Raw genomic sequence first — 57671 nt, 5'->3', positions numbered from 1 at the left:
TGCATCAAATTCATTATACTCAATTTGTAAGCGTAATACAAAAAGGGGGATGGAAGTGGAAAAAGCTCAAAAAAAGTGGTGGCATAAAAGTGTTATATATCAAATATACCCTCGTAGCTTTAATGACAGTAACGGTGATGGAATTGGTGATATAAAAGGTATTATACAAAAATTAGATTATATAAAAAAACTAGGGATTGATGTTATTTGGTTAAGTCCAGTTTATGAATCTCCTAATGTAGATAATGGCTATGACATAAGTGACTACCATTCTATTTTATCTGAATATGGAACAATGAATGATATGAATAAACTGTTATTAGAGAGTCGTGAACGAGGAATGAAAATTATCATGGACTTAGTTGTAAACCATACTTCAGATCAGCATCCATGGTTCATTGAAGCCAAGAAATCAAAAGACAACCCCTATAGAGATTATTATATTTGGCGTGATCCTGTAAGTGGTCATGAGCCAAATGAACTTAATTCTAATTTTGGGGGATCAGCCTGGGAATATGATGAAAATACAAGTCAATATTATTTACACTTTTATAGCAAACAGCAACCTGATTTAAACTGGGCAAATGAAGAGATGAAACAGAGTATTTGGGACATGATGAATTTCTGGATTGATAAAGGTATAAGTGGTTTTCGTATGGATGTAATTGATTTAATAGGGAAAGAACCTGATAATCTAATAAAAGAAAACGGTCCGAAATTACATGATTATTTGCAAGAAATGTATCTTAATACTTTTGGAAAACACGATTTATTAACGGTTGGGGAAACATGGGGAGCAACAACAGAAAATGCTAAGTTATACTCTGATCCTAATCGAAAAGAATTGAATATGGTGTTTCAGTTTGAACATATGAACTTAGATAAGATACCAGGCAAGCGAAGATGGGATTTAAAGAAATTAGAGTTAGTCGAGTTAAAACAGGTATTAAGTAAATGGCAGTATGCTCTTGATCAAGTAGGGTGGAACAGCCTATTTTGGAACAATCATGATTTACCAAGGATTGTATCTAGATGGGGTAATGATCGTGAATATCGGGTTCAATCAGCAAAGATGTTAGCAACATTATTACATGGAATGAAAGGTACACCCTATGTTTATCAGGGAGAAGAGATTGGTATGACGAATGCTGCTTTTAATTCGATTGATGACTATATCGATATTGAAACTCAAAATGTCTATAAAGAACGAATAAAAGCTGGTTTTAGTGAAGAAGAAATTATGGAATCATTATATATGAAAGCAAGAGACAATGCCAGAACGCCGATGCAATGGTCAGATGAAAAAAATGCAGGTTTTTCTACAGGAAAACCATGGATGAATCTAAATCCCAATTACACTTTTATTAATGTTGAAAGCGCTCTTAATGATAAAAACTCTATTTTTTATCACTATCAAAAATTAATCAATATGAGGAAGAATAATACTACTCTTATTTATGGTACTTATCATCTCCTCAATCCCGAGGATGAGAGTATTTATGCATATGAACGTATTTTAGAGAACAAGAAACTATTAATTGTCTGCAACTTCTACGAGCATGAAAAAGAGTTTTCTTATGAAATATCCAAGAGCTCAAAAGTAGAGATTTTAATTAGTAATTACAATAATTCAAGTTTAGATTTAAAAAAGCTAACATTGAGGCCTTATGAAGCTATTATGTATGAAGTAAATAAAGGGAAGGTTTGAGAAAATGAATAATAACATAGATAAAACTGCTCAGCAGATTTTAGATAATATTGGCGGACCGGAAAATATAATAAGCACAGCACATTGTGCAACACGGCTCCGTTTAGTTTTAATTGATGAATCACTTGTAAAATCTGAAGAGTTATCAAATATAGAACTTGTAAAAGGTCAGTTTAGTAATTCCGGTCAATATCAGATTATTATTGGTGCAGGCACTGTAAATGAGGTTTATAATTCTTTAGTTAAACTCGCCGATATCAATGAATCTACTAAATCTGAGGTTAAAAAAGAAGCAAATAAAAAAATGAATACGGTTCAAAAACTTGTGAAACTTTTGTCAGATATATTTGTACCTATTATTCCGGCTCTTGTAGCAGCTGGTCTTCTGATGGGGATAAACAATGTTCTAACGTCTCAAGGGCTGTTTATTGAAGGCAAATCTTTAATGGATATATACCCGCAAATTACCGACTTAGCTAATATGATCAATATCTTTGCAAATGCGGCCTTTGTATTCCTCCCTATCTTAATTGGTTTTTCAGCAACGAAAATGTTTGGTGGTAACCCTTACTTAGGGGCTGTAATTGGGATGATTATGGTACATCCTGATCTGTTAAATGCGTATGGGTATGGAGAGGCTGTTCTTAATAATACTGTACCCGTTTGGAATATACTTGGCATTTCCATTGAAAAAGTAGGATATCAAGGTACTGTTTTCCCAGTACTAGCTGCGTCATTTATTTTGGCATGGACCGAGAAAAATCTGCGTAAAATTATTCCGTCCGTACTCGATAACTTATTAACACCTTTATTGGCTGTCTTTATCACAAGCTTTCTTACCTTTAGTGTTGTTGGTGGAATTATGAGATCTGCGGGGGACTTATTAGCTAATGGTTTGGTTTGGTTATATGATACATTAGGCTTTTTTGGAGGTGCTATTTTTGGATTCATTATGGCACCGTTAACATTGACTGGTATGCATCACAGTCTACTCCCAGTTGACATTCAGTTAATTGCGGCTGGCGGTTCTTTCTTACTTGCACTTGTCGCTTCAAACAACGTTGCTCAAGGGGGAGCCACTTTTGCAACTATGCTAATTACAAAAGATAAGAAAATGAAAAGTGTTGCGGTCTCTTCAGGCATATCAGCTTTATTAGGGATTACAGAGCCAGCGATGTTTGGTGTGAATCTTAAATTGAAATACCCATTTTATGCTGCAATGATAGGTTCCGCACTGTGATGCGCATATGCAGCTTTTGCTCAAATCACAAATGTAGCACCTGGACCAGCTGGTGTTATTGGATTTGTCACTGTTCAAGCTGGAGATGTTATAAACTTTTTAATAGCAATATTAATTTCACTTATAGCATCATTTGTAATAACAATTCTTCTGTCTAAGTCTAAAAAGTTAAATAAAAGCTTGTAATCAATTTTGACTATTAACCTACCCTTTGAATTTATTTTTAAATGTCAACGATCAACATTTATTATTCTAATTATAGATGTGAATTAGGTTGGAGAGATATAAATGTAACAGGCTCGTTTTATAGAAACGAGCCTGTTACATTTACTATAAGTCTTTTCTAATAGTAGTTCAAAAAGGAAGAGTTATTTTAAAAATTTTAGGGTTAGTATAGTGCAACTAAGGTCCGTAGTACATCAAGGATAGGTGTTAGCTAGTTTTCATAATATTAAAGGTGGTTGTTTATGATGAAAAATGGTGTAATTTGTTTAGGAGAAGCATTGGTTGATTTTATTCCTCTTGATAATGAAAATTTAACTTATCAAAAAAGTCCAGGGGGTGCACCTGCTAATGTTGCTGTAGGTATTGCTCAGTTAGGAGCGAAATCAACATTTTTGGGGAAGGTTGGTGATGATGTTTTAGGGGCATTTTTAAGAGATGCATTAGCAGCATATCATGTAAATACGAGCCAAATGTTTTTAACGAAAGAACATCGTACCGGTACTGTTTTTGTTACGTTAGAGAAAAATGGTGAACGAAGCTTTGATTTTTATATTAATCCAAGTGCTGATCGCTTTTTAAAACCTGAAGAGATAAATGGAAAAGTCTTGACATCACATCTAGTTCTTCATTTTGGATCTATTTCCATGATTGATGATCTTGCTAAAAAGGCGACGAAAAAGGCAGTACAATTAGCAAAGCAAGCAGGAATGTTGATTTCCTATGATCCCAATCTTCGCCTTGAGTTATGGAGAAGTGAAGCAGTAGCGAAAAAAACGATTGTATCTATGCTTGACCAGGTAGATGTTGTGAAAATTTCAGAAGAAGAATTACAGTTTATAACGGGTGAACAGGATATTCAAGCCGGAATAAAAAAAATAGAAGCATACGATATTCCACTATTGTTTATTACATTAGGTGGTAAAGGATGTATTGTAATCTTAAATGGAGAACAGTCAAAAGTAGCTCCAATGAAGGTTGATGCTGTAGATACGACTGGTGCTGGAGATGCCTTTGTCTCTGTTATTTTATATAAATTAAATGAAAATGGTGGGAACGTTGGAGAACTTTCTTTAGCAGAGGCCAAAGAAATGGCGATGTACGGAAATGTTTCAGGAGGTTTAGCTGCATCTACAAAAGGGGCAATGTCTGCATTACCGACACTTGATCAAGTAGAAAAATATGTGGGAAAAGTAAGGCGGGAACAAAATGTCTAGATTGGATCAACAGTTACGATTTGAAGCCATAAAGGAAATTGAAAAGCATCAAGATATCGTTCAAAACGATCCATATTATCCTCATTATCATATAGCTCCACCTGTAGGTTTGCTGAATGACCCGAATGGATTTGTTCAATGGAATGGTATTTATCATTTGTTTTATCAATGGATGCCATTTAAAACGGGGCATGGTGCAAAATTTTGGGCGCATTATACATCAGCAGATCTCGTTCATTGGAAGGAGGAGCCAATTGCACTCACACCCTCTGATTGGTTTGATAAAAATGGCTGCTACTCTGGTAGTGCTATTGTGCATGAGGGTCAGTTGTACTTGTTTTATACAGGAAATGTGAAAGATGAAGTTGGTAATCGTGAGACATATCAATGTCTGGCTGTTTCGAGTGACGGCGTGAAATTTGAGAAAAAAGGTCCAGTGATTAACTTACCAGAGGGATACACACCTCATTTTCGTGATCCGAAAGTATGGAGGAACGGTGATAAGTGGTACATGATTATTGGTGCGCAAAGTGAAAAACTGGAGGGGCAAGCGGTGCTTTTTCAATCAACAGATCTTCATCATTGGGAGGAGCTTGGCCCCATCGCAGGTTCAGATGGAGAGTTTGGCTTTATGTGGGAATGTCCAGATTTCTTTAATATAAATGGTAAGGATGTTTTATTATTTTCTCCTCAAGGGTTGGAAGAAAAAGGGATGAAGTATCACAATGTGTATCAATCTGGTTATATTCTGGGACACTTGGACAACGAATATAACTTACAAATTTCCACGCCATTTGAAGAGCTAGACCGGGGATTTGAATTTTATGCACCACAAACAACAATAGACGAGAATGGGCGGCGCATTTTGATTGCCTGGATGGGTGTTCCAGAGCAATATGAGGATAAGCATCCGACAGTAAAACATAAATGGCTCCATGCCATGACTCTTCCACGGGAACTAACTATAAAGGATGGAAAGGTCAATCAAACGCCTATAACAGAGTTGGAAATATTACGCGAAGAGATTGTCCATCAATTTAATTTGTCTCTGAAAGAAAGCAATCAACAAGTTATTAATATGGATAAGGAAACAGCAGAGCTTCTACTAGAGGTAAATGATCAAAGTACAGAACGTTTAGAGCTCTCCATTCGTGGAGAGGTTCGTCTTATTTTTAATAAAGAGAAAAAAGTATTTACGTTCGAACGAAGGAACTTTGTAGATGGATTAATGGAACGTAGGCAATGTGAATTAAAAAGTCTACAACAGTTACAGGTATTTTTAGATGCTTCAACGATTGAAGTATTTGTAAATAATGGGGAAGAAGTATTTACTGCGAGAATGTTCCCTTATAAAGAAAACAAGCAAGTTAAAATCGGTTCTTTTGGTAAAACAACAATCAATTTATCTCATTGGAATTTAAAAAGTCATAGTCAAATTTTTTCAAGAGGTTATAAGAATGTTAAGTAAGATATTTGGTTATAAAAGGAAACTGGAAGAGATTCTTGCGGATACAACATGAAAGTCTATTGAAATAGAAGAGGTTCTGGATCTGATCCTACATTTGCAGAAAATGATGGGAGATGGTTTAACAATCGAAACCTCCTGAGGGTTAGGTTGTGTACCGATAGATAACGCTTCTACTCTTTGGTCTCTTAAGTATTATAGTTGACCGATCTGAAAGTCAAAAAACTCAACAATTGGTCTTTATTCTTAAGAAGAACAACAACAATTAAGTCATTAGCTGCAAAGTTCGAGGTGAGAGGCTAGTTAATGATGTTTACTACTTAACAAATAATGAAATTGATAACGAATAATCTTTATAGATAGGGTTCAAGAGGGCATCTCAAATGAGGCGTCCTTTCCTATACCTGATGAGGTCTAGGAAGCAGTTTTAGATTAGCATAAGGGGTTACTGATAGATGTAGTTCCAATAATGGAAAGGAAAAGAGTTAAATCTGAATTTTTATAACTTTTTCGAGAGATTCAGAAGCAGTACTTGGTATCTGAAGTGTTTGACCTAAGCGGGTGCTGTCACTAGTTAAATTGTTTGCTTGCTTAATCCTTTCTATGGTTGTGTTATAGTTTTTTGCAAGAACGGTGAGATAATCCCCCGCAACTACCGTATGAATGGCCATAGGAATAATTAGCTGTTGGTTGACTTGTAAAACATCAGATGAAAGTTGGTTTGCTCGCTTTATATTTTCGACCGTTGTATTGTATCTTTGAGATAAATTCCATAAGGTGTCATTACTTGAGACGGTGTAATAAATCGAATGATTTTGTGTTGAATAATTGGAAGGAGATGCTGCATTTGCGGAAGTGATTTCTCCAATTAATGGAATAGTTGTAACAGCGATACCACCGATTATCACCTTAGCTAATTTTACTTTAATATCTGGGTATCTTTCTTTAATAATAGATTTAGCTATATGGACTATATCTTTCTTCTCTTTAGGAATACTACCGAATTCCTCAGCAAATTCAGATAAATGATCCGCTATGTAAATAATTAATTCATATTCATCACTCGTAGAAGCTATTTTTCTTAGTTCAAATTTTTGATAATCCAATGTGTTCCCTCCTTTTAAAACTTACGTATAGTTTTTTTATAAGTTTTAAAAATATGCACCTACTTTTTTTGTAGGGTATTAAGTATTAGTACCGGGGATAAAGAACTCTCCACTGAAGGAGTTTCACAAAGTAGAAATTATTGTCGGATACCATTAATTTAATATAGCTGTGAAACTATTTAGATCCTAATATTTGCCACTATAGATATTATTGGCACAATTACTTTTTGAGGTTTTAATCCTATTTCTTTCTCCTTTTGTAAAAGATTTAATCAAAATATCATTTAAAATAAGTTGTTTAGAAAACTTTTGCAAAATAAAAATTTGAATGAAAAAATTCAATATTCTATTGAAAGTAAATAGAATGTGAGATAAACTAACACATAGCGACAAAAAACGCCGAAAATATGGTATTCTTGTGTTATTCATACATAAATTAAATAAATCTTGTATACAGTAAGTTTCAGAGGAGGAAAAGATGGTAGATTCGAGAGTAATTGAGATTGCTGAGAAAGCGAAGGAATGGACGCTGGAGGCTGGGGCACGTCTAAACTTATCTCAGGAAGAAAAGTTAAATGTCGAATATAAAACATCTGCTGCTGACATTGTTACCCAAAAAGATAAAGAAATTGAACAATTTTTTATCGGAAATATTAAGTCAACCTATCCTGGACATTATGTTTTAGGAGAAGAAGGTTTGTCAGATGTATTACCAATAGATACGCAAGAAGGAGTAGTTTGGATTATTGATCCAATAGATGGTACAACTAATTTTGTCCATCAGAATCTGAATTATGCAATCTCTGTTGCGGTTTATATTGATGGTGACCCAACCATTGGTTATATTTATGATCCTATTAAAAAGGAACTGTTCTCTGCAATAAAAAATCAGGGCGCTTTTCTAAATGATCAGCCATTATCTACTTTAACTTCATGTAGGGTAGAAGAAGCAGTAATATGTTTCAATCATTTGTGGCTTGTTCCAAATGAAAAAGTGGACTATGAAAAAATGCACCATTTAGTAAATGATGTAAGAGGTGTTCGTTATCTTGGCTCTGCAGCATTAGAAATGGCATATGTTGCTTGTGGGAGATTAGATTCTTCCTTGGATTTTAGACTTTCTCCATGGGATATTGCCGCAGGTATAGTCATTTTGAATGAAGTAGGTGCAGAAATGACAACCTTGGAAAACCAAGCGATTAATGTATTTACGAAATCATCCACTATATTTTCTAGACCGGGAATTCATCAATATATTCTTGAATATCTATCTTAAAAATAGTAGGTTTCTATTAAATTGAATATTCTGAAAAAATTAATGTTTCATTTAGCTAAATAAAGGATCAGGTAATTGTCAGTCTTTCTTAATTACTATTACCACTTGTATTACAGTATTTATATCTCTCTTTCGTAATAGAAATGGACTTTTTCCATTTTTATATATATTTTATCCATTACAACAATTTGAACAGGGGGGGACAAACTTTTAGTATGTAGATACATACTAAAAGCTACTTTTTTATCGTTTTTTTGCAGTTGTTTTCTTTTATTTATTACACAATTTATTAAGAAAAGAGGGCTAAGAAATTGAAAAAGACATTATTTTCACTAGTTATGGTATTAATGCTTGTAGCACTAACAGCTTGTGGTGGGAAAGAAAAGAACGAAAGTAGCAATGGAAATGACGAGGAAATTAAGGAATTAACTTTAGGGTTTATTCCATCACAAGAGGCAGATAAAATTGCTGATACAGTAGAACCACTTGAGGAAAAACTTTCAGAAGAACTTGGAATTCCTGTTAAAGCAGAAGTTATGATTGACTTCGTTGGATTAGTAGAAGGTATGAGAACGGGGAAAATTGACATTGGGTTCTTAAATCCATTTGGTTATGTTCAAGCAGAAGATCGTGCCGATGTTGATGTACTATTAAAAGCGATTCGTAATGGCGGCGACAGTTATGTTGCTCAATATGTTGTTCCTGCAGATTCAGAAATTAATTCTATTGAAGATTTAGTAAATACAGAAGGTCTTGTTTGGGCATATGCAGATACATTATCTACTTCTGGATATTTATTCCCTGCATCACAATTAATGGATATGGGCGTAGAGGATTTATCTACACATTTCCAACATTCAGTAGTTGGTGGACATGATAATGCGATTCTTTCATTACTTGATGGACAAGCTGATTTTGCAACTACATTTGATGATGCTCGTGATACAGTAGAAGGTGACTATCCTACAGTTAAAGAAGACTTAAAGGTTATCGGTCATACAGATCCAATTCCAAATGATACATTATCTGTACGCAGTGATCTTCCAGATGAATGGAAACAAAAAATTAAAGATGCATTCCTAGCATTTAATGATGATGAAGAAATGATGGCAATCATGAATGATGTATATACTTGGGATGGAATTGCAGAGGCTAAGCCAGAAGATTATGATATTGTAAGAGAAGTATATAGCAAGTTCGAAGATGAGTTATCTGAATAATAGACAGTAATGTAAAAAAGGAGGAGCTAATTACCTCCTTTTTTACAAGTAAGTAAATGCAGAGGAGTTTCTTTAGATGATTGAATTTAAAAATGTATCTTTAACTTACCCGAATGGTCATCAAGGATTAAAGAATGTTAACTTAAAGATTAATGACGGAGAATTTATTGTTGTTGTAGGCTTATCAGGCGCTGGAAAGTCTACTTTAATAAGAAGTATTAATCAATTAGTGAAGCCTACAGAAGGGGAACTAATTATTAATGGAAAAGATACGTTAAAGTGTAATGAGCGTCAATTAAAAGAAGTCCGCAGAAATATCGGCATGATTTTTCAAAGCTATAATTTAGTAAAAAGAATGTCTGTGCTTCGCAATGTGTTAACTGGAAGTCTTGGCAGAACGGGTACATTTAAAAGCTTATTTGGATTATTTTCAAATGAAGATAAGGAATTGGCAATGGGTAGTCTTGCGAGAGTCGGAATTGACGATAAAGCATACCGCAGAGCAGATCAATTAAGTGGTGGACAACAGCAACGTGTTAGTATTGCAAGAGCATTAACGCAAAAGCCTAATGTCATCTTGGCAGATGAGCCTGTCGCAAGTTTAGACCCACCGACATCTCATACAGTTATGAAAGATTTAAAGAAGATTAATAAAGAAGACGGGATTACGACAATTATTAACCTTCACTTTATTGATATGGCAATGGAATATGCAGACCGTATTATTGGCATGCGTGAAGGAGAAGTAGTATTTGATGGACCTGTTAGTGAAGTAAGTGAAAAAACATTCGAAGAGATCTATGGTCGTCCAATTAAAGAAGATGACATTATAGGAGCTGAATAATAATGTCGAAGCAAAAGAATAAAGCGTCAGTGGATAATGGGAATATTGCTGTATTCCATTCAAAGACGAAAGTAACAATAACTTATATCCTTATAATTGTAATAGGCTTATATATAGCTTCTGCATTTTACACGGAAGCTTATCCAAATCTGATTATTGCTGGAATGCCAGTTGTTATAGATTTTGTTATTTATGATTTTTTTCCGCCTAATTTAAAGTACATTTCTACCGTTATGAAAGCATTAATAGAAACGTGGAATATGGCATTATTGAGTACAACACTATCGGTTATATTTGCATTGCCAATAAGCTTTCTTGCTGCTGCAAATATTAATAAGAACAAAGTGTTTTATCAAATTGTACGATTTATTTTAAACATCATTCGTACGATACCAGAGCTTATTCTGGCCGTTCTTCTTGTTGCCTTTATGGGTATTGGTGTTATCTCCGGTATTGGGGCATTGTTTATTTTTTCACTAGGGATTCTTGCAAAGCTTATAAGTGAAACAATTGAAGCGATTGATCCAAATCCTCTTGAGGCCATTCGGGCAACTGGTGCGAGTACCATTCAAGTAATTAGATATGCTGTCATCCCACAAATTTTACCGCAATATACTTCTTACGCATTATATGTGTTAGAAATAAATGTACGTGCATCTGTTATTTTAGGGTTTGTTGGTGCAGGTGGAATTGGGATTATTTTAAAACAGCAAACTAGTTTATTTAATTATGGAAATGTGTCAACTATCATACTTATGACATTTATTGCGGTCACTATCATTGACTTTGTAAGTAGTCGTGTAAGGGAGCGTTTATTATAATGACGAAAAATACTATCATACAAAAGCCGAAAAAAGACAGGATGTTTTGGATTAGAACAACTATTTCTGCTGTCATCCTTATTTTTCTATACTATATTGCCCTGACTACTACAGATTTGACATATAGAGGATCAACATTGAGTCCAGGCGCATTACTGCAACGTCTATTTTGGAATCCATTCTTTGATGATGCAGTATTAGAGAAGGTGCCTGAATACATAGCCTATATGATTGAAACATTAGCTATCGCATATGGAGGAGCAGTTATTGGAGCCATTTTAGCAATTCCATTTGGATTTTTAGCTGCATCCAATATTTCGAAGTTTTCCTATATTGGAAAATGGATTTTAAATGCAATTCGTGCATTTCCAGAGGTAATGTTTGCGATTATCTTTGTTGCTGCAGTTGGAATGGGACCATTTGCCGGGGTGCTTGCGATTGGAATTAACTCCATTGGGATGCTTGGAAAATTGTATTCAGAAGTTATTGAATCGATTGATATGAGTGTGCTTGAATCATTCAAAGCTAATGGTGCTGGAAGACTGCAAACGATTTGGTATGGGGTAATTCCACAGATTATTCCTGAATTTGCTTCTTATGCTATTTATCGCTATGAAATTGATGTGCGTTCATCTACCGTACTTGGTGTAGTTGGTGCAGGTGGAATTGGTACGCCTCTTATCATTGCCGCAATGCAGCGTAGCTGGGAACGAGTTGGGATGATGTTAATGATTATCATTGTTGTTGTTTCTGTCATTGACTTTATAAGTAGTAGAATTCGTAGAAGACTTGTATAAATTAGTTCATAAAATGGTGTTAGGCGATGCATTAGATACTTACTTATCTTTTGTAGTGCTGGACACCTTTTTCTTTACTTTCAATTTAAAGACATATATAATACATAAATAAACCCCTTGGGGTATTTTTTATACATTCTATTATACCCCTGTAGGTATTAAAGAGAGGAGATTTTATATGAAAACAAAAGTAGTTATAATTGGTGGTGTTGCAGGAGGTGCAACAGCTGCTGCAAGATTAAGAAGAATAAGTGAAGAGGCTGAAATCATCTTAATTGAAAGAGGCGAGCATATTTCTTTTGCTAATTGTGGATTGCCTTATTATATTGGTGAAACGATTACAGATCGCAGTAAATTACTTGTGCAAACAGTGGAAGGAATGTCTAATAGATTTCAATTAGATATAAGAGTAAATAGTGAGGCTGTAGCTATTGATGCAAAAAATAAAAAAGTGACGATTAAAAACTTAAAAACAGCTCAGGTTTATGAAGAGTTCTATGATAAATTGCTGCTTTCTCCTGGAGCTAGACCAATTATTCCACCTATTCCTGGGATAGAAAATCATGGATCTTTATTTACACTAAGAAATATACCAGATACAGATAGAATAAAAGATTTTGTCGATCATCAAGCACCAAATAGTGCCATAATAATTGGAGGAGGCTTTATTGGTTTAGAGATGGCGGAAAACCTAGTTGCTCGGGGCATAAAAGTAACAGTTATCGAAAAGGGTAATCAGGTTTTAGCTCCGCTTGATGTGGAAATGGCGAGTCCTGTTCAAACACATCTTAAACAAAATGGAGTCACTCTTATCTTAGGAAATGGAGTGAAGGGATTTGAAGAAAATGGCAAGAAAGTAGTATTAGAAGATAATACAGAGATAACCTCTGATATGACTATTCTTTCTATTGGTGTTAGACCGGAAAACGAGTTAGCAAAATCTGCCGGTTTAGAAATTGGAGTACAAGGTGGTATTATTGTAAATCACTTGCTCCAAACTTCAAATCAAGATATTTATGCTGTAGGAGATGCAATTGAGGTTCGCGATTATATCAATAAAAAAAAGACAATGATTCCATTAGCAGGACCGGCAAATCGTCAAGGACGAATTGCGGCAAATAATATATTGGGAAAAAGAGAAAAGTACGAAGGGACATTAGGTACTTCCATTGTTAAAATATTTGACCTAACAGTTGCGACTACAGGAAACAATGAAAAAGTGCTTCAAAAGTGGAATATCCCATATGAAGTGGTTCACATTCATCCTTATGCACATGCTGGCTATTATCCGGAAAGCTCACCTATTGCCTTAAAGCTAATTTTTGATAAAGAAACAGGACGAATTTACGGTGCACAAGCAATTGGAAGAGCCGGTGTAGATAAGCGAATTGATGTAATTGCAACTGCAATAAAAGGGAATTTAACAGTAGAGGACTTAACGAATTTAGAGCTCTCCTATGCACCGCCTTATTCATCTGCCAAGGATCCAGTAAATATGGCAGGATATGTTGCAACTAATATTGTAGACGGAGAACTAGAACAAATCCAGTGGCATGAAGTGGATCAAATAGTCCAAAACGGTGGATATTTAATAGATGTAAGGGAAAGTGTAGAGCGAGAATTTGGTTTTATTGAGGGATCTCAGAATATTTCCTTAGGTCAATTAAGAGATAAGTTAGATGAGTTACCAAAGGATCAACCGATTTATGTAAGTTGTCAAGTTGGTCTAAGAGGTTATTTAGCTAGTAGAATATTGAAAAATAATGGCTTTGAAGTAAAAAATGTAGATGGTGGCTGGAAAACGTATTCTGCTGTTACTAATTTGACAGATACAGTAGAAATCACAAAAGAAAGTAGTTCGCAAAAAGAAGAACGTAAAGAAGAAGGAAGTAAAGCAGAAGCGTCTATTCAAATTGATTCTATTTTAGACGTTGCAGGTTTAACTTGTCCGATGCCAATTGTTAAGTTAAAAAAAGGGATAGATGAGTTACAGAGTAATCAAGTATTAGAATTATTGGCAACAGACAAAGGAATTTTAACTGATTTGCCGGCATGGACAAAAAAAGTCGGACATCAAATTTTAAAAACAGAACAAGAAGGTTCTATTATCAAATTTTGGATTAAGAAAAAATAGATGAATGGTAAGGAAATCTCCTTTTCATTAGCTGGCTTGTTCGTTGACAAACTATATATAGTATTATTTAATCAAGTATAATGAAATGATTAATAATGGTTGATTAAAAAATACTTATTGAGTGGAAGGAGCATTTTCTTTGGAATATAATGATCAATTAAAAAATAGAGTGAAACGAATGGAAGGTCAACTAAGAGGGATTCTGAAAATGATGGAAGATAATAAGGATTGTAAGGAAGTAATAACACAGCTATCAGCAGTTCGTTCAGCAGTAGATCGAACAATGGGAGTAATTGTTAGCACTAACTTAGTAGATTGTGTAGTAGAAGCAGAAAAAAACGGCGAAAGAATGGATGAGGTTATTAAAGAAGCTGTTAACCTGTTAGTAAAGAGTAGATGATAAAAAGGGATAGGCTCTAGAATAATAGAGCTTATTATTTTTAGTATGTATAATACCTATAGGGGTAAAGGTAAATGACTAGGAGTGGGACAATGACAAAGAAAACAACGATTGTACTATTTAGCGGAGATTATGATAAAGCAATGGCCGCATATATTATTGCGAATGGTGCAGCTGCTTATGATCATGAAGTAACGATATTTCATACCTTTTGGGGACTAAATGCACTTCGAAAGGAAGAAAAGGTCCAAATAAATAAAGGATTTTTAGAAAAGCTTTTTAGCAAAATGATGCCAAGGGGGGCGGAGAGAATGGGTTTATCCAAAATGAATTATGCAGGATTTGGCCAGAAAATGATTAAGCATATTATTGATAAACATCATGCGATGACACTCCCCCAATTAATTGCATTGGCACAAGAGCAGAATGTAAACCTTGTTGCTTGTACCATGACAATGGACTTACTTGGATTAAAAGAAGAAGAGCTGTTGGACGGAATAGAGTATGCTGGTGTAGCTGCCTATTTAGCGGAAGCAGAGGATGGGCATGTGAATTTATTTATCTAAAGTAGCTAAAAATATTTTTGGGAGGAATAATAGTATGAAGGAAATTACACCAAAGGAATTAAATCGTAAACTATCCAGCGGGGAGAACGTATCCATTATTGATGTTCGTGAACCAGCTGAAGTGGCTACAGGAAAAATTCCTGGCGCAATGAATATCTCTTTACGCTTACTTGAATTTCGTATGCATGAATTAGATAAGCAAATAGAATATTATATCGTTTGTCAAGCTGGTGGAAGAAGTAGTCAGGCAGCCCAATTATTATCGGAAAATGGTTTTCATGTAGTAAATATGGTTGGTGGGATGCAGAGCTGGGAAGGGAAAATAGTCTAAGCTATATTAAAAAACAGGAAGCGAGATCAATTCATGCTATCCTGTTTTTTTGTTATTTTTAATATATTTTGGGGAATTTAATGGGGGAATTTAAAGACAACTTGTCCTTGTAAGAACGATAGGCAATAAGAATCTGATCCTTTGTGCTAGCATCTAACTGTAAAATATAATTGCCATTTGTCTCTAAATAGTAATGAATGCCATTTTCCTGCAAATGGCTAAAATAATAATAATTCCCCAATAAATATTTGCATTCTGTTTTTGTTTCCTTATGATCTTTTATAAAAGCTGCAAGCTGATTAATGGAGACAGAAGCTTCTCCAGTTAGGTTGAGGAAACTTTTGCGAACTGAATCAGTTGCATGAGCGAAAGTATCTCTTACTTTTGTGACCACTTTATCTAAATAGCTACTCATTTCTACCTCCATATGATTCCTAAGTTTTACAAATTCTTTTTCTATAAATTATTGTTTAAATGTTTGGTTAAATTTTGCCAATTCAGGGTCTTTTTTTAATTGCTTCACATGAAAGGCAGTTGTTTCTGCGCCAGTGTCTCTACTTATACCTAATTGGTCTCCATCAGCATCAGCAATTACTCCCTCTCTTGGCCCATCCATATTAGGATCCACGTTAACATGTACTTGATCTCTTGGCATTATAACACCTCCTCCTAATTGTTAGGATGGATTAAAATAAGAAAATAATCCATGTTTTTAGAAACCAAACCATATGTATTGCCATATTATGTTTTATTTTTAAACGAATAGTTTAATGTGGTTTTATCATACTAATCCTGTTGTTTATTATATTAGAAAAGGAGGACGTTATATGTTAGAAAATGGACAGCAAGTACACCAAAATATACAAACAGGACAAGTTCCCCAAGCAATGAATCATGGTGGGCATGAAATGTTCGATGTTCATGAAGTTTTGGCTGGTGCAATAAATACATTAAATTTATATAAACTGTTAGGGGGGCATATTCAGGATCCTGAATTACGTGATATCCATAACAGACAATCTCAATTTATCCAAGAAGAATATAATTTAACATTACAGTGTTTTCAAACAGGACAATCCCCTGCTAAGAGAACTGAGCCATATATGATGAAAGAAAATAATGATTTCATCTTTGGTATGACGCAAATGCCACCATCTAAACCAATTCAAAATGTTACGGAAATAAGTGATCAACATGTGGCAGCAGCAATGCTAAATGCACTTAAGGGAACTGCTTCTATGAAAACGATGGCAGCCTCAGAGACAACCAATCCAGTAGTACGCCGTGTTATTGCCGCGTCTATACCAAACTGTCTTGAAATGGCTTATGAAGTTTCCTTATATCAAAACAAGCATCATTATTATCAAGTGCCACAATTAGCAGCACAAGATATGCAGCAAATTTTAAACGGATTTGCTCCTGCTCAAGGTATGCCGATGCAACAGCAAATGAATAATAATATGCATTAATTGCTTTATTGTAGAAGAAGTTGTCTCGAATTTATGAGGCAACTTCATTTAAGGTCAAGGAAAAAAGGGGAGCTTATTCTGTATGAAAAAATAAATTTATCTTCTTACTATTTCTACTTTTCCCATCTTATTCTATATTTGAGTTACTTTGATGTTGGACGTGGGAAAACGTTATTGCCTTCAAAAATATAATAAGTAATCAACTAAGTTAGAGGAGTATGCGGAAAAAGTAGGATAAAATCGATTATTGACAGTTTTTATCATTTTATTTCCCGGGAAAGCAATGGACTGACTTTCCTGTACAATAAGTTATGGAATGTCAGCGCTATATTTTCACTTCATCCCCGTATTAGCTTTAACAATAACTTCTGCGTATTTCTTCTCATCCCGTTTATTGGATAGTGATGTTCCAATAAATGCTCCTAAGAAACCAGCTGGAATCGAAATGATGGCCGAATTTGTTAAAGGGAATATAGCAGTTCCAGTTAAAATAGCGATACCAGGCTCTGGATTGAGTACACTAGGACTAATCGCAACCAATACTAATGCAGTAAATAATCCAGTTATTATATAGCTGATTAGCAATGGTTCTTTATTCTTAAATATAAGCGTTTTACTTAAATGAAAATACTTCTTTTTGATGCAAAAACGGAGGAAGTTACTATATTAGAAAATTATAAGAGAAAAAAGTTCCAGGAGGCATTTTAGCACCTGGAACTTTTTGCTTGGAAATATTTCCCGCAGTTTACTCTTATGTAATCCGGGGTACATCTTAATCGAACAGTAAATACGAAAAGTCATAAGGAGGAGATATCATGTTTCGTCATCAAAAGGAATTACAGTTTGAAGTGAAAGTGGACAATCCAGATCCAATGTTAGCACGTCAAATCCAAGAGGTACTTGGAGGGCAATTCGGGGAAATGACAGTTATGATGCAATATCTTTTCCAAGGTTTCAACTGTAGAGGAGAAGAAAAATATAAGGATATGCTAATGGATATCGGGACAGAGGAAATTGGACATGTGGAAATGCTCTGCTCTCTTATAAGTCAGCTTCTAGATGGAGCGTCACCTGAGGATCAAGCGGAGGCTGCAAAAGATCCAGCAGTTGCAGCCATTATGGGTGGAATTAATCCACAGCATCTGCTAGTAAGTGGTTTGGGTGGTATGCCTACAAACTCTAATGGGGTACCGTGGAATGGATCTTATATTGTAGCAAGTGGTAACCTATTAGCAGATATGCGTTCCAATCTTCACGCAGAAAGCCAAGGCCGTCTGCAGGTGGCAAGATTGTACCATATGACAACAGATGAGGGAGTTAAAGCAACATTTAGAAAAATGTTAGCCCGTGACCGCTACCACCAATATCAATGGATGGCTGCAATTGAGGAACTAGAAGCGAAAAATGGAGTGGTCGTTCCAGCAACTTTCCCACCAGAAGCAGAAAAAGAATCGCAACCAGAAGCTTATGAATTTTGGAATCTATCAGAAGGAGATGCTTCTTCTGAGGGCTTATGGGCAACAGGAAGTGCACAAGATGGTACAGGTGACTTCGTTTATGTAAAAGAACCAGTTCCGAAAGGACAAGTTCCGATTAATCCTATTCCATCTGAATCCTTGCATCATGATTTGAATATTAAAACATAAAATGATAAAAAATAGACGTCAGCTATTATAACAAAATAGTAGCTTGCGTCTATTTTTTGTTTCTTCTAGTATTCTTTTTCGAAATAGTGTAGAATTACTAGAAAAGTTTTAAATAATCACAAGAATTAAAATTTTGTGTGTTTCCGAATGCTTGTTTTCATGTTACATTTATTTATAACTAAGCAAGGTGTGGAAATTAGTTATGTATGATCCACAAAGGAGATTTTTCTATACATAATAATTTGTTTTTTAGAAAAATCCAAACAAAAAAAAGAGAGAAGAAATTTACGGAGGTAGGATTCAAATGACAAAAACGATTATTAAGGCACCATTTAGAGCAGATCATGTAGGCAGTTTGCTTCGTCCACAATCAATTCATGATGCTAGAAAGAAGTTTGCTGATGGAGTTATTACTGCAGAAGAACTACGTGCAGTAGAAACAGAAGAAATCAAACGAATTGTCGATAAACAAATAGAAGTTGGTCTTCAAGCAGTTACAGATGGTGAGTTTCGTCGTCGCTTCTGGCATACTGATTTCATGGAGCATTTAAATGGTGTAGAAGGTTATGTACCTGACCACGGTTATAAATTTAATGGGGTTGAAACAGAAGCATATGACGTACGAGTTACAGGAAAAGTATCTTTTAATTCTGATCATCCTCATCTTAAAGATTTCAAGGAATTTTATGAGATTGTGGGAGATCGTGCCGTTGCCAAAATGACAATCCCAAGTCCAAATCAATTTTTCAATGCAGGAATTCGTAATGAAGAAATCTATCCGGAGCTTGCAGATTATGCAAACGATGTTATCCAAGCATATCGTGATGCAGTTCAAGCATTTTATGAAGCTGGGTGTCGTTATTTACAATTTGACGATGTTTATATTGCAGGACTTTGTGCTCCAGAATTACCATTTGCAAAAAGTGAGTTAGAAAGACAAGAATTAATCGATTTAGCTTTACGTGTAGTTAATGGTGTTCTAGAAGGAAAACCAGAAGATTTAATCGTTACAACACATCTATGCCGTGGAAACTATCAATCTACTTGGGCATTTGAAGGTCCATATGACAAAATTGCGCCTAGCTTCTTTGCCAAGGAAAAAGTAGATGGTTTCTTCTTAGAGTATGATGATGAACGTTCTGGTGGTTTCAAACCACTTGAGTTTGTACCAAATGGTGGAGCGCAAGTAGTTTTAGGAGTATTCACTTCAAAAAGTGGAGAATTAGAAGATAAGGAAGCTATCAAAGCACGTGTAGAAGAAGCTTCTAAGTACGTTTCTCTTGAGCAGATTTGTATCAGTCCACAATGTGGATTTGCTTCCACTCATCATGGAAATAAATTGACAGAAGAAGAGCAATGGAATAAATTGAAATACATTGTTGATGTGGCAAAAGAAATTTGGGGATAATATTGAAGAGAGAAAAAACAGGTACCAAAGCAATTGGTGCCTGTTTCTTTTTTATAAAAAACATAAATTTTCACTATTAAAATATCTCTCTTGTCTATGGAAAAAGCAAAAGGAAAGAGGGAAGTACTTATATTCGAACGATAAAGATGCTACCACAATCTTTTTCACTCTCAACATAAATCTCTCCATGACATAGTTGCACAATTCGCTTTACAAGTGCTAATCCTAGCCCATTGCCTGATTTGGAATGAGAGGTATCTCCTTGATAAAATTTATCGAAGAGATGTGCTTTTGTATGCTTATCCATACCAGATCCATTATCTTGGATTATAAAACAAATTTCTTCCTTTGTCTTTGTAAGGGTTATTTGTATCAAGCCCCCACCATTTGAAAACTTAATAGCATTATCCAAAAGGTTTAACCAAATTTGTTGCGTTAAATCTTCATTGCCACTATAGGTCACTTCATCTAGTTCGACGTTAATATTAATTTCTTTGGCAGCCCATTTTGGTTCCATTAAGACGATTGTTTTTCGTATTTGCTCGTCCAATCGAAATGGCGCTTTATCGGTAATAATTTCAAGATTTTCATACTTTGAAAGTGCCAGTACATTTGTAGAAAGTGCCGCTAACCGCTCCGACTCGGTTATGATAATATCTAGGTATTCTTGTCGCTCTTCTTCTGTTAAATTATTTTCTTTTAGTAATTTTGCGAACCCACGTAAAGATACAATAGGGGTTTTGAATTCATGTGAAAAATTATTTACAAAATCACTTCGTAATGTTTCAATTCCGGAAAGCTCTTGAGTCATTTTATTGAAGCTTTGGGATAATTCTTCTAATTCTCCTATTCCTTTTATGTTTACTTGCACCGTAAAATCACCATCAGCAACTTTATGTGTAGCATCGATTACGGTTCGAATAGGGTTTAATGCCTTTTTACTGAGAAAGGCTGTTAAGGAAGTTCCAAGTAATATACAGAAGCCTAAAAAAGCGACTAAGGGAAATAAAGGAAGCTGACTATTCTTTGAGATAATTCCTAAATGCTGTAAGGCAAAAGTAATCATGGCAGCTACCAATACCGTTGCAACCATTACACTAAAGACAAACATAACTAATGTGATAGCAAGACTTAATCGTTTGGTAAAGAAATCTCTCATCCTGTTTTCACTGCCTTATAGCCTAGTCCGCGAACAGTCACAATTTCAAATTCTGGAATATCTCGCAACCGGTCTCTTAACCGGTTTATATGAACATTAAGTGTGCGATCATCTGTTTCAGATTCCATCCCCCAAATCTCATCCATGAGCTGAATGCGTGTGAAAATCATATTTGGATAGGATAGTAGTTTGAACAATAAGAAAAATTCTTTAGGTGGCAACGTAAAAACGAGATCACCCCGGGATACGGTAAGTGCATCATAATCAAGTACCGTTTTACCCACTGTAAGCTTATGTTCATTAGCAATTTTAGCTCTCCGTAAAAGAGCTTTAATACGAAGCACCATTTCTTCTTCATCCACAGGTTTAGTCATATAATCATCGGTACCGACAAGAAACCCTTTCCTTTTATCTTTTGGTTCTTGTTTTGCAGTAACCATTAATATAGGGAGAGTCTCCCATGATTGTCTAAGCTGTCGCGTTAATTCATAGCCATCCATTTTCGGCATCATTAAATCAAGAACTACTAAATCAACATGTTCTTTTTCCATCATACAAAGAGCTTCCATTCCATCTTGAGCATCAAAAGTTTGATACCCATACTGTTTTAAGACAGCACACATTAATTTTCTTGTATTTTTGTCATCTTCCACCACTAATATTTTAAACATCAAATGCCTCCATAGCTATAAGTTATCCTAATTTTAAAAGCAAAATGTAAACTGAAAATAAATTTTTAGAAGTTTATATTCAGTTTACTTTACAACATTATACTAAGTAACATAAATATGAAAATCTATGTTTTGTATAGAAATAAATTAATGTATTTAATTGAATACATTGTACGATGGGAAAAAGGGGAGATAGTTTTGATGGGTTACTCCATTTTATTTAGTTATTATGAAATAGTAGGAGACGAAGCGCATTTAATAGATGAATACAAATTGCCCTATGAGGAACGGAAAGAAAGCTTAGAAACATTGTTAAGTCAACAAAATTACGAATTTATTGGAAACGTTGATTTATGGGGGATTCGCACAAACAGCTTTATGAGTATTGCTGAAATTGTAAAGAATTGAAACGGGATGCAATTTGATAATAAGGAACAATATGTTTAATAGCTAAGCTGCCAAATAAGGCAGCTATTTGTTCTATAGCTTTATAGATTCCGCAGTAGGATTATTAGTCCTAGTCCTATTAATCTCTTATATATTATGTAGAAGTTCGTTAACTGGATAGGTGAATAATTTCGGTATAATTGATTTTAACTCCAATAAATCATCAATAACGATAGCAGCCTGGCTAATTTCATCTTCTCTAGCAAAATCAAAATTACAGCCGATAGAAATTAGTCCATTCTCTTTGGCAGCCTTAATATCAGAAAGTCGGTCACCGACAACAGCAGCACTAGTTATTCCGTGTTTGGCTATGATACTACGAACAAGATCTGATTTATTCAGTGATGCAATTTGTTGAATACTATATGTCTCTGTAAGCCAATTATTTAATTGATAGAATTCTACAATGGCATGTAAATATTCTATTAAGCCATTACTAGCTACGTAAATGGAAAAGTTATTTTCTTTCAAATAGGAGAGAATTTCTTTTACATTTGGGTATAATGCACCTTTTCCATTCTTTATATTTGTAACCAATCGTTTAAGAAAATAAGCATCCGTTTGTTCTCTTACCTCGATAGAATGATTAGGTAATAATGTTTCCCAAACGATCGGTAATGGAACACCCATAATTTCACGATATGTTTGAATGGGGGTAGCTCCTTCCCAATAATGAAGAGAGCGCAAGTGATTAAAAGTATCATTAAGGGATATTTCTAAAATTTTATCTGTTTGAAAAAGCGTGCCATCCATATCAAATATTAATGCTTGAGACATTTCGTTCTCCCCTTTGTGAAGTTCGTTTTATTTCTAAGATATATTTTAGCATAAAATTCCAATGGTGTTTTAGTTTCATTTCACTAGTATAATTTAGTTCTATTGTACTAAAAAAGTTAAATCATGGATGAACTTTCATATTTTAGACAAAAATAACACCAAGTTATTATTCCTTTGTAATATATGAAGGAAAACAAGGTGAATTTAATTATGGATAATTTTACAAATGACAATACAGCTAGAAGGTTTAGGGCGCATGTTAGTGTTCTCGGAACGACACAAATTCACCTGCGAAATCCTTATATCATAGGGTGGTGGAGTGCTGCTTTTCCTGGATTCGGACATCTTCTTTTATCAAAATATCTACGAGGGTTTGTTTTATTTATTTGGGAAGTAATAGTTAATGTTAACAGTCATTTGAATTTAGCTATGATTTATTCGTTTCAAGGAGAGATTGACAAGGCTAAAGAAGTTCTTGATACAAGATGGCTGCTCATTTATATTCCAGTATATATCTTCGCGATTTGGGATAGCTATCGAACGACAGTAGATTTGAATAAAGTGTTTGTATTGGCAGAGCGGGAGGAGCATCGGTTCAATTCTTTTAGTATCGGTGTAATGGAAATCAACTATCTCGATAAGAGAAATCCTGTTATGGCAATTATATGGTCACTTTTTATGCCAGGATTAGGTCAATTATACATACATAGAATTGTCACTGCATTTTTTGTGATTATTTGGGTGGTAGTATTTTTTTATTTATCTCATGGACTTGAAGCCATTTCCCTATTATTTTTAGGGGAAATAAAACAAGCTACATCGGCATTAGATGCTGAATGGTTGTTGTTTTTCCCGTCGATTTATGGATTTGCTATATTTGATTCTTATATAAACACCGTGGAAAACAATAAACTTTATGATAAAGAACAGCGCTTCTATTTTAAAGAAAATTATCAATCATCGTCATTTAAAGTATAAAAAGGGCAAAAGGTGAAGTCATAATGCAAGTATTTTCAACATTTGAACATTCGAGTTTTATAGAAATGGCTATTAGTACGCTAGAAAAAAAGGGGATTAAGAAGGAGAGTATATTTATTCTTCCTTTAGATAATCAAACAGGAGAACGTAAACTTTTTGATAATATTCATCGCTCAGATGGAACCTCTCTTATTGATATTGGAGCAGCACTAGCTACTGCTTTTTCTGTTATTGGGGCAAGTATAGGGTTTAAGCTTAGATTAGGACCGATTTATTGGGGGCTTATAGGAGCAGCGGTTGGTTTTTTTATTGGAGTTGGGATTCGCTTTTTTACAGAAATAGTTATAAAAAAGAGAAAGCGATTGTTAAAGGGAATTCATTCAGAAGTAATCGTAATTGTGGATTGTGAAGAGTCACAAGGAGAAATGGTTGAGAATATATTCTTTGATCATTATGCCCTAGGGGTGGCGAAGGTGAAGAGTTTAGTGAATTAATAAGAAATGTATGGAGGAGTTCCTGCATTGATATCGTTCAAATAGAATATTATTTAAGCGAAGAAACAAAAATTGCCATTGCTTTACAAGAAAACTGTAAAAATTGTGGCAAACAAGTAACTAGAGCTATTGAAATAGACTGAGCATGTGACGCTAATCCAAAGAGAAAGGAATTTTTTTATTTTGCTAAATATTCGTTTTACAATGTATGCCCCAGAGAAAAGAAAGAATTTGAAAGAATGTAAAGTTTGATAATGGGATAAAATAACATGAACATTTGTAGGAGGGATAATAATGGAAGATACGAATCAGTTTGTTAAAAAATTGAAAAATGATCAAAAGAAGCAAGAGAAAAACAAAAAGCATGGCAAAGGACATCCAGAAGAAAAACTGCCTAATAAACAGCATTAATAAAGTGAAAGAAATGCACTCTGATTTAAAGTATTGGAGTGCATTTCTTTTATAAACAGGTTAATCCCCTTTTTTTGCAGAAAAAATCCTTTTGGGCTATCACCTATTTCAAGCGATTGCATAATTTAGCAGAGGGTGATGAAAAGAAAGGGGCAGATACAATGAAAATCGAAAAAGTAATGACATACTATGGTTATGATTTACTGATAAACGAAGTTTTACATAAAAAATGCTTGAAGTGTGAAAAGTGGTATAAATTTGAGCGGGAGCTGGGGTATTGTTATTCGTGTATTAGGGAGATGAAGGAGAAGGGGAAAGGATAAGTTGGTACAATGTATATATGGTGATAGATAGATTAGAGGAATAAATAAAAAGGACCCGAAACCACAAATGAACTTAGCGTTCTTTCTTTTATGGTATCAGGTGCTTTTTGTTTGAATTTTCTAAAAGAATTTTGGTATCCGAACGTCTACTGAAGTTCCCTTCCCCAACTCACTTGTATAGAACAGACCATATTCTTCCCCATAGGTTAACTTTATCCGATTGTGGACATTTTGTACTCCATACCCTTTTGTTTTGGTAGTAAGAATGTTATCTAATACTTCTGGATTCATTCCTGGCCCGTTATCAAGTATAGTAATTATCAAGTAAGTATCTGTTTGTTTTCCGATAATTGTTACCTTACCTTTTTCGATATCCACTTTATGGTCTATTCCATGATTGATGGCATTTTCTACTAAGGGTTGAAGCAGTAGATTAATCATTGAATAATCAAGAATTTGATTATCTACATCAATAGAAATATCAAAGGAATTACTATGCATCATTTGTTGTATTTTCATATAAGATACGGTATTTGCTAGCTCATCTTTAACCGTTATCGTATTTTTTCCCTTATTTAACGTGGTCCGATAAAATGTGGAGAGTAGCTGCGCCATCTCACTAATTTCTTCTTGTTCTACAAGAATCGCCTTACTGTTAATAAGGGAAAGACTATTATAAAAGAAATGCGGATTAATCTGTGCTTGTAATGCTTTCATTTCATATTCTTGCTTGGCAATTTTACTTTTGTATACTTCATTAATCATATCTTCAAGCTCATACACCATGTTACCAAACTGGCCAATTACATCTCCAATTTCATCCTTAGAGGATGGGGTTACAGTTACAATTAAATCACCTTCTTCAATTTGCTTCATATTGGCAGCAAGTAGTTCTAATGGGCGAACAACCACCTTCGAAAGAAAATAAATAGATAGATAGAGAATAATAATACATAAAACAATCACGATAATAACCAAAGTCATGATAGGGGTAGTAGATTTAGAAACAATCTCTAAAGGTCTATATAAATAGGCAGTCCATTGGTTCGATTGAAAACTAGTTTTTTTATAAACATACTTGTCCTTTAGTGAACCATCAGTGATTTTATTTATCAATTCTTCCGTTGTTAATGGATGAGATTCGTCATTCTCATTAAAGCCTTGATGGGTAAAGACTGGTTGCTTGTTTTCATCTAATATAATGAGTCCGTAAGAATCCTCAAATATATGGGACAATGGACTAAAGACTGATTGATAATCAATGTCCATATAAACTATATTTCTATTATTTTCGTTATAATCGAATATTTTACTCACAATTACAAATCGGCGTTTATCAGCGGAAGCGGTCAAGTGTACGGAAGCACTATTAATAACATATGGGAACCAGTCTGATTCTTCTACATCTGTGAGAGGTCGTAGAAATGTTCCATGTGGATACAAGGTGTTATTATTACTGTATACAGTGATACGATTAATATCTGTTTGTAAATTTTTCACATTAAGGATTAGTGGTGTCAGATGATCACGATACATGATATACATTTCATATGTATTATCATAAGTGGCAGTTAACCCGTTCTTTAAATTTTCATTCCAAACAATCTGGCTCATTGCATCACTATAAGAATTAATTTTGTAATCTAAACTAAGAATAGTCTGATGTAAGGATTCTTCCAAAACCTCATTTTCTCGACTGATTAATAGGTTTTGTATTTGAAAATAGCAATAGCAACCTAATACAGTGACAGGTAATAGACTAGATAATAAGCAAATGATTAGTATTTTCCTACGGTATCTTAAATCTTTAAACCATTGGATTAGCTTTTTCATTTTTCATTCTTCTCTTTCGCATCTCTATGTGATTGTCGGAATTTTTCAGGACTTAGGCCAAAGTTCTCTCGGAAGCTTCGGACAAAGTAGGAGAAATTTTGATAGCCTACTTGCTTGCAAATATCATTAATTTTCATATTTGTATGGACCAACAGATTTTTGGCAGAATCCATCCGAATCTGTTTAATGTATTTATTTATTCCAGACCCAGTTTCTTGAATAAATACTTCGCTTAAATAGCGAGGGGATAGATACACCTTATCAGCAAGAAGATTCAGACTTAAATCCTCTGGATAATGTTCATTGATATATTGCTTTACAATATGAATGACATGTTTAGAAGATTGTTCTTTTTCTTCGAGCCTGGTTAGAATATTTAGTTTTACTTCTTCTACTATTTTTTCTATTTCAGAAAAATGTGTACAAGAATAGATAGCGGAGATTTTTTCATTTAGAATAGATTCCTTGTATTGCGGCAATTCATGACATAAAATTTGAAACAATCTTGAAAATAAGAACCGGACATAAATATGGGAAAGCTGATTTTTTTTATTATATTTATGAAAGAGAGTATCTATATTTTTGTTAAAGCTGAACGTATCCACATATTGTATCGCTCTCTGTATTGCTTGAAGGAGATCTTCGTCCTGTTCTAAATAGTCATTGGATCCTAATTTATTTGAATCAATGGGATAAATATAGTTTTCTTTATAAAAGAATCGATCTTCTAAGTAATTTTCCATCTGTTTAAATCGTGCAGGAATTTTCTCCGGTAAAGCAATTTCTTCACTTATAGATATATATCCAATTATATTAAACGATAAAAGAATCTCCTGATGAATTTTTCTGGCTAGTTCCTTTATATTTTTTTGCTCAAGCTTTTCAGTAAATAGTAATAATAGTTGATCAGGGTTAAGATGTAGATAATCAAAAGAATTCCCTTGCATGCATTGTTTGAGTTGAGCAAAAAAGAGGGACGTTTCTTCTTTAAGTAATTTATCGAAAAAGGGTTCTTCAAATTGAATGAGTATCATTCGATAATATTCCTTTAAATAATCCATATTGATGAAAGGGTATTCATTAATTAGAGCATCTATTGATGTACCATTTAAAAGCCGATATAGTATATGACTTTTAAGAAAAGTGATATTCGTTTCTTTTTGCTTTAACTCCAAACTTCTTTGCTCCATATTTTCGATAACAGATGCCATTGTTTGTTTTAATTCATTCGGGCTTACAGGTTTCAATATATAATTAACAGCTCGCAACGATAGAGCCTTTTTGATAAAGTTGAAATCGTCATGTCCACTAAAAAATATAATTTGAATATCTTTATTTAGTGCCTTTGCTTTTGCAGCTAAGTCTATGCCATTTACAAAAGGCATTTTTACATCAGTGAAAAGAATATCTATTGAATCTTTTTCTAATAACTGAACAGCCTCTTTTCCATTGGCAGCTTCTATAATATCGAGTTCGAACTGGAATTTATTAAGGAGAAAACGGATGACACTTCGTTCGTCCTTTTCATCGTCTGCTATTAAAATTCGAAACATAATGATACCTCCTGCACAAAATTCTAGTTGATTATAACATATTGATTTTTAACTCGATGTTGAATTGGAAAAATTTCCGGAAAAAAGTACATGAAAACGGTTTATTTAATATACTCCTGCTTCTCAAAATCCATTAGACTTTAACTATGCTTAAAATAAGCTGGGCAAACTTATACGATATTTTTTTTAGAAATAGACCATAGGAGGGGACTTTATGAATTACAAAACGTTAATGAAACGCGCAGCAATGGGATTAATGGCAACATCGCTAACTCTATCACTAGCAGCATGCATGGATAATTCTTCATCAGGAGAAAGCGAAACAGAAGATGGGAAAACAATTATAACGATGGGACGTGTAACAGCTGCCAATTCTAAATTACCTGAAGGCGACACATATGAAAATAATGCTTATACACGTTTAGTAGAAGAAAAATTAAATGCAAAGATAGTGGATCAATTCGAAGCAGAAGGGGAAGATTATGGTCGTCAGGTAGCACTTGCTATTGCATCTGGTGAGTTGCCAGATATGATGCGTGTTGATAGTCGTGAAGAGCTAAAAGAGCTAGTAGAAAATGACCTAATTGCTGATTTGACAGATGTTTATGATGAAAATGCAAGCGATTACATTAAGGATATTTATGGAACTTATGATAACCGCAGTCTAGAGGATGCGACATTTGACGGGAAACTAATGGCGATTCCAGCAACCATTGGAGACTCTGCGCCAAATATGGTTTGGATTAGAAAAGACTGGATGGAAAAACTAGGGGTTAAATTAGATAGTGACGGAGATAGCAAAATCACTATAGCCGAATTGGAGCGTACAGCTAAAGCATTTATTGAAAATGATCCAGGTGGCACCGGAAATCCAGTAGGAATTCCATTTGCTACATGGTTAAATGCGGGTGATTACGGGGGTAGTGGTCTGAATATGACTAGCATTGCTGGAGTTTTTAATGCCCATCCTCGTATGTGGTTAGAAGATGATAAAGGAAATATCGTGAATGGTTCTACAACAGAAGAGACGAAACAAGCTTTAGGAGTAATGGCAGATTGGTTTAAAAAAGGTATCATCGATCCACAGTTTGGTACAAGAACTTGGGATGATATTATGGCACTTGTTACAAATGGCCAAACGGGAATTATAACAGGGCCTTGGCATATACCGGACTGGGGATTGTCAACAGTGAGAGGGATGGATAAGAATGCTGAGTTTGCTGCTTATGCAATCGAAGGAGAAAACGGCAAAGTAAATGTATTCCATAATAACCCGACTGGACAATTCATGGTTGTACGTAAAGATTATGAGCATCCAGAATTAGCAATCAAAATATTGAATTTATTTTATGATGAAATAATTAATGCAGATGATTTACAAAAGGATTATCCAGAAATCTATAAGTATGGTGAATTAGCTGTAGACGGCTCAACTAGACCATTTAACATTGAAGTATATAAATCAACAAATATAGTAGATGAGTATCAATATATTAAAGAAGCAGTAGATGGGAAAATTTCTATTGATGACATTCCTACTGCAGGTTTAAAAATTGATGCGCAAAGCGTTATGGCTTATCAAGAGAATCCAGAAGGTGCAGAGACGTCAGAATGGGCAAAATATCATTCTAGAATGCTAGGTATGAGCATGATTGATAAGTTTACTAAAGAAGAGCAATTTAATTGGACTACTCCAGTATTCTTTGGAAGCACTCCAACGATGGAAAAGAAGGGTGCTAACCTATTGAAATTGGAAGAAGAAGATTTCATTAAAATTGTGACAGGAAATAAACCATTAGATTATTTCGATACATTTGTTGCAAATTGGAAGAAACAAGGCGGAGATGAAATTGCTGCTGAAATTAAAGAGGAGTTAGCGAACAAATAGAATATAAACTTAGCTGTTCTAATAGTGGGTATCCTTCTGTAATTAGAGAAGTCATTGTTAGAACAGCTGCAAAGTAAGGAGGGGATGTTATGTTTCAGCAACCACATGTAAAAGCAGAAAATGAAAAAAGTACATTACCAACTAGCAACAAGAAGTATTCAAAAAAAATAGTAACAAAAGAAGAGTTGTTTTATCATTCGATGCTACTTCCTGGTATGATTTTTTTGCTTATTTTTACTTTTATACCAATGTTTGGTGTTATTATGGCGTTTCAAGACTATGTGCCTGCAAAAGGAATCTCAGGCTCAGAATTTGTTGGTTTCGAACATTTTAAGTATATGTTCTCTCTACCTGATATAAGTAAACTGTTCAGAAATACGATAGTTATTGCACTCGGAAAAATAGTATTAGGTTCCTTATTGGCAATTGTTTTTGCGATTTTATTAAATGAAATCAGAATGAAAATACTAAAAAAATCTATCCAAACGATTGTTTATTTGCCACATTTTCTTTCATGGGTAGTACTTGCAACTGTTGTAGTAAACATGTTTAGTCTGGATGGAACGATTAATCAAATCCTAGCTTTCCTGGGCATAGAGAAGCTGAATTTTCTTGGGAGTAATACACTTTTCCAACCATTGATGATTGGGACTGATGTATGGAAAGAGTTTGGATATAATTCGATTGTTTATTTAGCAGCGCTAACGGCTATTGACCCTGGGCTTCATGAAGCTGCAAGCATAGATGGAGCCAATTGGTGGAAGAGAATTTGGCATATTACACTTCCAGGTATGTTGCCAATTATTCTATTGTTGGCTGTATTAAGTCTGCCTAATGTATTAAATGCAGGATTTGATCAAGTATATAATCTTTATTCACCAATGGTATACGAATCAGGGGACATATTAGATACCTATGTCTACAGAGTGGGATTAATGGGACGCGAGTATAGCTTTGGTACAGCAGTAGGATTATTTAAATCGGTGATAGGAATTATTTTAATTTTATCTGCAAATAATGCTGCTAAAAGATTTACAGATCGTAAATTGTTCTAGGAGGGAAGAACGCATGATAGAGAATAAAAGCTTTTCTGCACGAATCGGTCGATTTACTATTTATGCAATCGTCATTTTCCTTGCTCTGACTTGCTTGCTTCCATTATGGAATATTGTAGCGATTTCTTTTAGTGGAAGTGATGCAGTAGCAAGTAATAAAGTTGGCCTTACACCAATTAATACAACATTTGAGGCATATAAAATGATCATGGAAGATGGACAATTTTGGCGGTCTTTTGGTATTTCCGTTCAAAGAGTATTTTTATCACTGGTGATAAATATGGTGTTAATTGTAACAATGGCTTATCCTCTTTCTAAATCAAAAAGAGAGTTTAGGGGTAGAGGAATCTATATGAATTTACTTATCTTTGCAATGCTTTTTAACGGAGGAATGATTCCCACCTATTTGGTTGTAAAAAATCTTGATATGCTAAATACAATATGGGCATTAGTGCTTCCTGGAGCAGTGCAGGTGTTTAGCATCATCCTTGTCATGAACTTTTTTATAGGTGTACCGAAATCATTAGAAGAAGCAGCCATAATGGATGGTGCGAATCCGTTACAAGTATTAATAAAAGTATATATACCGATTTCTATGCCAGCTTTAGCAACGGTTGCATTATTTAGTATAGTGGGTAATTGGAATGATTTCTTCTCGGGATTAATTTATATGACAAAAGTATCCAATTATCCGTTGATGACCTATATACAATCACTAACCATTAGTATTGAAGATATGCTAAAAGCAGGTGCAACCTCAAGTGCTTTAGCAAATGCAGGAGAAGTTTCCAACAAGAATCTTAATGCTGCCAAAATCGTTGTCTCCTGTGTCCCATTGCTATTAATCTATCCAATGCTACAAAAATATTTTATTACAGGAATTGTAGTCGGATCTGTCAAGGAATAGTAAGTGATATTTCAAACGTAGATTAAGAGGGTATCAATTAAAAAACAAATATTGTATCAACATCTATAAAACTAGATAACCTCTATAATTTAAGAAAGGAATGGATAAACGGTGAATGATATTTTTGAATGGAATGGACCCATTTATCGATTTTTAGCAAAAATAGTTGATTTGTTTGTTTTAAATGCTGTGTTTCTTATCAGTTGTTTGCCAATTGTTACAATGGGATCTTCCATAACAGCAATGTATTCCATAACAATGAAGATGGTAAGAAATGAGGATGTTTCTATCATCAAAGGATTCATCGATTCGTTTAAAAAGAATTTCAAACAAAGTACAATCATATGGATGATTGTATTGGCAGTAGGTGTTATCCTTTCCTTGGATTATTATTTCCTTAATCTATATACAGGGAGTTTGTCATTGCTGGTTAAACTAAGTCTCATTATTTTTACTTTTGCTTACTTACTATTGTTCACCTTTATCTTTCCATATGTCGCTAGATTTGAAAATTCAATAAAAAATTCTATCATAAATACATGGAAGATTGCATTTTTACATCCAATTAAAACATTTACAGTCCTAATATTTACGACGATGATTCCTGTTATAACCTTTGTATTTTCGATTTATTCTTTTTTGTTCCTTTTATACTTTTGCATGTTTATTGGCTTTTCCTTAATTGCTTATGTAAATACGATTGTGATACGTAGTATTTATGAAAGATATGAGAATTAAAGAGTGAATCAGTTTATTAATGTAATAAGAGTGTCAGGCACCTAATCAAGACAAATGTCTTTTAACAGTGTCAGACACTCTGTTTTTGCTGTTTACTTTTTAAACTCATTCAATCTTTCGTATGTCTCCAGAAGAAACTGATAAAATAATAATTCTGTTGGAAGAAGTTTTCGATGGGTGGGATAAATGACACCGACGGTTCGAGTGAGATTGTTATCTGAAAGGGGGATGACGCAAGTAGACCGTGGTGTGTTATCTACGAGAGTCATTTCAGGCATTAAGGCAACGCCCAATCCTGCAGATACTAATCCTTTTAGTGCATCAATATCTTTTCCCTCAAATGCAATCTGTGGTGAAAAACCTGCATCAAGACATGCTGTAACTACTTGATCACGAAATACAAATCCTTCAGGCAAAACACAGAAAAAGTCGTCTTTTAGGTCTTTTAACTGGATTTCTTTTTGCTTACTTAAAGGGTGATGAAGTGGAAGGAGTGCGACTATATTTTCTGTAAATAATGTCGCACCTTTAATTTTAGTTTCTTTTTCACGATTCGGCATTGGCGCAATCATCGCCAAATTAAATTCCCCATTAATTACTCCATCGATGAGATCGTGATATAGGGCATTGCTCATATGGAATTTAGCTTCTGGATAACGGGTGCGAAAAGAATAAATGATGGAGGGTAGGGTATGAGCAGCCATGCTAATAGGAAATGCGATTCTAACTGTTCCTTTTTCAGGATCAAGGGACTCCTCTACTTCTCTTTTTGCGTCTTCCATCATACTCCATACTTGCTTCATGCGTTCAAAAAAAACATTACCTAGAGGCGTTAATTTTACGCTTCTCCCTTCACGTATAAAAAGTTCTACTCCTAATTCTGTTTCTAAGTTAAAAATCTGACGACTCACAGATGACTGCGCAACATGCAAAGAATCGGCAGCTTCTGTAATATGTTCTCTTTTGGCAGCTTCTAAAAAATATTGAATTTGTCTTATTTCCATATCTTCACTCTTTTCCACTCATGCGCATAACGCATGAATTCAATCCGAAATTAGTATTGAAACTATTAATTATAAAATTATAAAATAAAAACATCTTTTAGAAAAGAGAATATTCTAACATTAAAAACATTAGGGGCTGAAAAAGGATGAAAGTGCTGGAGGAAAAAGAAGAGGTTCAAACACAAACCGTGACAGATTACGTTAACGAGTTGTTTATTCAAGTTCAACAACGCAATCCTCACGAAAAGGAGTTCCAGCAGGCAGTTAAAGAAGTCCTCGTTTCTTTAGTTCCTGTACTTGAAAAAAATCCAACATATATTAAACATGCTGTATTAGAAAGAATGCTTGAACCAGATCGACTAATTAGCTTTAAAGTACCTTGGGTAGATGATGCGGGAAATATAAAAGTAAACCGAGGCTATCGTGTCCAATTTAATAATGCGATTGGACCTTATAAAGGAGGATTAAGATTTCATTCTTCTGTTAATGCAAGCATTATTAAATTTCTAGGGTTTGAGCAAATCTTTAAAAACTCATTAACTGGTCAACCGATAGGTGGCGGGAAAGGTGGTTCCGATTTCGATCCTAAGGGCAAATCAGATCAAGAAATTATGCGTTTTTGTCAGAGCTTTATGACAGAACTTAGCAAGTATATTGGACCAGATATCGATGTCCCTGCTGGAGATATTGGCGTAGGTGCAAGAGAAATCGGCTATATGTTTGGGCAATATAAAAGATTAAAAGGTGCATACGAAGCAGGCGTGTTAACCGGAAAAGGCATCGGATATGGCGGAAGCTTAGGGCGTAAAGAAGCAACTGGGTACGGATTAGTGTACTTTGTGGAAGAAATGCTTAAAAGTCAGGATCTCAGTTTTAAAGATAGTACAGTAGTTGTGTCTGGTTCAGGAAATGTGTCTAATTATGCCATGGAAAAAGCGATACAGTTAGGTGCAAAAGTTGTAGCTTGCAGTGATTCAAGTGGTTACGTATATGATCCAAATGGAATCAATCTAGATACAGTAAAACAATTAAAGGAAGAGGAAAACAAGAGAATCTATGAATATGTGAATAAGCATCCAGAGGCTATCTATCAGGAAGGATTTACTGGTATTTGGGGAATTCCTTGCGATATTGCTTTGCCATGTGCCACACAAAATGAGCTCAATAAAGAATCAGCAGAAAAGTTAATCTCCAATGGGGTAAAGGCAGTAGGGGAAGGGGCAAATATGCCTTCTACTTTAGAAGCAGTTGATACCTTTATCCATCATAATGTGTTATTTGCACCTGCCAAAGCGGCAAATGCAGGTGGGGTAGCAGTCTCTGCTTTAGAAATGGCGCAAAATAGTGCAAGAATAGCTTGGACACAGGATGAGGTAGACAAAAAATTACAAGAAATTATGAAAAATATTTATAGTAAAAGTATAAAAGCAGCAGAGGATTATGCGACGATAGGAAATCTTGTAGCTGGAGCTAATATTGCTGGTTTTATTAAAGTAGCAGATGCAATGATCGCACAGGGGATTATATAACAAGCTTATCACCAGATAGGGTTAATAAAAATAGTAGGAGAATCAGCAATTTGCCGATTCTCTTATTTATATTATTGGCAAACATATCTTTTTAAAGTGCTGCCCTATTTTTTTCATATGAATATCAATCTTACTAACTAAAAATACTTCGACATTCGTAAAATAAAATTGTATTCTTGACTTTTTCGCGTTATACTATCTATAAATTTAATATTCAGAATATAAAGAATATTAAAATAGTATTAACGTGTAAAATAACAGAACGAAGGAGGAAGGATTATGCTAAACAATTGGAAAGTACAATTAGAAGAAATGTATGACAAAATGGTGGAATGGCGCAGATATTTGCACCAGTATCCTGAATTATCAAATCAGGAATATAAGACTTCCAAGCTAATCGCATCTCTTTTATCGGAATATGGGATTGAGAGAAAGGTAAATGTTGGAGGTATAGGAATTATAGGCTATATAAAGGGAACACAACCTGGAAAAACCATTGCGTTAAGAGCAGATTTCGATGCACTACCAATTCAGGATGAAAAGGATGTCCCGTATAAATCAAAAGTAGACGGAGTAATGCATGCATGTGGACATGATGGACATACTGCCACCCTGTTAGCAGTTGGTAAGGTATTACAAGAAAATAGAGACGACTTAGCTGGCAATGTAGTGCTCCTCTTTCAACATGCTGAAGAAGGCGGTGGTGGAGCAAGAAAAATGATTGCGGACAATTGTCTCGAAGGAGTAGATGCCATTTTCGCTAATCACTTATGGAGTTTAATCCCAACTGGAACGATTTCTTATACGAAAGGGTATACAACAGCAGCAGGAGACGGATTCCAGATTAAAATTAAAGGAAAAGGCGGTCATGGCTCTTCTCCGCATGATACCATTGATTCTATTGCTGTAGCTGGTCAGCTGATCAATCAGCTTCAATACATAGTAAGTCGAAGAGTGAACCCTCAAAAAACAGCTGTTGTGACTATTGGCTCCATTCATGCAGGGGATGCTAGCAATGTAATAGCAGATTCTGCGATATTAAAAGGAACGGTGCGAACATATGAAAAAGAAGTGCAGCAATTAGTAGAGGAAGCCATGAATGATGCAATCAAAGGAATATGCTTGAGTTCAAAGGCAGATTATGAATTTGACTATTTCCATGGAGTCCCAGGGGTTTATAATCATCCGAATGAGACGGAGATATTTGCCAGATCCACGAAAGATACACTGCCAGAAGTGAACGTGGAAGAAGTGCCAGCACTGTTAGTCAGTGAGGATTTTGCCAATTATCTGGAGGAAAAGCCAGGTATGCTTTTCTTTACTGGAGCAGGAAATGAAGACTTAGGAGCTGCATATCCCCATCACCATCCTAAATTTGATTTCGACGAAAGGGCAATGCTAAATGCAGGAAAAGCAATGCTCTCTATCATTCATTATTATCTTGTGGAAAAAGCTTTGGAAGTGATGGCACCATATAATGCAGTAAAGTGAAGGGGAAGCTTTCTTTTACTTAAACACCTTGTTTACGTTATGACAAAATGAATGAAAGAGTCTTGTCCTAACACTCCATGATTCTATTTGATTTTGGCCATAAATGAAGTAATTCTCCGCTCCATTCCACTTGTTTTTAAGCTAATAAAAAAGCCAAACAATCATATGCAACTGTGTGATTGATTAGCTTTTTCTTTTGCTTGATTATTTATATCTTAGCCTCCCATTATAGTTTAGATTTCTTATAAACTATCAAAATGCAAGTGAACAGGACAATTAGTGAATGTCCTAAGTGAAAACTTTTACACTTTTTAGTGCCAGGTACCAGCGATGGACAAATGTCTTTTTAAGGTGCCTGGCACTTTGTTAGGCACTTTGTTATGAAAAAAATATTTAGCCTTCATACCATTATCTAGTACAATAATAGTAGATTTAATTACTTATGAAAGAAGTGTTTGTGTATTGGAAGAGATAAAAAAATTGTTTATTGCATTCCCAAAGAAGACTGTATCACTGCTTGAATTAGAACAAGTGATAAAGCCATTTATTCGTAGCTATGAGGAATTTGCTCAAGTAGTGTTGGAATTGGAAGCAGAAGGAATTCTTGGAATGGTAAAAGCAAAAGGAAGAAATAGTCGAAATCCTTCACTTGCCTTTCAATATCGTATTCAAAAGAAAATGTTAGTAGATAATTATCATAAGGAATTACAATCCTACCGAAGAAACTTGCACCCATCCATTAATTTGGACGCATACTATCAAGAAGAACCTAATGTTTGGAAAAAACACTTACCTTATATCCAGAAGATTGATCAGTATTTGCAGAAGTTTTCTTTTCCAACTGAAGAAGTACCTGCTCCAGAACGGAGCTATGAATTAGTGGAAGATGAGAAATGGATAGTGGAAAAAGGAGGAAAAGAAATACTCGAGAAAATCGGTCTCTTTCATTCATTGAAAATTATCCCAGTTTCTGAACCACTCATGTTCGCAATTAATCCTATGCAAATAACAGTAGAAGAACAGTTTCATTTAATAGTTGAAAATAAGACAACCTTTCAAGGGCTACTTCCTGTATTAAAAGAAACAAAATTTTCTACATTAATCTACGGGAGTGGAAAAGCAGTAATAAAAAGTATTGAACAATTTCCTATGCAGTATCCTGTAATAGCTAAACACTATTTTTTCTACTTTGGTGATATAGATCATGAAGGCATATCCATTTGGTATTCCTTGAATGAAAAACAGAATATGATATTAGCACTTCCTTTCTATGAAGCTTGTTTGCATAAGAAATCTGCTATGGGAAAAGCATATCAAAAAAGTAGAGAAATAGCATTCAGTCAATTTTTATCCTATTTTCCTTTGGAGCAGCAACTGCAAATTCAACGCCTCTTAGAAGACGGATGCTATTATCCACAGGAAACACTTAAAACTAAGGAGTTGCAGCAAATTTGGAGGGAGTCAAATTGGACAAGCTTGAATTACAAGAAATAACGAATGGATATAGAGAACGAATGCACCGTCTCGCTTTATTTGATCCATTATATGAATTAGAAAGAAAACGAGAACAAGATCAACAAGAGTTGATGGTTGATATGAAAGGACTTGGATTGCTTTCCTTGCTTTTCTTTTTTGAGCAGAAATTAATTCGGAATTATAAAGTTGGTACAAAACAATTGGCTCGCTTTTTGCAAAAGCTAACGGAAAATCAATATATACTTGATGAGCGGGATTATGAAAGAATAGCAAGAACTATTATTCAAATATTTCGACCTACAACAGGGAGGAAACGCAGTTATTCTTATTATAATTGGGATTCAGGAAAAGAGGATATAATAGACTATTCTATTCTCAAAGCGAATAATTTTGATATGGAAACCAATACACAATATTATACGTTGGATGAAGATGGGCTTGAATTAGTGTTTGCGACGAAAGAATTTTATAGTGAATTTCAACTGTCTATTAATCAGCTTATGTTGCGGAAACAATTGGATCGAGGGGAGTTTAAAGGAGCTCTGCGCCAGATTAATGAAATGAGAATAGATGTAGAAAGTTTAGATGAACGAATTGGAAAGTTAAAACATGAGATTCAGCGGAGTATTGTTTCAGAAGAAACCTTTGCCCGCTATAAACAGCTATTAGAAGATATTTCTGCCCGATTATCAAGAGAAGATGAAGAATTTAAAGAGCTCCGCCAATTTGTAAAAGAGACAAGAGAAAGATTGTATTCCAAAGATGTTCACAAGAAGGAGCACAAAACGTATGAATTAATTCTTACCATTACAAGAGAATTAGAAGGAGTACATTATGAGCATTCAAGGTTGTTGGAACAGACACTATCCTTAAAAAATACTACGCTAGTGACTGCCCAAGAATCGCTATATTATACGGGGATACAAGCATTTAATTTCGATCAAGATATTGTTTCTCATTTGATTTCCACACCATTACCTTTTGAAGCGATGCAAGGCGTTTTGCACCCATTTTTAAAAGTGGAAGAAAATCACTTCTGGTCACCTCTAACCATTTTGGCTGAACAAAATATAAACGAAGAAAGAGAAAAACCAGTGGAGCAAGGATTAATAGAGCTAAGTAATGAAGACGAAGATGGACCTTATCGGAAAAATCTAATGAAAAAATATAAAGAGATTATGGAATTATTTTTATTTGCCTATCAGACAGGAAAGGGGAATACTTTATCTTCCTATCTTCATTTTTTAGACGAAATTGGACAATCGTCGCTCTATGAAAATCGTTATTTTTATGAATTTTGGTTAATCTTGCATCAAAGGTCACCAATTGCGCAAGGTTCTATACAGGAAGAAGAAGGAACAACCTTACTTGGTGAAGCTTTGGCACTTATAGAAAATCGTACGCTTATTGTTATAGAAGAAAAGAGTGTTATTAGACAATTTGCCCGCTATTCAATTCAAGAAATGATTATTTCTTTGGAAGGAGAAGAAAATGAATTACTCGGAACAAACGATTAAGAATGCTTTTCAAATATATACAAGATTAGTTCGGGATGGTGTAGCAGATAAAGAAGCTGTTCAGCAATATAAAGCAGATGACGAAATTCGAGGATTGCTCGATCTATTTAGTAAAGAAGTGGACTGTGTTATTGTGAATACCAGCGAACAAATGCTATTAATACCAGAAACGAAACTATCCCCCTTTCATGTTAGCAATGAATGGCTGAAGCGAAATTATTTACGTTCTGGAGCAACAAATGGAGATATTTATTTGCTTTATTTTGCGACCATCGTCCTTTTTGGTAGTTTTTACGATACCTATCAAAGCATAGAGCCCACAAGACTTTTCTTAAGATTGGATGAATGGGTGCGCTTTATTCATGAACGAATAGAGCATCTAAAGACGCATGATGAAGATACATTGAAGGAACTGGAAAAGGAGTTTTCTTATAATTGGAGTATCATTATCGAGAAATGGGAAGACATGGATGATATTAAGGAAACGGCTAAAAAGCAGGCTGGAAATACAATCAGTCGGTTTAGTTTCATGAATACGGTAAAGCGATTCTTAATTGATCAAGATTTAATCCAAGATATTGGTAATAATGAAATAACCTTAACGGAAAAGGCGAAAACAATCATTCAGCGATATTTTATGGAAGTGGAATATAATAAAGGCATTTTCGAGTTTATTTATAGCTTTAGTAAGGAGGAAAGTCATGCCATCGATTAGCAAAATCCGGTTAACGAATGTGATCTATGAAGAGGGGAATAAGCGTTACAACAATGAGATTTTTTTATTTGATGGACAAAATAGTGCGATTCTTTTAGAAAACGGCGGAGGAAAGACTGTTTTTATTCAAACTGCCCTGCAAGCTATTTTGCCTCATGCAGATTTAGCAGATCGGAAAATCAAGAATACATTAATGCTTGAGAATGCTCCGGCGCATATTGCCATTGAATGGATTACCAATGATAATCCAAGACATTATGTAGTAACAGCGGTGTCGCTATTTACAACAAAACAAGGAATCGATTCACTACGCTATGTCTATGATTACGGAGAAAACGATGCAAACAGCATGGAAGAAATTCCTTTTGTGAAAGAAGGGAAAGCAGGAAAAAGAACGGCAGAAAAAGGTGAAATGCAAGACTACTATAGTTATATGCGAGAAAAATCTTTATCGGCGAGAACATTTCAGACAATTAAAGAGTATAAGCAGTATATAGAAGAACAATTTCAAATCATCACAAGTGAATGGGAAAGTATTGCGAAAATTAATAGTTCAGAAGGGGGAGTAGAAGCTTTTTTTGACGACTGCAAAAACACGAATCAATTATTTGACCGTCTATTAATACCTATAGTAGAAAATTCAATTGTTGGTCATGATACGCAGTTGTTCGCTAATACATTTGAACAACAGCATGCCAGTTTAAAAAACTATCAAAATTTAAAAGAAACATTAGAAGAAAATAAACAAATACAAAGGAAATTGGAAGATTTCACAAAAAAATATGAAGTACTTCATTTTCAAGAAAATGTTTATGAAAAAACGAAACAGTTTGTAAAAGGTCTTTATAAGGAAGCGATTAGCCAAAAAGAAAGCTACTTAGCAGAACAACAAAGTATTACAGAAAAATGGAAGGAATGGTTTTCGAGTAATCATTTATACGAAGTGAAAGAGGCTTCTTTTGATATTTTACAAGAAGAGTGGAAGTTTCAGAATTTAAATCAAGCTTATAAAGAAAGTTATCAACAAAAAAATGAAAAAGAAGAAAATCTCAAGCGGTATAAAAAAGAATTTTACTCCTTAAAACTAAAAGGTTTAAAGAACGAAAAACGTGTATTAATAGAAGCGCTAACCAACATAGAAGCAGAACTGAAAATGCATGATCAAAAGGAAGAAGTGCAAGATTTTAGAGAACAATTAGTGGAAGTAAAAGCAACTTTGTTAGGGTGGTATGAAGGAGAATTTGAACGGTTAGAAAAAAATAAGCAAGAGATAAGGTATCAACTAAATCCTATAATGGATGGGATTGCTAGTAAAGAATCAAAGCAAAGTGATTTATTGGCAAGGGAGAAGGAGATAGAGGCACTTAATACACAAATTACTACGACAATTAATTATCTTAAAAAGGATATGGGGCGTATAAAACAACAAATTCTTGCCAATCCAGAACAAGAAAAAGTTGAAGCAGAGCTCTTAGTATGGCAGCATAGAGCACAGCATCTCGATCAAGAAATCATTCGTCTGGAACAGGAAATGAAGCAATTTCTGGTGGAGATAAAAGAAGCAGAGCAAAGAAAAGAAGAGGTTCAATTGCAAGTGATGAATCTGGAAAAAGAGATGGACAAAATCTCCTATAACCTGTCACTTGGAGAACAAGCAGAAAAAAAGCTAATAAAAGAACTTGCAACTCTTTATGCTGCATGGAATGCCCTTGATACAGTATATTTAAAACAAGAATCCATTGAACATAGAATTACTGAAACATTGGTGAATGTAAAGAAAGAAAAGGAGAAGTTACTGGATAAAGAAAGAATGGCCCATCGCTTTGTTGATGATTACGCGAATCAAGATATTTTCTTTGGGGATTCCTACCTTGAAAAACAGCTTTGGTCATGGAAAAATCAATTGGACTATGTAGTAACTGGAGTAGAGTATTTACAAGAATTAGATGAAGCAGAAAAGCAAGCAGCAAAACAATACCCTTTATGGCCGATTACGTTGGTTACAACACAAAAATCTAAGTTGAAGCTCCTAGATCGAATTTCCAATATGACCAAAGAGCTGCAATACCCAATTGTGGTACTTACTACTGAAGAAGCATTAACGATTCAAGATTATCAAGCAAATGAAAATTGGGTAGTGCCGTCTCACTGGCAAGCAAACTCAAGTCAAAATCATTTCGCGGAATGGAAAAAACAGGTTAGTACGATTGCGAAGGAAGCTACTCTGCTTCGTGAGGAAAAAGAATTGGAAGTGAAGAAATGGCAAGATGCCCAGCAGACATTCCGAAACTTTCTGGAAACATATCCATTTGCTCGCATAACAGAATGGAAGAATCAGCAGAATGAAGCAAAAGCTTTATTAGAGAATTTAGAGCAGCAACTTCAAAAGGAAAAAAAACTTATACTTTCTTTTCAGGATAAAGGGAAAAAGCATACAATTACGGTTAAAGATTATCGAGATGAGAAAAATGGGTTAGAAGGAAAAATCGATAAAGGGACACAATATGTACAGTACGCCAAAGAAGTTCTAGATGTCTCTAGAAAGGAAATAGATACTAGAAATCAACTCGTAGAAATAAAAAAAGAGCTTATCGGAATTGAACGACAACTATCTGATTTTAAGGAAGAGAAAGAGTATCTAGATGAACAGATAAGTAGGAATAAGGTGAGAGCAGAAATGCTTCAGCAAGAGGAGGAGTATAAATCTTTAGGAACCATTATTCCGATCTTTTCAAATGAGGATAAATCGACAATTAAAGAAAAAATGTTCTCATTAGAAATGAAAATTCGTGAAATAACGGTTGCCGAAGGAGAATTACTCGCTAAAAGAGAAGCAAATCAAAATTCTCTTAACAAAGTAAAAAATCAAATAGAAGAGTTACAAAAGGAACATCCTTATATAGATGAAACGATAGAGTTTCTAAGTGACCACAAGCTATTGCAAGATCAGTTATGGAATCAAATGCAAACTGTTGAAAGTGAAATTGAGAAACTAGTAAATGAAGTAGAGCGCAGAAACACCCGAAAAGAAAGACAACATGGTATATGGCAACTAAAAGTGAAACAATTTAAAGAGAAATTCCTAGAAGAAGTAGTTCATTTTACCAAAATAAAATCGGAAATTATGGAAGAACTAGCAATAGAAAAAGAGGCTTTACTCGAAAGAAAAGCATATTTAGAGAAAGAAGAAGCAAGAATTAAAAAGGAGTTAACTTCTATAGGTGAAGCGATTTTAGGCATGGATCTTTTTGAGGACAGTCATCATTTTAAAGCACCGCATATTGTACCATTTTCTATAGCACAGGAAGAAATACTTACCTTTACTTATAATCGCCAGAAATATATAGATAAAGTAGTGAAGGAATTAAAGCAGAATAAACAATTAGTGGAAACAGAGCAGACGGAAGTGGAAAAGTCTCGACGAAAATTCCGAGAGTTTTGTAATCGTGAAATTTCGAATATTAAGCTGCAGCAGATGGCTATCACTGGCCTAGATAATAAACAAAACTATGAAGATTTGTTAGAGTTTAAGAAAAATATGCTTCTTCGTATTGAGAAAATATCTAACTATGCCATGGAGCATATCCGTCAAAGTGACGAAGATTTACAATTTTTTATCAATCAAATCCATTCCCATTTACAAACACTGGTCGAAGAAATCAATCAAATTCCTAAGAAAACAAGAGTGAAGGTGGAAGATGATTGGAAGCAAATCTATACCTTTAAAATTCCTGAATGGGAAGAAGATGCTGGTAAGATGAGAATAAGAGACTATATTGAATGGATTTTACAACAATTGGATTCAGAAAGATTCTTAAATGACTTAGGACAACAAGATACAGTGAAAATTCGAAAAGAGACAGAGAAATGGCTGCAGACGAAACAGTTACTCCAAGTAGTAATGAGTAATGATGTTTTAAAAGTAAACTGTCGCAAAGTAACCAATGATAATAAAGTATCCACTCGGAACTACAGCTGGGAGCAAAGTAATGTCTGGTCCGGTGGGGAAAAATGGAGTAAGAATATGACTCTATTTTTAGGCATACTCAATTATGTAGCAGAAAAGAAAAAACATCAACCAACTAACCGAAAACGTAATAGGGTGGTAATTCTCGATAATCCATTCGGAAAAGCATCGAGCGACCATGTGTTAAGTCCGGTCTTTTTCGTTGCCGAACAGTTAGGATTTCAAATAATTGCGTTAACAGCACATGCAGAAGGTAAATTTTTGCAAGATTATTTTCCAATCCTTTATAGCTGCCGCTTAAGACCATCAAATGATGCTAGTAAAAAGATTATGACGAAGGAGAAATGGCTGCACCATGCATTTTTCCAAGATCATGAGCCACAAACGATTGATCGGCTTGGGGAGACGGAGCAGATGACGTTATTTGAGTAATGGAAATGGTAGCAAACAATAGTGCTTGTCACCTTATTTGGTGACAGGTACTATTGTTGTTTTCTAGAGTGGATTTTTCATAATCTATCAAAATGAAACTGGATAGCACTGTTATAATAGTTGTAATAAACTATATCTGAAGTTTGTCTCTAAGAAAAGTCTGGGTAAGTCTTCTGTGTAGTTGCTTGGTCCAAATCATGCCCATAAAAAATACGAGTAGGACGTATTTCGGCCATAAGATTTTTAATTTTTCTAATCGATTCAGTAGCTATTTGTTGATCAAATGTAGCAAATGGAATGTCATCTTCATAATTTTCTTTTGTATAGGCTAAATCAATCGTCAATAAAATAGGCCCAGATTGCTTCGTAGTTACAAGAATTGATTGATGTCCAGGTGTATGACCAGGAGTGAAGAGAAGTTGAATTCCAGGCATGAGTTCATAATCTCCTTGAATGGCCTTATAATTTAAATCTGCTTGCGTGCATTCTGGTGGAGCATATCCTTCGTTTCCAATAGAAACATCCAGCTCTGCTTGCTGAACAAATATAGGTGTTTTGGGAAACAGCGGATTTCCACCAGCATGATCCATATGTAAATGGGAAGAAATGATTGCTTGAATGTCATCTGGTTTATAGCCAATTCTATCTAATACGGAAAGAATATGATCTTCCTTTCTCATATCAGGTAAGAACAACCCTTCAAATGGCGTATAATCAAAATAACCTGGATTTTCAATAAACGATTCTGGCATACCTGTATCAATAAGGATAGGGCCATCCTTTGTTTCTAGCAGATAGGACCATATTTGTAAGGTTACAAGCTTTCCAGGCTCTAATTTTTGATTTAAAGAAGAATGATCTAGCGTTAATTTTCCTGTAGGTAACCAGTAAAGTTTTTCTATCATTTAGTACCACTCCTTAATAGTTAGAATAATCAGATTAAAAACATTATGTCATAGATTTAGCTTTTTGAACATGTATATATGCTTTAATCTTCATGGAATCTAGTAGTTCATCTACAGAAGCAGCATTTATTTCTGAATGGAGTTGCAACACCATTCAGAAATAAATGTCTTTTCTAGTGCTTGGTATTCGTTTTTCACTATAAGCAAGATGTTTATGTTTGACAATAAAAAAGGATAAGCGTAAATTATAATTTGAACAAACGTTCAAAACGATTGTTCAAATAGATGATAGTTTATTATTTTTTAAAGTAATGAATCTATTAAGGAACAGAAAGGGAGAATTTACAATGGATTTCAAACATATTACTGTTGCTGGTAGTGGAGTTTTAGGTAGTCAAATTGCCTTTCAAACTGCATTTATGGGGTATAAAGTATCCGTATACGATATAAATGAGGAAGTTCTAGAAAAAGCAAAAGATCGCCTTCAAGATTTAATGCCATACTACAAAAAAGATATCGGTTCTACGGATGCAGAGTTAAAGGAAGCTTATGGTCGTCTTTCTTTTTATTCGAACTTAGCAGATGCGGTTGAAAATGCAGATCTTGTTATTGAAGCAATCCCTGAAGTAGTCCAAATTAAAACAGATTTTTACAAACAGTTAGCCACTGTTGCTCCAGAAAAAACAATTTTCGCAACGAATTCTTCGACACTTTTACCAAGCCAATTTGCTGAAGCGACTGGCAGACCTGAAAAATTCTTATCTCTCCACTTTGCTAATGAAATTTGGAAAAATAACACTGCGGAAATTATGAAGCATAAAGGAACTTCTGAAAGTGTTTTTGAAGAAGTAATAGCTTTTGCAAAAAGTATTGGAATGATTGCATTACCACTTCATAAAGAACAGCCAGGCTATATTTTGAACTCCTTATTAGTTCCTCTGTTAGAAGCAGCTCAAATGTTACTTGTAAAAGAAGTAGCAGAAGTGGAAACAATCGATAAGGCTTGGATGATAGGAACAGGAGCTCCTCTTGGACCATTCGCTATTCTTGATGTAGTTGGTATTACTACTGCTTATAACATTACAAAAGGAAAAGCAGATGCGACTGGTAGCCCTGAATTTGTGAAGCTAGCAGAAAAATTAAAAGCAGATTATATTGATCAAGGAAAATTTGGACGTGCAACAGGAGAGGGATTTTATAAATATCCAAATCCAACTTTCGCAGATCCTGACTTTCTAAAAAGCAAATAGAATGACATTGCCAAAAGTTCTATCCATAGTAAATTGACAAGTAAAAAGGACAAGCATAAACTAGTATTTTAAAAAAGTTCATTATTTGTTCAGGTAGGACAGGAAGAGGGAACTATGGCAAAGCAAATAGTAAATGATGAAGAAAAAAATAAACAAGTAAAAGTTCAAATATTACATGCCGCTAAGCATCTATTTTCTAAAAAGGGATATGATGGAACAACAGTGAGGCAGATATGTGAAGAGGCAAAGGTATCTCTTGCGTTGGTATCCTACCATTTTGGTGGAAAAGAAAATGTATTTTATGCACTTTTTGAACCGTTGAGAGAATCTTTTATGACGACAGAATATGATTTATCGGATTCTTTAGAGGCTTTAAAAGAATTTTGTAAAAGATTTATTCTGTATCGTCATGAAGAACATGAATTAATTAATATTTTGCAGCAGGAAATTGTAATGAATAGTCCTAGGATTGGGATGCTAAAAGATGTCTTCTTACCTTCTTGGGAACAACTTCGGGTAATATTGCTGGCATGTATGGAGCAGAAAACGATTCATTTTCCTTCAGTTGATTTAGCTATTGACTTTATTATGGGAACTTTAATGTATTCTTACCATAATAGTTTCTTAAATCGTGGGAGTTTAGATCTTACATCCGAAGAGATTGCAGATTATGCGGTGCGTTTTCTTTTACAAGGACTTATCGATCCCGAATTAAAGAGCAGGAAGTCTTCTCTTTAACAAAGATAAGGAGATTAGTAAGGGATACACTTATCCTTTAAAAGGTTGATTGGTTAAACAAACGATCGGTGAGGTATAGAAAAAAATAACCTCCTGATTGATGGTAAGTATTTTCATAAAGGGGAGTACAGTAATGAAAGCAGCCAATTTTTATGGAGCAAAAGATATCAGAATTGAAGAAACAGCAGTTCCTTCATTAGAAAGTGGTATGGTGAAAATAAAAGTTGCATTTGCAGGCATTTGTGGAAGTGATATGCATGAATATCTTGCTGGGGCATACCCTTTTCGTACCCATTCTGTATGGGGACATGAATTTTCTGGTACGGTTGTCGAAGTTGGTGAAGGTGTTTCAAAGGCTAATGTTGGAGATAGAGTCGCTGTTGAACCGTTAACACCATGTGGGAAATGTACGAACTGTAAACGAGGGTATTTCAATATATGTAAATTGGGTGGCTCTTATGGCTATACAAAATCTGGTGGATTTGCTGAATATGCAGTGGTGAACCAAGAGAATGTATATCTTTTACCAGATCAAATGAGTTTAGAGCTTGGAGCCCTTGTTGAGCCAACTTCAGTTGCTGTACATGCAGTACGTACAAGTCAGCTTCGTCTTGGTGACACTGCTGCTATATTCGGTGCAGGACCAATTGGATTACTTGTTTTACAGGCAGTAAAAGCCGCAGGAGCAAGTGAAATCTTTGTCGTTGAAGTATCTGATGAAAGACGGAAAAAAGCATTGGAATTAGGGGCAACCTATGTACTCAATCCTATGGAGCAAGATGTCAGAAGCTTTATTTTGGATAATACAGAAGGAGGAGTAGATGTTGCTTACGATGCTGCAGGTGTGGAAGCAACATTATCAACAGGCATCGTTTCTATCCGACCAGGAGGAGAATTTAAAATAGTTAGTGTGTGGGAGAAACCAGTTTCATTTAGTCCCAATTTAATCGTTTCTCCAGAAGTAAAGGTTAGTGGGTCATTTGCCTATAATAATCTATTCCCTGAAGTTATTCGATTACTAGCACGTGGTGTGATTAATGGAAATGCAGTTATAACAAGCAAGATTGCATTAGATCATTTAGTTACAGAAGGATTGGAAAGGTTAACAAATGATCGGAGTCAGTGCAAGATTTTGGTAGAAATGAGTAGTCATTGATTTCTATCAGTTGGATTAATGTTGTGTTTTTTAGGAAATATTTTCTTTTTTTTGTTAAAAAATGTAGATAATTTAATCTTATTTTCTAAGTGTCAGGCAACTGCAAAGGACAAGTGTCTTTTAGTGGTGCCTGGCTTTTGTTTTTTTTAGAACTCTACATATAGAAGAGCATTGAAATAAACATTATATCAAAGAGGAAAATGCCTTTTATGTTGATATATTTGATTTAATGTGTGGATAATATTAGAATTGAAAGAGTATGGGAAATATTAGGTGTATTATTTTTGTGAATAGATAGCACAACAAGAAAAAACAAAAAATAAGGGGATAATATGGCAGGGTATGTATTTAACTTAAATAATATGAAGTCACTTGAAAAAATTATAAATAACGGTATTTATAGTACTAACTTGACAGAGCCAACGAATAATCGCTGGTTAGCTCACCATGAAGGAACTTTAACTGACTATCTAACTATGAAAGAAGGAGATAATGTATATTTTTTTATTAAAAGAAAAATTTATGGAATAGGTATTCTTAAAAATATCAAGAATGATTGTAAATTTCTAAATTATCCTGATGCAGATATTCCTAAAATACCAATCTACGGATATATTAAAGATAGTTTGTTGTTAGATGAATCTGAAAATTCTATTAATAATAGATTTATTTGTTCATTCTATCCTTATCCCTGTTTTTTTGAAAAAGGAATTGACATGGATGACGTTTTAGCTTCTAATCCTGATAAATTTAGAATTTTAAGGGCATTCTGGAAGGTATCTTTTATAAAAATTGATGAAGAAGAAAATAAGGCTCTAAGGGATATTATATTGAAGAGAAATGAAGAGTATCTAAACATAGGGCAAGGGAAATTCTCATTTAGTGAATCGCTACGAAATAGTATAAAACATAAATTATCCGATAAGTATTCTTTAACATCAGAGAATATTTTAAAATACTCTTCTAAAGAAGATTACATAAGGCATGAGATGGCAATTGAAGCTCATATTGCTGATATTATTACCAATAATAAAGAAAGTATATTTGGAAAGTGGGATTATATTTCTCACCAAGTGATTGCTTCACCGTTTAAACCAATTGATTATATGGATAAAATGGATATGTTTGGATATAGAAATATTGAAGGTTTTGATACTATTTCTAAGTACTTATTAATAGAGATTAAAAGAGATGGTGCGAATAAAGAAGCAATTAATCAGGTGATGAAATATGTAGACTGGATTAATCAAGAATACTCTCATGGAGATTATTCAATGATTGAAGCTTTTCTTGTGGCATATGATTTTCCAGAGGAAGTAATTAAGGAGAGAGAGAATATTTGCAAGCGGAATTATATTAAAGGAAGACGTCCCACAGAATCTGCTGAATGGAGAAATGTAAGATTCATCAAATATAAATATGATAAAAATACAAACAGACTAGTTTTTGAAGAAGTATAAGAATAAAGAGGGTGGGACAAAACAAAATAACTAATCATTAAAGACGAACAATATTTAATTTAGCTCTTAAATAAAGCTACTTAATCTCTGTTTTTAAATATAGGTAAGTGTAAAAACCAAGACGTTCCATTGCGCTACAGACGCTCGATGCGCCGGGGAGGAAGCTGAGCCTCCTCGCTGCGCTGCGGGGTCTCAGCCTTTCCTCTATTTCCCGCAGGAGTCGACCGTCCTCCGCTCCATTTCACTTCGGTTTTAAACCTTTTTCTAAAAAAACAAACACGAACTTTTATACAATATAATTACATTATAGTTCGTGTTTACTGTTAGTTGAAATACTTATGTCCCAGCCTCTCTTTATTTGTTTATTAATCTTTAATGATTTCTGAAACATATGAATTATTTAACCAATAGCATTGCTTAGTAATTAATTGACCATTTGGTAATTCGACCTTGTCATTTCCATCTTTTCCCTTTGGGCGAATATGGGTTACACCATTAAAAGAACTTTTTGGAAAGTTATTTGTTTCAACGAGATTTTCCCCGCGCTTTATATATTCAATTTTTAGACCACTGTGCAATAGTTTATTAACCTCAACCCAGAGTTCTTTTATTTTTGACTCGATAGTATTTTCTGGCATATTCCATAATTTAATTCCTTTAAAAAATAACTTCCTATTTGGGTTATCTTTTTTTTGCTCCTTATATTGGAATACAATGAATAGGAATTTCGTTTCATAGAAGCGATTACGTATGTAACTTTCTTCCCAGCTTTCATTTTTCCACTGATTAAAATCGATATTTTCAAATGACATGGATTCTTTTGGAATACCATTTGGTTCTAATCGAATCGTTTTAAATTGTATATTAGCTTTTGCGAATTCTTCAATGTTATCTAATTTTGTCCCCTTTATGCCTAATAAAGTACTTATAATTTGGGGAATGAAACTTTTGGAGCTCTTGTTATATTTAATATTTAGTTTCTTAGATATTTCTTCATCCGTTAATCCAATATAGGGGGCAAACTTTTCATTTAGTAGTTCATGAAAACTTTTTTTCTGTAATTCGATTGCGTTAGCAAAATTCACTAGATTTTCTTGCTTTATATGTTTTCTTACTAGAGCTGTCATATAAGATTGTTTTAAGGAATATGCTCTTTGCATTGCGGGAATATCCGAAAATGGTTGAGTTCTTAGTGAATTTTTATTACTTCCTTTTGTACATGCCCCTAAATATATGGTGTCTCCTTCGGATAATTCATGTGCTTTTCCTTGTTTAATTTTATCGAGAATTGCTTTCCAATCGTTTTTAATGATTTCCAAATCTGCCTCTGGAAAAGAATAGAGAATACTCTTATTTATATAATAATCATTTCTTTCATTATTTGGTGTCCACTCATAAAACATTAATAATAATTTTTGATTTTTCTCCCAGAAGCTAGAAGTGTGAAAAGTAGTTTCAACTTCTTCCATATAGTTTATTATATTTAATACAAGTCTCTCTTTGGCAGATAAACTTCCATTTTTGTTCTTTTTAAACGGAGTTACTTTTAATTCCACTCTTAATTCTTCAAAATCGGGTCTAGCATCGGAATTAATTTTATAACCAAAGAAACTTTCTTCGATAACTTGACCTAAACTACCTTTTGATTTACGATTAGACAATCTATTATAAATATCTATTTGACCAAATGTTTTACCTTCGGCTTCTTTGGCTTTACTTAGTAATTCAGATTCGGTTTTGTATAACATAATATCTCCTTAGAATATTTATTTTAGATATACAAACAGAGCGTTTGTTCTTAAAGTGTGATAAAATGAAAATAGTATTGTTTTAGTTTTAAGAAATTAACAACAACATACATTAATGTAATTTCTTCCTATATATTACTATATTTTTGGTATATTTTATACCGAAAGGATGTTCGATAAATGATTAAGGCTTTAGAGTTGTTTGCAGGCGTAGGCGGTTTTCGATTAGGTCTAGAAGCAACGAAGAATTTTGAAATAGTATGGGGGAATCAATGGGAGCCATCAAAAAAGGTTCAAGATGCCTTTAATTGTTATCAAAGACAATTTATGGACCAAGGAATACACTCCAATAAAGATATAGCAACTGTTGATGAGTATAGTTTAAAATACTTAAATGCCCAACTACTAGTAGGAGGATTTCCTTGTCAAGACTATTCTGTTGCAAGAAGTTTATCTGGTGAACAAGGTATTCAAGGGAAAAAAGGCGTTTTATTTTGGGAAATAGTTCGCTTCCTTAAAGAATTAAGACCAAAGTATGTTTTGCTTGAAAATGTTGATCGATTATTAAAATCTCCATCTAAACAGCGTGGAAGAGATTTTTCTATAATGTTAGCAAGTTTTCGAGATTTAAACTATTCTGTAGAATGGAGAGTTATTAATGCTGCAGAGTATGGACAGGCACAACGAAGACGGAGAGTATTCATTTTTGCTATTAGAAACGATACTGAATATATTAAAGATAGAGAAAAAATTACTGATGCAGAAATATTGCATAAAGAAGGTTTTTTTGCTAAACCGTTTCCTATTAAAGTGGAATCGTCGTCTAAGCATGCTGCCCAATTAAGAGAATTACCAGAAGATATACTTGAAGTATCAGATGAATTCTCGATGAAATATTTAAATGCTGGGATTATGAGAAATGGTATTGTTTATACAGAAGAAACTTTGGCCCAAGAGGAAAAGTCAAAGACATTAGGAGAAATACTTGAATCTAATGTTGACGAAAAATATTATTTGAAAGAAGCAGCAATAGAAAAGTTTAAATACTTAAAAGGTCCTAAAAAGATTGAAAGAACTGCTGCAAGTGGCCATAAATATATATTTTCCGAAGGGGGTATGGCTTTTCCAGACCCCTTAGATAAACCAGGCCGTACCATGTTGACTAGTGAAGGAACAGTGAATAGAAGTAGTCATGTAGTTGAAGATCCTACTACAAAGAGATTACGAATACTAACGCCAGTTGAGTGCGAAAGACTGAATGGTTTCCCAGATAATTGGACAGAAGGTATGTCTGAGCGAATGCGATATTTTTGTATGGGAAATGCTTTAGTGGTGGGACTCATTGAGAGAATGGGAAAACGAATTTCTGAAATTAATAGTACAGAACCAGATACGGAAATTAAATTTAAAGAAATGGAACAATTGAGTTTCTTTAATTAAAAGTGTATTAGAAATAATGGACTGCTAAGTTTTAAAGCTTGGCAGTCTTTTTTATGTAATCTTATTGAGTATCTCTAGTGAAATGTAGTCTGCAGAAAGTGTAATCAAATCATGGATTAATATTAATCATAGGAACATACTACTCCTAGATAGCTTGGATGATTTGATGAACAGACAGTTGTACAATGTGTAAAGAGATTTTTAGTTTTCCTTTAGAGGGCTAGTAGGATTAACTTCTGCTAACTCAATTGTCCGACATTTTCTTTCTTTGCTTAAAAGCAAAGAAGAAATATACTACTACTGCAAACAGTTGTGGTATATTAATACAAACGGGTTGCTTGGAGCCCAAACAGTATCTCTAGCTTGATTTGAAGGGCAAGACATCGGTCTTGTTGTCCGCTGTAAATTCCAAAGGTTGCAAGACCTTACAAGCCCGTGACATCAGTCGTGGGTTGTTGACTCGCGCATATGTCCTGCCTCCCTAGAAGTCATTGCGCCATCTCCTGCTTTTACATCTTTTTGAATTTCTTGTTTTACTTTTTGTGCATCCGTTCCTGCAAAATCTGGTTTCATAATGGAATTTAAGTTCTCTTTATTTTGGGTCATACTTTTCCCTCCTTTCTTTAACTATTATTATTTCTAAAACGGCGGATATTATGTTAAAGAAAAGAGGAGAAAAAGTTGATTTTCAGACGGATAAACAACGAAGCTTCAGGTCAAAGATGTCTAATTGCTAGGATAATATGACATAGCAGAGGAGTCTCTTTCGGTTTAGTCATAAGTGTAAAGAGCTGTCCTACCGTCATTAATGGACGGTTGGACAGCTCTTATTTTTCCTCCAAAATAGTAATCAAACTCAAAACTCTCCCCATATCAGGATTATACACAGACTCCTCTATAACCGTTTCATTCATCTTACTGTCTATAAACCAGTAGGATGCTGGGACTTCATTTCGTCTTACTTCTATTTGTGTACTAGGTTTATGAAAAAAGCTTGCGGCAATGCTATTAGTATGTAATTTAGATACTAGCGCTCGATTTCCTTGGAATCTTTTCATAATATTTGAGCCATCTGATTGGACTACTGCATATTTTTCTGGTGCAAAATCAACTAATCTATTTAAAAACATGAATAACGTAACGTGATATTTTTCTGCAAAGTGCTGAACGGTCTCTATATTTACAACTTTGTTTGTGAACTCCATAGTTAAATGATTTGTTGGAATAAGAAGGGTGGAGGCAAACTGATGTGCTTCCATTTCTTCGATTTCTTGTGTTAGGAGAGAGGATACTCCAAATTGCTGATTTTTATCTTGGTTATTCCTATATTTTCTGGAAAAGTATTTATTTTTTAGGTGCCATGGCAAAACATGATGTGCAATAAGTGTGGCTAATGTAAATCTAGCTCTGTGCTCGTGTTTTTTTCTTCGAGCTAATAAAATAATGGGAAATTCACTTTGTATATAAATTCCTTCTGCTTCCTCTAAATCATCTTCCAAAACTTTTATTCCTAACTCATTTGCTAATTTATATAAATCAATGGGTAACGGTTCTTCTACTTTTTCTGTTAAAATGGCTTCCGCATATTCTTTTGGTGTTTCATATAGTATATCCATTTTAATTTTTCTACCAGTTGCTAAAAAAGCTGCATACTCAACTAATTTTTCTTTATCTTGTGGTGATAAGGAGTTAACGATATTTAGGAACAAACGATCAGATAAATTAATCGAATGCTGTGCTTTTACTTGATCTACACCTGAAATTAAATATTCTGTCGTTACTTTTAGAGCAAATGCTAGTTTTTGAATAATCTCAAAGGAAGGCCTTCTTGCACCAGATTCATATTGGCTAATAGCAGGTGGCTTTAATCCAATTTGATTCGCCAATTCAGCTTGAGATAAATGTAATTCTTTTCTTCTATTTTTAATTCTTTCATTTATAGAATTGGGCATATCCTATCCCCTTTATAGCATTTAGTTTACCGATATAATAACATATTATGAAAAATATTGACAGTGATATTTACTCGTGTTATTATTTTGTTTGCAAAGTGTTATTGGTTTTTATTGGTATGATTATTATCGTTAAATTGGAGGAGGAACTAGAATGAGTTTTGAAAATTATAGGAGTGAGTTGTGTAAAACACCACTTAAAGAAACGTATGAAAAAAGAGATTTAATGTCTGAGAGATTTTTGTACGCTAAGGATGAAAAGGTAGAAGTATATTGGGCCCCTTTCGATTATATTAACAAAAGCGCTAAAGTAGTTATATTAGGAATTACTCCTGGATGGACGCAAATGGAGTTGGCTTATAATTATGTGCTCCATCATATGGACAAAGAGGATGAGGAGCAAGTACAGTATCATGCAAAATACGATGCTAGTTTTGGTGGAGCAATGAGGAAGAACCTCATTGAAATGCTTGATGGAATAGAACTACATAAACATTTAGGCATTGATAGTTGTGAACAATTATTTAATGTGAAGAGTTCCTTGTTACATACATCTTCTGTGTTAAGATACCCTGTGTTTATTAATGGAGAGAATTATAGTGGAAGTCAACCAAAATTAATGGGACATCCGATTTTTACTAGAATGATAGATGAACTGTTAATCCCTGAACTTAACAGTTTAAAAGATGCTGTTATTATTCCTACTGGAAAAGCAGTTTCTGATTTACTTCAATACTTAGTAGAAGAAGGTAAGATTGAAAATAAAACAATTTTGTTTAATTTTCCTCATCCTTCAGGAGCAAACGGACATCGTAAAAGTCATTACGCAACCTACCAGCATCTCTTTAAGGAGCAATTAGCAAATGCTGCACAAAAAGGTCACTTTACAGAAACAACTTCTGCAATCAGTCCTACCAAAGAGCAAATGGATGAATTGATTCAACAGTTAAAGATTATCGGAGCCGAACTGAAAAGAGGAAATGATCTAAAAGAAAAGGAAGCTTATTGTCAAAGACGTTTAGAAACTCTTGCAGATGAAATTCAACCATATGATCACCGAGTTGCACAAGTTATTGAACAGCTGTTGAAATAAAACATGTAAGGAAGGTCATAATGAAAAATAAATTCGCTATAATAATCTTCGTTAGTTTAGTTGTTGTGGGAACTGGGGTTTACTTTTTTTCTAGTAATGATACAGACTTTGAAGTAAAGCCAGAGCCAGAAAAAAGGATGACAGTAAATAGTGAGAAAGATGATAAGAGTGAAGAAATCGATAATAATGATTCCACTACTTCCACTGATCCAGAAGCGGATTTGGAGCTTATTTCTGAGTTTCCTAACAATATGAAAGAATTAGAAATCCAAGATGCTATTCATCAGATGAGCCATACAAAAGTTTATGCGGATGAAAAATGGGGTTCTATAGAACCAACTCAAGGAAGAATTGCTCGCTTATTGGAAGTAATAAAAGAAAACACTGATGTTTATGAGAATAGCAGGTTATACCTATCTATTTTAGAAAGATGGCAGGAAAATGATTTTAGCAATGCGGTTGAGGATCATAATGACATTTGGAATCTCCAGGATGGAACAATTGGAAAAGCAACAAGATTGCTTACAGAAGAAGAAATGGAATAAGAATTTCTATATAGAGTTCAGGAATAGCAGAAGGACATCCTGACTCTTTTTTTGTAATAAGGAGCATTCCTGTTAGAAGGATTTTCGGGGACTTGAACAAAAAGAGCCCTCTTGGTATGATGCGGGGTGTCAAATCGTCGACGAAATGA

Annotated in this window: 50 protein-coding genes and 2 pseudogenes; 38 read left to right on the top strand and 14 right to left on the bottom strand. The window is 34.4% G+C overall.

The genetic code is table 11. The features are described from left to right. Positions 1–49 precede the first annotated feature (49 nt). The 4 genes and pseudogenes from ACTNDN_RS11270 to ACTNDN_RS11255 all read left to right on the top strand — a co-directional run bounded on the left by ACTNDN_RS11270 (position 50) and on the right by ACTNDN_RS11255 (position 5855). On the top strand, positions 50–1708 hold the full coding sequence (locus ACTNDN_RS11270; RefSeq protein WP_441131259.1) for a glycoside hydrolase family 13 protein: 1659 nt from the start codon (positions 50–52) through the stop codon (positions 1706–1708). A gap of 4 nt (positions 1709–1712) precedes the next feature. Beyond that, positions 1713–3134: pseudogene (locus ACTNDN_RS11265) on the top strand (sucrose-specific PTS transporter subunit IIBC). Between the two features lie 284 nt (positions 3135–3418). Beyond that, positions 3419–4387, top strand: a complete 969-nt coding sequence (locus tag ACTNDN_RS11260) for an aminoimidazole riboside kinase (RefSeq protein ID WP_441131269.1) — start codon at positions 3419–3421, stop codon at positions 4385–4387. Further along, positions 4380–5855, top strand: a complete 1476-nt coding sequence (locus tag ACTNDN_RS11255; protein WP_441131258.1) for a glycoside hydrolase family 32 protein — start codon at positions 4380–4382, stop codon at positions 5853–5855. Before ACTNDN_RS11260 ends, ACTNDN_RS11255 begins: the two co-directional genes overlap by 8 nt. 482 nt (positions 5856–6337) lie before the next feature. Here the strand turns inward: ACTNDN_RS11255 and ACTNDN_RS11250 are convergent, their stop codons facing one another. Continuing rightward, positions 6338–6958: a LysM peptidoglycan-binding domain-containing protein gene (locus tag ACTNDN_RS11250; RefSeq protein WP_441131257.1), complete on the bottom strand. Its 621-nt coding sequence runs from the start codon at positions 6956–6958 to the stop codon at positions 6338–6340. Positions 6959–7436: 478 nt separating this feature from the next. Between ACTNDN_RS11250 and ACTNDN_RS11245 the strand changes: the two genes are divergently transcribed. From ACTNDN_RS11245 to ACTNDN_RS11205, 9 genes are all read left to right on the top strand, one after another. Continuing rightward, complete coding sequence (locus tag ACTNDN_RS11245; protein WP_048718461.1) at positions 7437–8234, top strand: inositol monophosphatase family protein; 798 nt, start codon at positions 7437–7439, stop codon at positions 8232–8234. A gap of 311 nt (positions 8235–8545) precedes the next feature. Continuing rightward, on the top strand, positions 8546–9454 hold the full coding sequence (gene phnD, locus ACTNDN_RS11240) for a phosphate/phosphite/phosphonate ABC transporter substrate-binding protein (protein WP_081836572.1): 909 nt from the start codon (positions 8546–8548) through the stop codon (positions 9452–9454). A gap of 76 nt (positions 9455–9530) precedes the next feature. Further along, the gene (phnC, locus tag ACTNDN_RS11235) at positions 9531–10298 is read left to right on the top strand and encodes a phosphonate ABC transporter ATP-binding protein (RefSeq protein ID WP_031536392.1); all 768 of its coding nucleotides are present in this window, start codon (positions 9531–9533) and stop codon (positions 10296–10298) included. A 2-nt stretch (positions 10299–10300) separates the two neighbouring features. Beyond that, a complete protein-coding gene (gene phnE / locus ACTNDN_RS11230) occupies positions 10301–11119 on the top strand; it encodes a phosphonate ABC transporter, permease protein PhnE (RefSeq protein WP_235252249.1) in 819 nt (272 codons plus the stop codon). After that, positions 11119–11916, top strand: a complete 798-nt coding sequence (gene phnE / locus ACTNDN_RS11225; protein ID WP_441131256.1) for a phosphonate ABC transporter, permease protein PhnE — start codon at positions 11119–11121, stop codon at positions 11914–11916. The genes phnE (ACTNDN_RS11230) and phnE (ACTNDN_RS11225) overlap by 1 nt, the downstream gene beginning before the upstream one ends. A 178-nt stretch (positions 11917–12094) precedes the next feature. Next, entirely contained in the window at positions 12095–14050 is a 1956-nt protein-coding gene (locus tag ACTNDN_RS11220) for an FAD-dependent oxidoreductase (protein ID WP_441131255.1), read from the top strand. A 139-nt stretch (positions 14051–14189) separates the two neighbouring features. Beyond that, positions 14190–14450, top strand: a complete 261-nt coding sequence (locus ACTNDN_RS11215; RefSeq protein ID WP_031536397.1) for a metal-sensitive transcriptional regulator — start codon at positions 14190–14192, stop codon at positions 14448–14450. Between the two features lie 92 nt (positions 14451–14542). Continuing rightward, on the top strand, positions 14543–15016 hold the full coding sequence (locus ACTNDN_RS11210) for a DsrE/DsrF/DrsH-like family protein (protein WP_152910838.1): 474 nt from the start codon (positions 14543–14545) through the stop codon (positions 15014–15016). 34 nt (positions 15017–15050) lie between these two features. Next, positions 15051–15347, top strand: a complete 297-nt coding sequence (locus ACTNDN_RS11205; RefSeq protein ID WP_048718457.1) for a rhodanese-like domain-containing protein — start codon at positions 15051–15053, stop codon at positions 15345–15347. A 58-nt stretch (positions 15348–15405) separates the two neighbouring features. Here the strand turns inward: ACTNDN_RS11205 and ACTNDN_RS11200 are convergent, their stop codons facing one another. After that, complete coding sequence (locus ACTNDN_RS11200; protein ID WP_048718454.1) at positions 15406–15762, bottom strand: hypothetical protein; 357 nt, start codon at positions 15760–15762, stop codon at positions 15406–15408. Between the two features lie 48 nt (positions 15763–15810). Continuing rightward, positions 15811–16002, bottom strand: coding sequence for a hypothetical protein (locus ACTNDN_RS11195; protein ID WP_031536400.1), 192 nt, complete (start codon positions 16000–16002; stop codon positions 15811–15813). A 172-nt stretch (positions 16003–16174) separates the two neighbouring features. Here ACTNDN_RS11195 and ACTNDN_RS11190 point away from each other — a divergent pair, with 172 nt between their 5' ends. Next, entirely contained in the window at positions 16175–16816 is a 642-nt protein-coding gene (locus ACTNDN_RS11190; RefSeq protein WP_441131254.1) for a spore coat protein, read from the top strand. Positions 16817–17149: 333 nt separating this feature from the next. Here the strand turns inward: ACTNDN_RS11190 and ACTNDN_RS11185 are convergent, their stop codons facing one another. Further along, positions 17150–17401: a hypothetical protein gene (locus ACTNDN_RS11185; RefSeq protein WP_031536402.1), complete on the bottom strand. Its 252-nt coding sequence runs from the start codon at positions 17399–17401 to the stop codon at positions 17150–17152. Positions 17402–17631: 230 nt separating this feature from the next. On the opposite strand from ACTNDN_RS11185, the gene ACTNDN_RS11180 reads away from it, so the two are divergent. Together ACTNDN_RS11180 and ACTNDN_RS11175 are read left to right on the top strand one after the other, a co-directional pair. Then, positions 17632–18462 (top strand): manganese catalase family protein, encoded by an 831-nt coding sequence (locus tag ACTNDN_RS11180; RefSeq protein ID WP_031536403.1) that lies wholly within the window; start codon positions 17632–17634, stop codon positions 18460–18462. A 304-nt stretch (positions 18463–18766) separates the two neighbouring features. Beyond that, a complete protein-coding gene (locus ACTNDN_RS11175) occupies positions 18767–19870 on the top strand; it encodes a 5-methyltetrahydropteroyltriglutamate--homocysteine S-methyltransferase (RefSeq protein WP_441131253.1) in 1104 nt (367 codons plus the stop codon). Positions 19871–19997: 127 nt separating this feature from the next. On the opposite strand, the gene ACTNDN_RS11170 is transcribed toward ACTNDN_RS11175, so the two are convergent. Next, entirely contained in the window at positions 19998–21029 is a 1032-nt protein-coding gene (locus ACTNDN_RS11170) for a HAMP domain-containing sensor histidine kinase (protein ID WP_048718448.1), read from the bottom strand. After that, positions 21026–21700, bottom strand: a complete 675-nt coding sequence (locus tag ACTNDN_RS11165; RefSeq protein WP_031536408.1) for a response regulator transcription factor — start codon at positions 21698–21700, stop codon at positions 21026–21028. Before ACTNDN_RS11165 ends, ACTNDN_RS11170 begins: the two co-directional genes overlap by 4 nt. A gap of 201 nt (positions 21701–21901) precedes the next feature. Here ACTNDN_RS11165 and ACTNDN_RS11160 point away from each other — a divergent pair, with 201 nt between their 5' ends. Continuing rightward, positions 21902–22108, top strand: coding sequence for a hypothetical protein (locus tag ACTNDN_RS11160; RefSeq protein ID WP_048718446.1), 207 nt, complete (start codon positions 21902–21904; stop codon positions 22106–22108). A gap of 126 nt (positions 22109–22234) precedes the next feature. Here ACTNDN_RS11160 and ACTNDN_RS11155 read toward each other — a convergent pair. Further along, positions 22235–22939: pseudogene (locus ACTNDN_RS11155) on the bottom strand (HAD hydrolase-like protein); the annotation flags it as partial. 195 nt (positions 22940–23134) lie between these two features. On the opposite strand from ACTNDN_RS11155, the gene ACTNDN_RS11150 reads away from it, so the two are divergent. From ACTNDN_RS11150 to ACTNDN_RS11135, 4 genes are all read left to right on the top strand, one after another. Continuing rightward, entirely contained in the window at positions 23135–23902 is a 768-nt protein-coding gene (locus tag ACTNDN_RS11150; RefSeq protein WP_441131252.1) for a hypothetical protein, read from the top strand. Between the two features lie 23 nt (positions 23903–23925). Beyond that, positions 23926–24396, top strand: a complete 471-nt coding sequence (locus tag ACTNDN_RS11145; protein WP_441131251.1) for a hypothetical protein — start codon at positions 23926–23928, stop codon at positions 24394–24396. A 294-nt stretch (positions 24397–24690) separates the two neighbouring features. Beyond that, a complete protein-coding gene (locus tag ACTNDN_RS11140) occupies positions 24691–24807 on the top strand; it encodes a DUF4023 family protein (RefSeq protein ID WP_235252640.1) in 117 nt (38 codons plus the stop codon). Positions 24808–24968: 161 nt separating this feature from the next. After that, a complete protein-coding gene (locus ACTNDN_RS11135) occupies positions 24969–25130 on the top strand; it encodes a hypothetical protein (RefSeq protein WP_441131250.1) in 162 nt (53 codons plus the stop codon). A gap of 120 nt (positions 25131–25250) precedes the next feature. Here the strand turns inward: ACTNDN_RS11135 and ACTNDN_RS11130 are convergent, their stop codons facing one another. Both ACTNDN_RS11130 and ACTNDN_RS11125 read right to left on the bottom strand, forming a co-directional pair. Further along, complete coding sequence (locus tag ACTNDN_RS11130; protein WP_441131249.1) at positions 25251–26963, bottom strand: sensor histidine kinase; 1713 nt, start codon at positions 26961–26963, stop codon at positions 25251–25253. Continuing rightward, a complete protein-coding gene (locus ACTNDN_RS11125) occupies positions 26960–28516 on the bottom strand; it encodes a response regulator transcription factor (RefSeq protein ID WP_441131248.1) in 1557 nt (518 codons plus the stop codon). Before ACTNDN_RS11125 ends, ACTNDN_RS11130 begins: the two co-directional genes overlap by 4 nt. 214 nt (positions 28517–28730) lie before the next feature. On the opposite strand from ACTNDN_RS11125, the gene ACTNDN_RS11120 reads away from it, so the two are divergent. The 4 genes from ACTNDN_RS11120 to ACTNDN_RS11105 all read left to right on the top strand — a co-directional run bounded on the left by ACTNDN_RS11120 (position 28731) and on the right by ACTNDN_RS11105 (position 33104). After that, positions 28731–30404: a sugar ABC transporter substrate-binding protein gene (locus ACTNDN_RS11120; RefSeq protein ID WP_441131247.1), complete on the top strand. Its 1674-nt coding sequence runs from the start codon at positions 28731–28733 to the stop codon at positions 30402–30404. A gap of 200 nt (positions 30405–30604) precedes the next feature. Then, on the top strand, positions 30605–31459 hold the full coding sequence (locus tag ACTNDN_RS11115; protein ID WP_441131268.1) for an ABC transporter permease: 855 nt from the start codon (positions 30605–30607) through the stop codon (positions 31457–31459). A 13-nt stretch (positions 31460–31472) separates the two neighbouring features. Then, the gene (locus tag ACTNDN_RS11110; protein ID WP_235252644.1) at positions 31473–32366 is read left to right on the top strand and encodes a carbohydrate ABC transporter permease; all 894 of its coding nucleotides are present in this window, start codon (positions 31473–31475) and stop codon (positions 32364–32366) included. A gap of 111 nt (positions 32367–32477) precedes the next feature. Then, the gene (locus ACTNDN_RS11105; protein WP_235252645.1) at positions 32478–33104 is read left to right on the top strand and encodes a YesL family protein; all 627 of its coding nucleotides are present in this window, start codon (positions 32478–32480) and stop codon (positions 33102–33104) included. 92 nt (positions 33105–33196) lie between these two features. Here ACTNDN_RS11105 and ACTNDN_RS11100 read toward each other — a convergent pair whose 3' ends face one another. Further along, the gene (locus tag ACTNDN_RS11100) at positions 33197–34108 is read right to left on the bottom strand and encodes a LysR family transcriptional regulator (RefSeq protein WP_031536438.1); all 912 of its coding nucleotides are present in this window, start codon (positions 34106–34108) and stop codon (positions 33197–33199) included. A gap of 146 nt (positions 34109–34254) precedes the next feature. Between ACTNDN_RS11100 and gdhA the strand changes: the two genes are divergently transcribed. From gdhA to ACTNDN_RS11070, 6 genes are all read left to right on the top strand, one after another. Continuing rightward, complete coding sequence (gene gdhA, locus ACTNDN_RS11095) at positions 34255–35637, top strand: NADP-specific glutamate dehydrogenase (RefSeq protein WP_441131246.1); 1383 nt, start codon at positions 34255–34257, stop codon at positions 35635–35637. Positions 35638–35916: 279 nt separating this feature from the next. Continuing rightward, the gene (locus tag ACTNDN_RS11090; protein WP_235252648.1) at positions 35917–37128 is read left to right on the top strand and encodes an amidohydrolase; all 1212 of its coding nucleotides are present in this window, start codon (positions 35917–35919) and stop codon (positions 37126–37128) included. A 462-nt stretch (positions 37129–37590) separates the two neighbouring features. Further along, positions 37591–38622, top strand: coding sequence for a Wadjet anti-phage system protein JetD domain-containing protein (locus tag ACTNDN_RS11085; RefSeq protein ID WP_031539936.1), 1032 nt, complete (start codon positions 37591–37593; stop codon positions 38620–38622). Further along, on the top strand, positions 38595–40121 hold the full coding sequence (locus ACTNDN_RS11080; protein ID WP_035416739.1) for a hypothetical protein: 1527 nt from the start codon (positions 38595–38597) through the stop codon (positions 40119–40121). The genes ACTNDN_RS11085 and ACTNDN_RS11080 overlap by 28 nt, the downstream gene beginning before the upstream one ends. Next, on the top strand, positions 40096–40836 hold the full coding sequence (locus ACTNDN_RS11075) for a DUF6063 family protein (RefSeq protein WP_048717814.1): 741 nt from the start codon (positions 40096–40098) through the stop codon (positions 40834–40836). The genes ACTNDN_RS11080 and ACTNDN_RS11075 overlap by 26 nt, the downstream gene beginning before the upstream one ends. After that, positions 40823–45235: a hypothetical protein gene (locus ACTNDN_RS11070; RefSeq protein WP_441131245.1), complete on the top strand. Its 4413-nt coding sequence runs from the start codon at positions 40823–40825 to the stop codon at positions 45233–45235. The genes ACTNDN_RS11075 and ACTNDN_RS11070 overlap by 14 nt, the downstream gene beginning before the upstream one ends. A gap of 149 nt (positions 45236–45384) precedes the next feature. Here the strand turns inward: ACTNDN_RS11070 and aiiA are convergent, their stop codons facing one another. Further along, positions 45385–46140, bottom strand: a complete 756-nt coding sequence (gene aiiA, locus ACTNDN_RS11065) for a quorum-quenching N-acyl homoserine lactonase AiiA (protein WP_031539940.1) — start codon at positions 46138–46140, stop codon at positions 45385–45387. A 347-nt stretch (positions 46141–46487) separates the two neighbouring features. Here aiiA and ACTNDN_RS11060 point away from each other — a divergent pair, with 347 nt between their 5' ends. The 4 genes from ACTNDN_RS11060 (at position 46488) to ACTNDN_RS11045 (ending at position 50744) form a co-directional block, all read left to right on the top strand. Beyond that, positions 46488–47390, top strand: a complete 903-nt coding sequence (locus ACTNDN_RS11060; RefSeq protein WP_441131244.1) for a 3-hydroxyacyl-CoA dehydrogenase — start codon at positions 46488–46490, stop codon at positions 47388–47390. A 114-nt stretch (positions 47391–47504) separates the two neighbouring features. Then, entirely contained in the window at positions 47505–48128 is a 624-nt protein-coding gene (locus ACTNDN_RS11055; protein WP_031537996.1) for a TetR family transcriptional regulator, read from the top strand. Positions 48129–48261: 133 nt separating this feature from the next. Continuing rightward, positions 48262–49284, top strand: a complete 1023-nt coding sequence (locus tag ACTNDN_RS11050; RefSeq protein ID WP_441131243.1) for a 2,3-butanediol dehydrogenase — start codon at positions 48262–48264, stop codon at positions 49282–49284. Between the two features lie 332 nt (positions 49285–49616). After that, positions 49617–50744: an endonuclease NucS gene (locus ACTNDN_RS11045; protein WP_031537994.1), complete on the top strand. Its 1128-nt coding sequence runs from the start codon at positions 49617–49619 to the stop codon at positions 50742–50744. 365 nt (positions 50745–51109) lie between these two features. Here ACTNDN_RS11045 and ACTNDN_RS11040 read toward each other — a convergent pair whose 3' ends face one another. Further along, positions 51110–52492: a Sau3AI family type II restriction endonuclease gene (locus ACTNDN_RS11040; RefSeq protein ID WP_031537993.1), complete on the bottom strand. Its 1383-nt coding sequence runs from the start codon at positions 52490–52492 to the stop codon at positions 51110–51112. Positions 52493–52672: 180 nt separating this feature from the next. Between ACTNDN_RS11040 and dcm the strand changes: the two genes are divergently transcribed. After that, entirely contained in the window at positions 52673–53932 is a 1260-nt protein-coding gene (dcm, locus tag ACTNDN_RS11035) for a DNA (cytosine-5-)-methyltransferase (RefSeq protein ID WP_031537992.1), read from the top strand. Positions 53933–54373: 441 nt separating this feature from the next. Here the strand turns inward: dcm and ACTNDN_RS11030 are convergent, their stop codons facing one another. Next, positions 54374–54538 carry a hypothetical protein gene (locus ACTNDN_RS11030; protein ID WP_192840971.1) on the bottom strand — a complete coding sequence of 55 codons (165 nt, stop codon included), beginning with the start codon at positions 54536–54538 and terminating at the stop codon, positions 54374–54376. A gap of 221 nt (positions 54539–54759) precedes the next feature. After that, a complete protein-coding gene (locus ACTNDN_RS11025) occupies positions 54760–55884 on the bottom strand; it encodes a helix-turn-helix domain-containing protein (protein WP_051640970.1) in 1125 nt (374 codons plus the stop codon). A gap of 154 nt (positions 55885–56038) precedes the next feature. Here ACTNDN_RS11025 and ACTNDN_RS11020 point away from each other — a divergent pair, with 154 nt between their 5' ends. Next, a complete protein-coding gene (locus ACTNDN_RS11020) occupies positions 56039–56977 on the top strand; it encodes a uracil-DNA glycosylase family protein (protein WP_048719212.1) in 939 nt (312 codons plus the stop codon). 20 nt (positions 56978–56997) lie between these two features. Beyond that, positions 56998–57522 carry a DUF6241 domain-containing protein gene (locus tag ACTNDN_RS11015; RefSeq protein ID WP_441131242.1) on the top strand — a complete coding sequence of 175 codons (525 nt, stop codon included), beginning with the start codon at positions 56998–57000 and terminating at the stop codon, positions 57520–57522. Positions 57523–57671: the final 149 nt, after the last annotated feature.

Source organism: Niallia sp. HCP3S3_B10 (genome assembly GCF_052064465.1).
GTDB lineage: Bacteria > Bacillota > Bacilli > Bacillales > Cytobacillaceae > Niallia > Niallia hominis.
The sequence above is the reverse complement of the archived record's forward strand: the minus strand, read 5'-3'. Positions and strand labels throughout refer to the sequence as shown.

What these genes read in the sequence shown, in the direction of transcription:
- ACTNDN_RS11205 (WP_048718457.1), top strand. Translation starts at nt 15,051, where the DNA reads ATGAAGGAAATTACACCAAAGGAATTAAATCGTAAACTATCCAGCGGG.
- ACTNDN_RS11115 (WP_441131268.1), top strand. Translation starts at nt 30,605, where the DNA reads ATGCTACTTCCTGGTATGATTTTTTTGCTTATTTTTACTTTTATACCA.
- ACTNDN_RS11210 (WP_152910838.1), top strand. Translation starts at nt 14,543, where the DNA reads ATGACAAAGAAAACAACGATTGTACTATTTAGCGGAGATTATGATAAA.
- ACTNDN_RS11260 (WP_441131269.1), top strand. Translation starts at nt 3,419, where the DNA reads ATGAAAAATGGTGTAATTTGTTTAGGAGAAGCATTGGTTGATTTTATT.
- ACTNDN_RS11270 (WP_441131259.1), top strand. Translation starts at nt 50, where the DNA reads ATGGAAGTGGAAAAAGCTCAAAAAAAGTGGTGGCATAAAAGTGTTATA.
- ACTNDN_RS11070 (WP_441131245.1), top strand. Translation starts at nt 40,823, where the DNA reads ATGCCATCGATTAGCAAAATCCGGTTAACGAATGTGATCTATGAAGAG.
- ACTNDN_RS11245 (WP_048718461.1), top strand. Translation starts at nt 7,437, where the DNA reads ATGGTAGATTCGAGAGTAATTGAGATTGCTGAGAAAGCGAAGGAATGG.
- phnE (WP_235252249.1), top strand. Translation starts at nt 10,301, where the DNA reads ATGTCGAAGCAAAAGAATAAAGCGTCAGTGGATAATGGGAATATTGCT.
- ACTNDN_RS11120 (WP_441131247.1), top strand. Translation starts at nt 28,731, where the DNA reads ATGAATTACAAAACGTTAATGAAACGCGCAGCAATGGGATTAATGGCA.
- ACTNDN_RS11055 (WP_031537996.1), top strand. Translation starts at nt 47,505, where the DNA reads ATGGCAAAGCAAATAGTAAATGATGAAGAAAAAAATAAACAAGTAAAA.
- ACTNDN_RS11195 (WP_031536400.1), bottom strand. Translation starts at nt 16,002, where the DNA reads ATGCCAAGAGATCAAGTACATGTTAACGTGGATCCTAATATGGATGGG.
- ACTNDN_RS11220 (WP_441131255.1), top strand. Translation starts at nt 12,095, where the DNA reads ATGAAAACAAAAGTAGTTATAATTGGTGGTGTTGCAGGAGGTGCAACA.
- ACTNDN_RS11040 (WP_031537993.1), bottom strand. Translation starts at nt 52,492, where the DNA reads ATGTTATACAAAACCGAATCTGAATTACTAAGTAAAGCCAAAGAAGCC.
- ACTNDN_RS11170 (WP_048718448.1), bottom strand. Translation starts at nt 21,029, where the DNA reads ATGAGAGATTTCTTTACCAAACGATTAAGTCTTGCTATCACATTAGTT.
- ACTNDN_RS11050 (WP_441131243.1), top strand. Translation starts at nt 48,262, where the DNA reads ATGAAAGCAGCCAATTTTTATGGAGCAAAAGATATCAGAATTGAAGAA.
- ACTNDN_RS11100 (WP_031536438.1), bottom strand. Translation starts at nt 34,108, where the DNA reads ATGGAAATAAGACAAATTCAATATTTTTTAGAAGCTGCCAAAAGAGAA.
- ACTNDN_RS11130 (WP_441131249.1), bottom strand. Translation starts at nt 26,963, where the DNA reads ATGAAAAAGCTAATCCAATGGTTTAAAGATTTAAGATACCGTAGGAAA.
- ACTNDN_RS11160 (WP_048718446.1), top strand. Translation starts at nt 21,902, where the DNA reads ATGGGTTACTCCATTTTATTTAGTTATTATGAAATAGTAGGAGACGAA.
- ACTNDN_RS11140 (WP_235252640.1), top strand. Translation starts at nt 24,691, where the DNA reads ATGGAAGATACGAATCAGTTTGTTAAAAAATTGAAAAATGATCAAAAG.
- phnE (WP_441131256.1), top strand. Translation starts at nt 11,119, where the DNA reads ATGACGAAAAATACTATCATACAAAAGCCGAAAAAAGACAGGATGTTT.
- dcm (WP_031537992.1), top strand. Translation starts at nt 52,673, where the DNA reads ATGATTAAGGCTTTAGAGTTGTTTGCAGGCGTAGGCGGTTTTCGATTA.
- ACTNDN_RS11030 (WP_192840971.1), bottom strand. Translation starts at nt 54,538, where the DNA reads ATGACCCAAAATAAAGAGAACTTAAATTCCATTATGAAACCAGATTTT.
- aiiA (WP_031539940.1), bottom strand. Translation starts at nt 46,140, where the DNA reads ATGATAGAAAAACTTTACTGGTTACCTACAGGAAAATTAACGCTAGAT.
- ACTNDN_RS11090 (WP_235252648.1), top strand. Translation starts at nt 35,917, where the DNA reads ATGCTAAACAATTGGAAAGTACAATTAGAAGAAATGTATGACAAAATG.
- phnC (WP_031536392.1), top strand. Translation starts at nt 9,531, where the DNA reads ATGATTGAATTTAAAAATGTATCTTTAACTTACCCGAATGGTCATCAA.
- ACTNDN_RS11180 (WP_031536403.1), top strand. Translation starts at nt 17,632, where the DNA reads ATGTTTCGTCATCAAAAGGAATTACAGTTTGAAGTGAAAGTGGACAAT.
- ACTNDN_RS11135 (WP_441131250.1), top strand. Translation starts at nt 24,969, where the DNA reads ATGAAAATCGAAAAAGTAATGACATACTATGGTTATGATTTACTGATA.
- ACTNDN_RS11165 (WP_031536408.1), bottom strand. Translation starts at nt 21,700, where the DNA reads ATGTTTAAAATATTAGTGGTGGAAGATGACAAAAATACAAGAAAATTA.
- ACTNDN_RS11110 (WP_235252644.1), top strand. Translation starts at nt 31,473, where the DNA reads ATGATAGAGAATAAAAGCTTTTCTGCACGAATCGGTCGATTTACTATT.
- ACTNDN_RS11150 (WP_441131252.1), top strand. Translation starts at nt 23,135, where the DNA reads ATGGATAATTTTACAAATGACAATACAGCTAGAAGGTTTAGGGCGCAT.
- ACTNDN_RS11020 (WP_048719212.1), top strand. Translation starts at nt 56,039, where the DNA reads ATGAGTTTTGAAAATTATAGGAGTGAGTTGTGTAAAACACCACTTAAA.
- ACTNDN_RS11175 (WP_441131253.1), top strand. Translation starts at nt 18,767, where the DNA reads ATGACAAAAACGATTATTAAGGCACCATTTAGAGCAGATCATGTAGGC.
- ACTNDN_RS11200 (WP_048718454.1), bottom strand. Translation starts at nt 15,762, where the DNA reads ATGAGTAGCTATTTAGATAAAGTGGTCACAAAAGTAAGAGATACTTTC.
- ACTNDN_RS11045 (WP_031537994.1), top strand. Translation starts at nt 49,617, where the DNA reads ATGGCAGGGTATGTATTTAACTTAAATAATATGAAGTCACTTGAAAAA.
- ACTNDN_RS11015 (WP_441131242.1), top strand. Translation starts at nt 56,998, where the DNA reads ATGAAAAATAAATTCGCTATAATAATCTTCGTTAGTTTAGTTGTTGTG.
- gdhA (WP_441131246.1), top strand. Translation starts at nt 34,255, where the DNA reads ATGAAAGTGCTGGAGGAAAAAGAAGAGGTTCAAACACAAACCGTGACA.
- ACTNDN_RS11125 (WP_441131248.1), bottom strand. Translation starts at nt 28,516, where the DNA reads ATGTTTCGAATTTTAATAGCAGACGATGAAAAGGACGAACGAAGTGTC.
- ACTNDN_RS11255 (WP_441131258.1), top strand. Translation starts at nt 4,380, where the DNA reads ATGTCTAGATTGGATCAACAGTTACGATTTGAAGCCATAAAGGAAATT.
- ACTNDN_RS11190 (WP_441131254.1), top strand. Translation starts at nt 16,175, where the DNA reads ATGTTAGAAAATGGACAGCAAGTACACCAAAATATACAAACAGGACAA.
- ACTNDN_RS11075 (WP_048717814.1), top strand. Translation starts at nt 40,096, where the DNA reads ATGAATTACTCGGAACAAACGATTAAGAATGCTTTTCAAATATATACA.
- ACTNDN_RS11025 (WP_051640970.1), bottom strand. Translation starts at nt 55,884, where the DNA reads ATGCCCAATTCTATAAATGAAAGAATTAAAAATAGAAGAAAAGAATTA.
- ACTNDN_RS11060 (WP_441131244.1), top strand. Translation starts at nt 46,488, where the DNA reads ATGGATTTCAAACATATTACTGTTGCTGGTAGTGGAGTTTTAGGTAGT.
- ACTNDN_RS11145 (WP_441131251.1), top strand. Translation starts at nt 23,926, where the DNA reads ATGCAAGTATTTTCAACATTTGAACATTCGAGTTTTATAGAAATGGCT.